At 66.1% G+C, this 57038-nt stretch carries 48 protein-coding genes and 4 tRNA genes (2 of these 52 cut by a window edge); 11 read left to right on the plus strand and 41 right to left on the minus strand.

Features of this window, described 5'->3' with window-relative positions:
• The 12 genes from rpsC to rpsL form a co-directional block, all read right to left on the minus strand.
• A protein-coding gene (gene rpsC / locus AC07OY_RS20895; RefSeq protein ID WP_119046638.1) for a 30S ribosomal protein S3 crosses the window boundary here: on the minus strand, window positions 1-311 show its 5' end (the start). Its footprint begins 553 nt before the window's first position; the window shows 311 of its 864 coding nt (coding positions 1-311); it begins with the start codon at window positions 309-311; its stop codon lies off the left edge, out of view.
• A gap of 14 nt (window positions 312-325) precedes the next feature.
• Complete coding sequence (gene rplV, locus AC07OY_RS20900) at window positions 326-655, minus strand: 50S ribosomal protein L22 (RefSeq protein ID WP_233374577.1); 330 nt, start codon at window positions 653-655, stop codon at window positions 326-328.
• Between the two features lie 11 nt (window positions 656-666).
• A complete protein-coding gene (rpsS, locus tag AC07OY_RS20905; RefSeq protein WP_119046637.1) occupies window positions 667-945 on the minus strand; it encodes a 30S ribosomal protein S19 in 279 nt (92 codons plus the stop codon).
• A 10-nt stretch (window positions 946-955) separates the two neighbouring features.
• Window positions 956-1780: a 50S ribosomal protein L2 gene (rplB, locus tag AC07OY_RS20910; RefSeq protein WP_495044528.1), complete on the minus strand. Its 825-nt coding sequence runs from the start codon at window positions 1778-1780 to the stop codon at window positions 956-958.
• Entirely contained in the window at window positions 1781-2095 is a 315-nt protein-coding gene (rplW, locus tag AC07OY_RS20915) for a 50S ribosomal protein L23 (RefSeq protein WP_056877739.1), read from the minus strand. It abuts the gene before it with no gap.
• Window positions 2092-2712, minus strand: a complete 621-nt coding sequence (gene rplD / locus AC07OY_RS20920) for a 50S ribosomal protein L4 (protein WP_119046635.1) — start codon at window positions 2710-2712, stop codon at window positions 2092-2094. The genes rplW and rplD overlap by 4 nt, the downstream gene beginning before the upstream one ends.
• Window positions 2712-3383, minus strand: a complete 672-nt coding sequence (gene rplC, locus AC07OY_RS20925) for a 50S ribosomal protein L3 (protein ID WP_310273060.1) — start codon at window positions 3381-3383, stop codon at window positions 2712-2714. The genes rplD and rplC overlap by 1 nt, the downstream gene beginning before the upstream one ends.
• Window positions 3384-3650: 267 nt before the next feature.
• Window positions 3651-3962, minus strand: a complete 312-nt coding sequence (gene rpsJ, locus AC07OY_RS20930; protein WP_056194266.1) for a 30S ribosomal protein S10 — start codon at window positions 3960-3962, stop codon at window positions 3651-3653.
• 66 nt (window positions 3963-4028) lie between these two features.
• The gene (gene tuf / locus AC07OY_RS20935; protein ID WP_119046623.1) at window positions 4029-5219 is read right to left on the minus strand and encodes an elongation factor Tu; all 1191 of its coding nucleotides are present in this window, start codon (window positions 5217-5219) and stop codon (window positions 4029-4031) included.
• Window positions 5220-5349: 130 nt separating this feature from the next.
• Window positions 5350-7455: an elongation factor G gene (fusA, locus tag AC07OY_RS20940; protein WP_495044529.1), complete on the minus strand. Its 2106-nt coding sequence runs from the start codon at window positions 7453-7455 to the stop codon at window positions 5350-5352.
• Window positions 7456-7524: 69 nt separating this feature from the next.
• Complete coding sequence (gene rpsG, locus AC07OY_RS20945; protein WP_056194782.1) at window positions 7525-7995, minus strand: 30S ribosomal protein S7; 471 nt, start codon at window positions 7993-7995, stop codon at window positions 7525-7527.
• Window positions 7996-8153: 158 nt separating this feature from the next.
• On the minus strand, window positions 8154-8528 hold the full coding sequence (gene rpsL, locus AC07OY_RS20950; protein ID WP_056194784.1) for a 30S ribosomal protein S12: 375 nt from the start codon (window positions 8526-8528) through the stop codon (window positions 8154-8156).
• A 168-nt stretch (window positions 8529-8696) separates the two neighbouring features.
• Here rpsL and AC07OY_RS20955 point away from each other — a divergent pair, with 168 nt between their 5' ends.
• Window positions 8697-9149 carry a putative toxin-antitoxin system toxin component, PIN family gene (locus tag AC07OY_RS20955; RefSeq protein WP_495044530.1) on the plus strand — a complete coding sequence of 151 codons (453 nt, stop codon included), beginning with the start codon at window positions 8697-8699 and terminating at the stop codon, window positions 9147-9149.
• A gap of 62 nt (window positions 9150-9211) precedes the next feature.
• Here the strand turns inward: AC07OY_RS20955 and rpoC are convergent, their stop codons facing one another.
• From rpoC to AC07OY_RS21020, 13 genes are all read right to left on the minus strand, one after another.
• Entirely contained in the window at window positions 9212-13429 is a 4218-nt protein-coding gene (rpoC, locus tag AC07OY_RS20960) for a DNA-directed RNA polymerase subunit beta' (protein WP_495044531.1), read from the minus strand.
• 11 nt (window positions 13430-13440) lie between these two features.
• Window positions 13441-17562, minus strand: a complete 4122-nt coding sequence (rpoB, locus tag AC07OY_RS20965; RefSeq protein ID WP_495044532.1) for a DNA-directed RNA polymerase subunit beta — start codon at window positions 17560-17562, stop codon at window positions 13441-13443.
• 328 nt (window positions 17563-17890) lie between these two features.
• The gene (gene rplL, locus AC07OY_RS20970; protein WP_495044533.1) at window positions 17891-18271 is read right to left on the minus strand and encodes a 50S ribosomal protein L7/L12; all 381 of its coding nucleotides are present in this window, start codon (window positions 18269-18271) and stop codon (window positions 17891-17893) included.
• Window positions 18272-18325: 54 nt separating this feature from the next.
• Window positions 18326-18859, minus strand: coding sequence for a 50S ribosomal protein L10 (gene rplJ / locus AC07OY_RS20975; protein WP_495044534.1), 534 nt, complete (start codon window positions 18857-18859; stop codon window positions 18326-18328).
• 282 nt (window positions 18860-19141) lie between these two features.
• Window positions 19142-19852 carry a 50S ribosomal protein L1 gene (gene rplA, locus AC07OY_RS20980; protein WP_394402171.1) on the minus strand — a complete coding sequence of 237 codons (711 nt, stop codon included), beginning with the start codon at window positions 19850-19852 and terminating at the stop codon, window positions 19142-19144.
• A 2-nt stretch (window positions 19853-19854) separates the two neighbouring features.
• The gene (gene rplK, locus AC07OY_RS20985; protein WP_025564481.1) at window positions 19855-20292 is read right to left on the minus strand and encodes a 50S ribosomal protein L11; all 438 of its coding nucleotides are present in this window, start codon (window positions 20290-20292) and stop codon (window positions 19855-19857) included.
• Window positions 20293-20471: 179 nt separating this feature from the next.
• Window positions 20472-21047 (minus strand): transcription termination/antitermination protein NusG, encoded by a 576-nt coding sequence (nusG, locus tag AC07OY_RS20990; RefSeq protein ID WP_119046625.1) that lies wholly within the window; start codon window positions 21045-21047, stop codon window positions 20472-20474.
• A 15-nt stretch (window positions 21048-21062) separates the two neighbouring features.
• On the minus strand, window positions 21063-21449 hold the full coding sequence (secE, locus tag AC07OY_RS20995; RefSeq protein ID WP_495044535.1) for a preprotein translocase subunit SecE: 387 nt from the start codon (window positions 21447-21449) through the stop codon (window positions 21063-21065).
• A gap of 145 nt (window positions 21450-21594) precedes the next feature.
• A tRNA-Trp gene (locus AC07OY_RS21000) sits at window positions 21595-21670 on the minus strand.
• A gap of 15 nt (window positions 21671-21685) precedes the next feature.
• Entirely contained in the window at window positions 21686-22876 is a 1191-nt protein-coding gene (gene tuf / locus AC07OY_RS21005; protein WP_119046623.1) for an elongation factor Tu, read from the minus strand.
• Between the two features lie 54 nt (window positions 22877-22930).
• Window positions 22931-23005: transfer RNA gene (locus AC07OY_RS21010), tRNA-Thr, on the minus strand.
• A gap of 73 nt (window positions 23006-23078) precedes the next feature.
• Window positions 23079-23152: transfer RNA gene (locus AC07OY_RS21015), tRNA-Gly, on the minus strand.
• A gap of 50 nt (window positions 23153-23202) precedes the next feature.
• Window positions 23203-23287, minus strand: a tRNA-Tyr gene (locus tag AC07OY_RS21020).
• A 574-nt stretch (window positions 23288-23861) separates the two neighbouring features.
• Here AC07OY_RS21020 and AC07OY_RS21025 point away from each other — a divergent pair.
• Window positions 23862-26648, plus strand: coding sequence for a TonB-dependent receptor (locus AC07OY_RS21025; RefSeq protein WP_495044536.1), 2787 nt, complete (start codon window positions 23862-23864; stop codon window positions 26646-26648).
• Between the two features lie 102 nt (window positions 26649-26750).
• Window positions 26751-28361, plus strand: coding sequence for a tryptophan halogenase family protein (locus AC07OY_RS21030; protein ID WP_495044537.1), 1611 nt, complete (start codon window positions 26751-26753; stop codon window positions 28359-28361).
• Window positions 28362-28368: 7 nt separating this feature from the next.
• On the opposite strand, the gene AC07OY_RS21035 is transcribed toward AC07OY_RS21030, so the two are convergent.
• The gene (locus AC07OY_RS21035; protein WP_495044538.1) at window positions 28369-29388 is read right to left on the minus strand and encodes a cupin-like domain-containing protein; all 1020 of its coding nucleotides are present in this window, start codon (window positions 29386-29388) and stop codon (window positions 28369-28371) included.
• Window positions 29389-29399: 11 nt separating this feature from the next.
• Window positions 29400-30350: a cupin-like domain-containing protein gene (locus AC07OY_RS21040; protein ID WP_495044539.1), complete on the minus strand. Its 951-nt coding sequence runs from the start codon at window positions 30348-30350 to the stop codon at window positions 29400-29402.
• Window positions 30351-30791: 441 nt separating this feature from the next.
• On the opposite strand from AC07OY_RS21040, the gene AC07OY_RS21045 reads away from it, so the two are divergent.
• Window positions 30792-33434 carry a TonB-dependent receptor gene (locus AC07OY_RS21045; RefSeq protein WP_495044540.1) on the plus strand — a complete coding sequence of 881 codons (2643 nt, stop codon included), beginning with the start codon at window positions 30792-30794 and terminating at the stop codon, window positions 33432-33434.
• A 118-nt stretch (window positions 33435-33552) separates the two neighbouring features.
• On the plus strand, window positions 33553-34143 hold the full coding sequence (locus tag AC07OY_RS21050; protein WP_495044541.1) for a hypothetical protein: 591 nt from the start codon (window positions 33553-33555) through the stop codon (window positions 34141-34143).
• Between the two features lie 46 nt (window positions 34144-34189).
• On the opposite strand, the gene AC07OY_RS21055 is transcribed toward AC07OY_RS21050, so the two are convergent.
• The 11 genes from AC07OY_RS21055 to AC07OY_RS21105 all read right to left on the minus strand — a co-directional run bounded on the left by AC07OY_RS21055 (window position 34190) and on the right by AC07OY_RS21105 (window position 46047).
• On the minus strand, window positions 34190-34897 hold the full coding sequence (locus AC07OY_RS21055; RefSeq protein ID WP_495044542.1) for a DUF6445 family protein: 708 nt from the start codon (window positions 34895-34897) through the stop codon (window positions 34190-34192).
• 73 nt (window positions 34898-34970) lie between these two features.
• The gene (locus AC07OY_RS21060) at window positions 34971-36491 is read right to left on the minus strand and encodes a tryptophan halogenase family protein (RefSeq protein ID WP_495044543.1); all 1521 of its coding nucleotides are present in this window, start codon (window positions 36489-36491) and stop codon (window positions 34971-34973) included.
• Window positions 36488-37552 carry an acyltransferase family protein gene (locus AC07OY_RS21065; protein WP_495044544.1) on the minus strand — a complete coding sequence of 355 codons (1065 nt, stop codon included), beginning with the start codon at window positions 37550-37552 and terminating at the stop codon, window positions 36488-36490. Before AC07OY_RS21065 ends, AC07OY_RS21060 begins: the two co-directional genes overlap by 4 nt.
• 8 nt (window positions 37553-37560) lie before the next feature.
• Complete coding sequence (locus AC07OY_RS21070; RefSeq protein WP_495044545.1) at window positions 37561-38688, minus strand: glycoside hydrolase family 18 protein; 1128 nt, start codon at window positions 38686-38688, stop codon at window positions 37561-37563.
• Window positions 38685-39530 carry a glycoside hydrolase family 16 protein gene (locus tag AC07OY_RS21075; RefSeq protein WP_495044546.1) on the minus strand — a complete coding sequence of 282 codons (846 nt, stop codon included), beginning with the start codon at window positions 39528-39530 and terminating at the stop codon, window positions 38685-38687. Before AC07OY_RS21075 ends, AC07OY_RS21070 begins: the two co-directional genes overlap by 4 nt.
• Window positions 39527-40786, minus strand: coding sequence for an MFS transporter (locus tag AC07OY_RS21080; protein ID WP_495044547.1), 1260 nt, complete (start codon window positions 40784-40786; stop codon window positions 39527-39529). The genes AC07OY_RS21075 and AC07OY_RS21080 overlap by 4 nt, the downstream gene beginning before the upstream one ends.
• 20 nt (window positions 40787-40806) lie before the next feature.
• Entirely contained in the window at window positions 40807-42279 is a 1473-nt protein-coding gene (gene nagZ, locus AC07OY_RS21085; protein WP_495044548.1) for a beta-N-acetylhexosaminidase, read from the minus strand.
• A gap of 2 nt (window positions 42280-42281) precedes the next feature.
• Window positions 42282-43304, minus strand: coding sequence for an SIS domain-containing protein (locus AC07OY_RS21090; protein ID WP_495044549.1), 1023 nt, complete (start codon window positions 43302-43304; stop codon window positions 42282-42284).
• The gene (gene nagA / locus AC07OY_RS21095; RefSeq protein WP_495044550.1) at window positions 43285-44409 is read right to left on the minus strand and encodes an N-acetylglucosamine-6-phosphate deacetylase; all 1125 of its coding nucleotides are present in this window, start codon (window positions 44407-44409) and stop codon (window positions 43285-43287) included. The genes AC07OY_RS21090 and nagA overlap by 20 nt, the downstream gene beginning before the upstream one ends.
• Before the next feature lie 4 nt (window positions 44410-44413).
• Window positions 44414-45142: a GntR family transcriptional regulator gene (locus AC07OY_RS21100; protein WP_119046610.1), complete on the minus strand. Its 729-nt coding sequence runs from the start codon at window positions 45140-45142 to the stop codon at window positions 44414-44416.
• Entirely contained in the window at window positions 45139-46047 is a 909-nt protein-coding gene (locus AC07OY_RS21105; protein WP_495044551.1) for a glucosamine kinase nucleotide-binding domain-containing protein, read from the minus strand. The genes AC07OY_RS21100 and AC07OY_RS21105 overlap by 4 nt, the downstream gene beginning before the upstream one ends.
• A 182-nt stretch (window positions 46048-46229) precedes the next feature.
• Here AC07OY_RS21105 and AC07OY_RS21110 point away from each other — a divergent pair, with 182 nt between their 5' ends.
• Together AC07OY_RS21110 and AC07OY_RS21115 are read left to right on the plus strand one after the other, a co-directional pair.
• Window positions 46230-47699: a GAF domain-containing protein gene (locus AC07OY_RS21110; protein ID WP_495044552.1), complete on the plus strand. Its 1470-nt coding sequence runs from the start codon at window positions 46230-46232 to the stop codon at window positions 47697-47699.
• 91 nt (window positions 47700-47790) lie between these two features.
• Window positions 47791-48855 carry a hypothetical protein gene (locus tag AC07OY_RS21115; RefSeq protein ID WP_495044553.1) on the plus strand — a complete coding sequence of 355 codons (1065 nt, stop codon included), beginning with the start codon at window positions 47791-47793 and terminating at the stop codon, window positions 48853-48855.
• Here the strand turns inward: AC07OY_RS21115 and AC07OY_RS21120 are convergent.
• Together AC07OY_RS21120 and AC07OY_RS21125 are read right to left on the minus strand one after the other, a co-directional pair.
• Entirely contained in the window at window positions 48849-49619 is a 771-nt protein-coding gene (locus AC07OY_RS21120) for a TIGR03915 family putative DNA repair protein (RefSeq protein WP_495044554.1), read from the minus strand. The two genes, AC07OY_RS21115 and AC07OY_RS21120, sit on opposite strands and share 7 nt — an antisense overlap.
• On the minus strand, window positions 49619-50869 hold the full coding sequence (locus AC07OY_RS21125; RefSeq protein WP_495044570.1) for a putative DNA modification/repair radical SAM protein: 1251 nt from the start codon (window positions 50867-50869) through the stop codon (window positions 49619-49621). The genes AC07OY_RS21120 and AC07OY_RS21125 overlap by 1 nt, the downstream gene beginning before the upstream one ends.
• A gap of 124 nt (window positions 50870-50993) precedes the next feature.
• Between AC07OY_RS21125 and AC07OY_RS21130 the strand changes: the two genes are divergently transcribed.
• Complete coding sequence (locus AC07OY_RS21130; protein WP_495044555.1) at window positions 50994-53087, plus strand: catalase; 2094 nt, start codon at window positions 50994-50996, stop codon at window positions 53085-53087.
• Between the two features lie 48 nt (window positions 53088-53135).
• Window positions 53136-54407 carry a lysophospholipid transporter LplT gene (gene lplT, locus AC07OY_RS21135; protein WP_495044556.1) on the plus strand — a complete coding sequence of 424 codons (1272 nt, stop codon included), beginning with the start codon at window positions 53136-53138 and terminating at the stop codon, window positions 54405-54407.
• A 16-nt stretch (window positions 54408-54423) separates the two neighbouring features.
• On the opposite strand, the gene AC07OY_RS21140 is transcribed toward lplT, so the two are convergent.
• Complete coding sequence (locus tag AC07OY_RS21140; RefSeq protein ID WP_495044557.1) at window positions 54424-55665, minus strand: glycosyltransferase family 4 protein; 1242 nt, start codon at window positions 55663-55665, stop codon at window positions 54424-54426.
• 116 nt (window positions 55666-55781) lie between these two features.
• Here AC07OY_RS21140 and AC07OY_RS21145 point away from each other — a divergent pair, with 116 nt between their 5' ends.
• Complete coding sequence (locus AC07OY_RS21145; RefSeq protein WP_495044558.1) at window positions 55782-56396, plus strand: hypothetical protein; 615 nt, start codon at window positions 55782-55784, stop codon at window positions 56394-56396.
• On the plus strand, window positions 56396-57038 hold the beginning of the coding sequence (locus AC07OY_RS21150; RefSeq protein ID WP_495044559.1) for an aminotransferase class III-fold pyridoxal phosphate-dependent enzyme. 1004 nt of this gene lie beyond the right edge of the window; 643 of the gene's 1647 nt are visible here — the first part of the coding sequence; it begins with the start codon at window positions 56396-56398; its stop codon lies beyond the right edge, outside the window. Before AC07OY_RS21145 ends, AC07OY_RS21150 begins: the two co-directional genes overlap by 1 nt.

Raw genomic sequence — 57038 nt, forward strand, 5'->3', positions numbered from 1 at the left:
TCGATGTTGACGGCGACGGGCACGCCCAGACGCTTGGTCAGCTCAGCCTTCAGCGCTTCGATGTCTTCACCCTTCTTGCCGATCACGACGCCCGGGCGAGCCGAGAAGATCGTGATGCGGGCGTTCTTGGCGGGACGCTCGATCAGGATGCGCGAAACAGCGGCATTCTTGAGCTTGGCCTTCAGGTAGTCGCGAACTTGCAGATCTTCGGCCAGCATCGTGGCGAAGTTCTGGTTGTTCGCGTACCAGCGCGAAGCCCAGTTACGGGTGACAGGCAGGCGGAAGCCAACCGGATGGATTTTCTGTCCCATAGTCTTCTTGCGCCTTAGTTGCCGACAGCCACGAAGATGTGGCAGGTGGGCTTGCTGATGCGATTGCCGCGGCCCTTGGCGCGAGCCGAGAAGCGCTTCAGCGTGGCACCCTGTTCGACGTAGATCGAGGTGACCTTGAGCTCATCAATGTCAGCGCCGTCGTTGTGCTCGGCGTTGGCGATGGCGCTTTCCAGCGCCTTCTTGATGATGACGGCCGCCTTCTTCTGGGTGAATTCCAGGATGTTCAGCGCTTGGTCCACCTTCTTGCCGCGGATCAGGTCAGCCACGAGGCGGCCCTTGTCACACGACAGGCGAACGCCACGAACGATTGCTTTGGTTTCCATCGTTGGCATCCTTACTTCTTCCCGGCCTTCTTGTCGGCCGGGTGGCCCTTGAAGGTGCGGGTCAGTGCGAATTCACCCAGCTTGTGACCGACCATCTGGTCAGACACATAGACCGGCACGTGTTGCTTGCCGTTGTGCACGGCGATCGTCAGACCGATGAACTCGGGCAGGATCGTCGAGCGGCGCGACCAGGTCTTGATGGGCTTCTTGTCTTTGATGGCAACCGCCTTGTCGACCTTGGCCTGCAGGTGGTGGTCAACAAAGGGGCCCTTCTTCAGCGAACGAGTCATGGCCTAGCCCTTACTTCTTGCGACGCGAGACGATGAACGTCTGCGTGCGCTTGTTGTTGCGAGTGCGGTAGCCCTTCGTCAGGGTGTTCCACGGCGACACAGGGACCTGGCCCTCGCCGGTGCGGCCTTCGCCACCACCGTGCGGGTGATCCACCGGGTTCATGGCGACGCCACGAACGGTCGGGCGGATGCCCTTCCAGCGGATCGCGCCAGCCTTGCCGTATTGACGCAGGCTGTGCTCTTCGTTGCTCACTTCACCGATGGTGGCGCGGCAGTCGATGTGCACGCGGCGAACTTCGCCGGAGCGCAGGCGGATCTGGGCGTAGACGCCTTCACGAGCCATCAGGACGGCAGAGGTGCCGGCCGAACGGATCATCTGGGCACCCTTGCCAGGCTGCAGCTCGATGCAATGGATGGTCGAGCCCACCGGGATGTTGCGGATCGGCAGCGTGTTGCCAGCCTTGATCGGCGCTTCCGAGCCGCTCAGGATGGTCGCGCCCACTTCCAGACCGCGCGGGGCGATCACATAGCGGCGCTCGCCATCGGCGTAGCACACCAGCGCGATGTGGGCGGTGCGGTTCGGGTCGTACTCGATGGTCTCGACCTTGGCCGGAATGCCGTCCTTGTTGCGCTTGAAGTCGACCACACGGTAGTGGTGCTTGTGACCACCGCCCTTGTGGCGAATCGTGATGTGACCGTTGTTGTTACGGCCCGAATTCTGGATTTGGGGCTCGAGCAGGGCTGCATGGGGCGCGCCCTTGTGCAGGTGCTTGTGCACCACCTTGACGACGCCACGGCGACCGGGCGAAGTAGGCTTGACTTTGACGATGGCCATTTACGCGGCCTCCCCGGAGAAATTGAGCTCTTGACCGGCCTTGAGGGCCACATAGGCCTTCTTGACGTGGTCACGGCGGCCGGCACGGCCACCAAAGCGCTTCGTCTTGCCCTTGACCTGGACGACGTTGACCGACTCGACCTCGACCTTGAACATCAGTTCAACAGCGGCCTTGATTTCGGGCTTGGTGGCGTCGCGCAGGACCTTGAACAGGACCTGGTTGTGCTTCTCGGCAACTTGCGTGGCCTTCTCGGACACGATGGGCGCGAGCAGCACGGAGGCCAGACGGCCTTCGGAGTATTTGGTGACGCTCATGCCAGCATCTCCTTGAGTTGCTCGACCGCAGCCTTGGTCACCAGCACCTTCTTGTAGAAGACGAGGGACAGCGGGTCGGCGTAGCGCGGCTCGACGACCAGCACATTGGCCAGGTTGCGCGAAGCCAGCAGCAGGTTGTCATCCACGACGTCGGAGATGACCAGCACCGAGTCCAGGCCCATGGCCTTGAACTTGGCGGCCAGCAGCTTGGTCTTGGGGGCTTCGACCGAGATCGAATCCACCACGGCCAGGCGGCCTTCACGGGCCAGCTGCGACAGGATCGCAGCCATGCCGGCGCGGTACATCTTCTTGTTCAGCTTGTGCGAGAAGTTCTCGTCAGGCATGTTCGGGAAGATGCGACCGCCCCCGCGCCACAGCGGCGACGAGGTCATACCGGCGCGAGCGCGGCCGGTGCCCTTCTGGCGGAAAGGCTTCTTGGTCGAGTGATGGACCTGTTCACGGTCCTTCTGGGCGCGGGTGCCTTGGCGGGCGTTGGCCTGGAAGGCCACGACCACCTGGTGCACCAGGGCTTCGTTGTAGTCGCGAGCGAAGATGGTGTCAGGCGCGTCCACCTTGGCGGTGGCCTGACCCTGCTCGTTCAGGAGCTCGAGCTGCATCAGTTGGCTCCCTTCTTGACTTTGACCTTGACGGCCGGGCGAACGACGATGTGGCCGTTCTTGGAACCCGGGACCGCACCGCGGACCAGCAGCAGTTGACGAGCTTCGTCAACGCGCACGATGTCCAGGTTCTGGGTGGTGACGGTTTCGTCGCCCATGTGGCCGGTCATCTTCTTGCCCGGGAACACACGGCCCGGGTCTTGCGCCATCGAGATCGAGCCCGGCACGTTGTGCGAACGGCTGTTACCGTGCGACGCGCGCTGCGAGCTGAAGTTGTGGCGCTTGATGGTGCCTGCGAAGCCCTTGCCGATGGACGTGCCCTGCACGTCGACCAGTTGGCCGGCGGCGAACAACGTCACCGGAACGGTCGCGCCAGCCTTGTACTGGGCAGCGACGTCGGCTTCGACGCGGAATTCCTTGAGGATTTCACCGGCTTCGACACCTGCCTTGGCAAGGTGGCCGGCTTCAGGCTTGGTGACGCGCGAAGCTTTGCGCGTACCGAACGCCACTTGAATGGCGCTGTAGCCGTCGGTCTCTTGGGTCTTGACCTGGGTCACGCGGTTGTTGGACACGTCCAGCACCGTCACAGGGATAGCATCGCCATCGTCCGTGAAGATGCGCATCATGCCCACCTTGCGGCCCAGCAAACCGAGACGGTTGCTCAGACTCATGTTTTTCTCCAGCCCCGTCGGCTTGGCAGCCTCGGAAGCTATTGCGAACACCCGACATCGATTGGCCGGGCTGACCTGTGCAGAGTCTCTTGCGAAACACTGCGCGAATATCCGAGCAGGCAGGAGCCAACCCGGAAAAGCTGGCGAGTATAGCCTGCGGGATAGCCCTGATGCAAGCGTTAGCAGGCCTCAAAGCACAAAAGACAAGGCCCCGGCCTGTCGAGACAGGGCCGGGGCCTTGGGATCACAAGCCCGAAGGCTTGGGAATTACTGCAGCTTGATTTCGACGTCGACGCCGGCGGGCAGGTCGAGCTTCATCAGCGCGTCGACCGTCTTGTCGGTCGGGTCGACGATGTCCATCAGGCGCTGATGGGTGCGGATCTCGAACTGGTCGCGGCTGGTCTTGTTGACGTGCGGCGAACGCAGGATGTCGAAACGCTCCATGCGCGTCGGCAGGGGCACGGGGCCCTTGACGATGGCGCCGGTGCGCTTGGCGGTCTCGACGATCTCGAGGGCCGATTGGTCGATCAGCTTGTAATCAAACGCCTTCAGGCGGATGCGGATCTTTTGCTTTTGCATGACGGTTCCTTAAAGAGCAGGTGTTGAGCGCCGAACGGAGTCCGCCCGGCGCACGTCACGCAGTGATTACGCGAGGATCGTGGCGACGACGCCCGAACCGACGGTACGGCCACCTTCACGGATGGCGAAGCGCAGGCCGGTTTCCATGGCGATCGGAGCGATCAGCTTCACGGTGATGCCGACGTTGTCGCCGGGCATGACCATTTCCTTGTCCTTCGGCAGCTCCACGGCACCGGTCACGTCCGTCGTGCGGAAGTAGAACTGGGGACGGTAGTTGTTGAAGAACGGGGTGTGACGGCCGCCCTCTTCCTTGCTCAGAACGTAGATCTCAGCGGTGAAGTGGGTGTGGGGCTTGATCGAGCCGGGCTTGGCCAGCACTTGGCCGCGCTCGACGTCTTCACGCTTGGTGCCGCGCAGCAGGATGCCGACGTTGTCGCCTGCTTGACCTTGGTCCAGCAGCTTGCGGAACATTTCGACGCCCGTGACCGTGGTCTTCTGGACTTCGCGGATGCCCACGATTTCGATTTCTTCGCCGACCTTGATGATGCCGCGCTCGACGCGACCGGTCACCACGGTGCCGCGGCCCGAGATCGAGAACACGTCTTCAACCGGCAGCAGGAAGGCGCCGTCAACGGCACGGTCCGGCTGGGGGATGTAGGTGTCCAGAGCATCGGCCAGTCGCATGATTGCTTGTTCGCCCAGGTCGCCAGCGTCGCCTTCCAGAGCCAGCTTGGCCGAACCCTTGATGATGGGGGTGTCGTCGCCGGGGAAGTCGTACTTGGACAGGAGCTCGCGCACTTCCATTTCGACCAGCTCGAGCAGCTCGGCGTCGTCGACCATGTCGCACTTGTTCAGGAAGACGATGATGAACTTCACGCCGACCTGACGGGCCAGCAGGATGTGCTCGCGGGTCTGGGGCATCGGGCCGTCAGCGGCCGAGCACACCAGGATGGCGCCGTCCATCTGGGCGGCACCGGTGATCATGTTCTTGACGTAGTCGGCGTGGCCGGGGCAGTCAACGTGGGCGTAGTGGCGATTGGCCGTCTCGTACTCGACGTGGGCGGTGTTGATCGTGATGCCGCGGGCCTTTTCTTCGGGCGCTGCGTCGATCTGGTCGTAGGCCTTGGCCTCGCCGCCGAACTTCTTGGACAGCACGGTCGCGATCGCTGCCGTCAGCGTCGTCTTGCCGTGGTCGACGTGACCGATCGTGCCGACGTTGACGTGCGGCTTGGTCCGTTCAAACTTGCCTTTTGCCATTTCAATCTCCAAAAAAGAGCATTTCGCCAGTCTGTTGGTTTAGCGTTTCCGCAGCGCCCGTATTTCCCGCCGACTGGCGAAGCGGGCGGGCCGCTGCGAAGACGATCTAGCGATTCAGTTCAGAGGCCGATCAGGCCTTGCCGCGCGCCGTGATGATGGCGTCGGCCACGTTCTTCGGAGCTTCGCTGTAGTGCTTGAACTCCATCGTGTACGTGGCACGGCCTTGCGACATCGAGCGCAGGGTCGTCGAGTAGCCGAACATTTCCGACAGCGGGACTTCGGCCTTGATGACCTTGCCGCCGCCGACCATGTCGTCCATGCCCTGCACCATGCCGCGACGGCTGGACAGGTCGCCCATGACGTTGCCGGCGTAGTCTTCAGGCGTTTCGACTTCCACGGCCATCATCGGCTCGAGGATGACGGGGCTGGCGCGGCGGCAGGCTTCCTTGAAGCCCATCGAAGCGGCCATCTTGAACGCGTTTTCGTTCGAGTCCACATCGTGGTAGGAACCGAAGGTCAGCGTGGCCTTGACGTCGACGACCGGGAAGCCGGCCAGCACGCCGTTCGGCAGGCTGTCGATGATGCCCTTCTCGACCGCGGGGATGTATTCGCGAGGAACCACACCGCCCTTGATGGCGTCGACGAACTCGAAGCCCTTGCCCGGTTCTTGCGGCTCCAGCGTGATCACGACGTGACCGTACTGGCCCTTGCCGCCGGACTGGCGAACGAACTTGCCTTCGACGTCGGTGGCGGTCTTGCGGATGGTTTCGCGGTAGGCCACTTGCGGCTTGCCGACGTTGGCTTCCACACCGAACTCGCGCTTCATGCGGTCGACGATGATTTCCAGGTGGAGCTCGCCCATGCCGGAGATGATGGTCTGGCCGGACTCTTCGTCGGTGCGCAGACGGAAGGAAGGGTCTTCCTTGGCCAGACGGCCCAGGGCGATACCCATCTTTTCCTGGTCAGCCTTGGTCTTGGGCTCGACGGCCTGCGAGATCACGGGCTCTGGGAAGACCATCTTTTCCAGCGTGATGATGGCTTCGGGGTCGCACAGGGTTTCGCCCGTGGTGACGTCCTTCAGGCCCACGCAGGCGGCGATGTCGCCGGCCAGAATTTCCGAGATTTCTTCACGCTGGTTGGCGTGCATCTGCAGGATCCGGCCGATGCGCTCTTTCTTGCCGCGGATCGGGTTGTAGACGCTGGCGCCCGACTGCAGCACGCCGGAGTAGACGCGCACGAAGGTCAGCTGGCCGACGTAGGGGTCGGTCATCAGCTTGAAGGCCAGAGCAGCAAACTTCTCGGTGTCATCGGCCTTGCGGACGACCGGCTGGTCGTCTTCGTCGGTGCCCGGCACCGGCGGCACGTCGATGGGCGACGGCATGAAGTCGATGACGCCGTCGAGCATGCGCTGCACGCCCTTGTTCTTGAAGGCGGTGCCGCAGAACATCGGCTGGATTTCAGCGGCGATGGTGCGCTTGCGGATGGCGGTGACGACTTCTTCCTCGGTCAGATCGCCCGACTCGAGATACTTGTTCATCAGCTCTTCGCTGGACTCAGCGGCGGCTTCGATGAGGTTTTCACGCCATTTGACGGCGTCAGCCTGCAGGTCAGCCGGGATGTCCTCGTAGCTGAACTTCATGCCTTGCGAGGCCTCGTCCCAAATGATCGCCTTCATCTTGATGAGGTCGATCACGCCGGTGAAGTTTTCTTCAGCGCCGATGGGGATGACGACGGGCACGGGGTTGGCCTTGAGGCGCAGCTTCATCTGGTCGTAGACCTTGAAGAAGTTCGCGCCGGTGCGGTCCATCTTGTTGACGAACGCGAGGCGGGGCACCTTGTACTTGTTGGCCTGGCGCCAGACGGTTTCCGACTGGGGCTGCACGCCACCCACGGCGCAATAGACCATGCAGGCGCCGTCCAGCACGCGCATGGAGCGCTCGACTTCAATCGTGAAGTCGACGTGCCCGGGAGTGTCGATGATGTTGATGCGGTGCTCGGGGCGAGCCAGGTCCATGCCCTTCCAGAAGCATGTCGTGGCAGCGGACGTGATCGTGATGCCACGCTCCTGCTCTTGCTCCATCCAGTCCATCGTGGCGGCGCCGTCATGCACCTCACCGATCTTGTGGTTCACGCCGGTGTAGTAAAGGATGCGCTCGGTCGTGGTGGTCTTGCCAGCATCGATGTGCGCGGAAATACCGATGTTGCGGTAGCGCTCGATGGGGGTTTTGCGGGCCATGGTTTGCTCCAGAAGGCATGAGCCGCCAGCGGGTTGGTAGAAACCCGAGGCGGCTGAAAGACAGTGAGTTTAGAAGCGGAAGTGCGAGAAAGCCTTGTTGGCTTCTGCCATGCGGTGAACTTCGTCGCGCTTCTTCATCGCGCCGCCACGGCCTTCAGCGGCCTCCAGCAGTTCATTGGCGAGGCGCTGGGCCATCGACTTCTCACCGCGCTTGCGAGCGGATTCCTTCAGCCAGCGCATGGCGAGGGCCATCCGGCGGACGGGGCGAACTTCCACGGGAACTTGGTAGTTCGCACCGCCGACACGGCGGGACTTCACTTCGACCATGGGCTTCACGTTGTTCAGGGCGACCATGAACACTTCCAGCGGATCCTTGCCGATCTTCTTCTCGACCTGCTCCAGGGCACCGTAGATGATGCGCTCAGCGACGGCCTTCTTGCCCGATTCCATGATGACGTTCATGAACTTGGACAGATCGACGGAACCGAACTTGGGGTCCGGGAGGATTTCGCGCTTGGGTACTTCGCGACGACGTGGCATGGCACTCTTCCTTTTGCTTCAGTTGGAGGCGGTCTTTTGACCTGACTCCGCTGGACAACCACCGACATCTGGGGTCATCCACTTACTCGGCCCACATGACATTTCAGGGGCCGCAACAACGTTGGATCAGTCAGTGGTGACTGAACCGAACAAACGATTTACTTCTTCGGACGCTTCGCGCCGTACTTGGAACGCGATTGCTTGCGATCCTTGACGCCTTGCAGGTCGAGCGAACCACGGACGATGTGGTAGCGCACGCCGGGCAAGTCCTTGACACGGCCGCCGCGCACGAGCACGACGCTGTGTTCTTGCAGGTTGTGGCCTTCACCGCCGATGTACGAGATGACCTCGAAACCGTTGGTCAGGCGCACCTTGGCGACCTTACGCAGAGCCGAGTTCGGCTTCTTGGGCGTGGTGGTGTAGACGCGGGTGCAGACACCGCGGCGCTGCGGGCAGTTCTGCATCGCAGGCGACTTGGACTTGGTGACCTCGGCCTCTCGACCGTGGCGCACCAGCTGATTGATGGTTGGCATTACGACTTGTTCCCGTTTGAAGTCAGTGAACCCCACCTACTTTTTCAAGTTTTCGAGCGCGCACGGATGCGACGCCCAAAAGGCAGAGAGCCGAGGATTGTAGACCGGCGTGGAAATCGGCACAAGGGTCTGCCCGTATGCCGGCTGCTGCGCGGGTAAGCTGACGACATGGAGACCCCTGCCCTGCCCGCCCAGGAGAAGCCGGCCATCGTCATCGACACCCAGGTCGTCATGGACTGGCTGGTATTCCGCGATGCACGTGTGCAGGCACTGACTTCCGCCGTAACCTCGGGTGCGCTGCGCTGGCTGGTGGCGCCGGCGATGCGGGACGAGATCCGCCACGTGCTGAGCCGGGGCATTGCCGCCGCCTACGCGCCGGACCTGGCCTTCATCGAGGCGCAGTTCGACGCGCACGCCGAGGCCATCGAGACCATCGCCCCGCAACCGCTCGCCGGCCGCCTGGTCTGCCGCGACCCGGACGACCAGAAATTCATCGACCTGGCGCTGGCGACGCAGGCCCGCTGGCTGATCTCCCGCGACAAGGCGGTGCTGGCACTGGCCAAGCGCGCCCGAATGAAGGGCCTGGCCATTCTGAAGCCGGAACTCTGGAAACCCGACTGACAAAGAAAAAGCCGCCCGCGGCCTGAACCGGGGCGGCTTCAGAGGGCCAGGCCCTCGTCGGCTTACTCGGCCGAGCTGTCGCCGGCGTCGACGCCAGCCATCTGGGCGGCAGCCAGCTCTTCAGCTTCCTGCAGCGCAATGGCGCGGCGCTCGGCGTCGTCCATGGCTTCCTTGGCACGGCGTGCCTCGTGGAAGGCCATGCCGGTACCGGCGGGGATCAGGCGGCCGACGATGACGTTTTCCTTCAGGCCACGCAGCTCGTCGCGCTTGCCCATGATGGCAGCCTCGGTGAGCACGCGGGTCGTTTCCTGGAAGGAAGCGGCGGAGATGAAGGAGTCGGTCGACAGCGAAGCCTTGGTGATACCCAGCAGCACGTCGGCATGAGTGGCCGTCGTCTTGCCTTCCTTGCGCATGCGGTCGTTGGTGTCCAGCAGCTCCGAACGCTCGACTTGCTCGTTCAGGATGTAGTGCGTGTCGCCCGGGTTGGTGATGACCACGCGACGCAGCATCTGGCGAACGATCACCTCGATGTGCTTGTCATTGATCTTCACGCCCTGGAGTCGGTACACGTCCTGGACTTCGTCGACGATGTAGCGCGCCAGTTCCTCGATGCCCAGCAGGCGCAGGATGTCCTGCGGGTCTGCAGCGCCGTCGACGATCAGCTCGCCCCGGTTGACCACCTGGCCTTCGTGCACCAGGATGTTCTTTTCCTTGGGCACGAGTTCCTCGTGGGCCTTGCCGTCCGGATCGGTGATCTGCAGGCGGATCTTGCCCTTGGTCTCCTTGCCGAACGACACCGTGCCGGTCTGCTCGGCCAGCACGCCGACGTCCTTGGGCGAACGGGCTTCGAAGAGCTCGGCCACACGCGGCAGACCGCCGGTAATGTCGCGGGTCTTCTGGCCTTCGACCGGGATACGGGCGAGCACTTCACCGGGCAGCAGTTCCTGACCGTCGCGGATCTGGATCAGCGAGCCGACCTGGAAGCCGATGGCCACCGAGTGGTCGGTACCGGGGATCTTGACCTCGTGGCCGCCAGCGTCCAGCAGCTTGACCTGCGGACGGATGACCTTGGCGGCGCCGCGGCGCTTCGGGTCGATGACGACCAGGGTCGACAGACCGGTCACCTCGTCCACCTGCTTGGCGACGGTCACGCCTTCCTCGACGTTCTCGAACTTCGCCTTGCCGGCGAATTCCGTGATGATCGGGCGGGTCAGCGGGTCCCAGTTCGCCAACACCACGCCGGCCTTGATGGTCTGGCTGGCCTTGATGTTCAGGATCGCGCCGTAAGGCACCTTGTGACGCTCGCGCTCACGGCCGTGCGGGTCGGCAATGATGATCTCGCCGGAGCGGGAAATCACGACCAGCTCGCCCTTGCCGTTGGTCACGTAGCGCATCGTGGCGTTGAAGCCGATGATGCCGTCCGACTTGGCCTCCACGCTCGAGGCGACGGCTGCACGGGATGCGGCACCGCCGATGTGGAAGGTCCGCATCGTCAGCTGCGTGCCCGGTTCACCGATCGACTGGGCGGCGATGACGCCGACAGCTTCACCGGTGTTGACCAGGCCACCGCGGCCGAGGTCGCGGCCGTAGCACTTGGCGCACAGGCCGAAGCGCGTGCCGCAGGTCAGCGGTGTGCGGACCTTGATCTCGTCGACGCCGGCTTGTTCCAGCACGTCGAGGGTGTCCTCGTCCAGCATCTTGCCGGCGTCCAGCAGCGGGGCTTGCGTCTCGGGGTGCACGACTTCGATGGCCGTGACACGACCCAGCACACGGTCGCGCAGCGATTCGATGACTTCACCGCCTTCGACCAGGGCGCGCATGGCCATGCCGTTGTCGGTGCCGCAGTCTTCCTCGATGACCACCAGATCCTGGGTCACGTCGACCAGGCGACGCGTCAGGTAGCCGGAGTTCGCGGTCTTCAGCGCCGTGTCCGCCAGGCCCTTGCGAGCACCGTGGGTGGAGATGAAGTACTGCAGAACGTTGAGGCCTTCGCGGAAGTTCGCGGTAATCGGCGTCTCGATGATGGAGCCGTCAGGCTTGGCCATCAGGCCGCGCATGCCGGCCAGCTGGCGAATCTGGGCCGCGCTACCGCGGGCGCCCGAGTCGGCCATCATGTAGATCGAGTTGAAGGACTCCTGATCGACGGTCTTGCCGTGGCGATCAATCGTCTTCTCGACCTTCAGGTGGTCCATCATCTTCTTGCCGATTTCGTCACCGGCCTTGCCCCAGATGTCCACGACCTTGTTGTAGCGCTCGCCGGCCGTCACGAGACCCGAGACGTACTGCTGCTCGATCTCCTTGACTTCCTTCTCGGCGCGCTCGATCAGCGTGTGCTTCTGAGCGGGCACCAGCATGTCGTCGATGGCGATGGAGATGCCGGCGCGCGTGGCGAGCTTGAAGCCGCTTTGCAGCAGCTTGTCGGCCAGAACGACGGTTTCCTTCAGGCCGCACTTGCGGAAGGAGGTGTTGATCAGCTTGCTGATCTCCTTCTTCTTCAGTGCCTTGTTGATGTTCGAGAACGGCAGGCCCTTGGGCAGGATCTCGGACAGCAGCGCACGACCGACGGTGGTGTCCGTCAGCTTGGTCTCGGCCACCCATTCGCCTGTGTCCTTGTCCTTCGTGTACTCGGTCAGGCGAACGCTGATCTTGGCGGTGATTTCCACGGCGCCGTTTTCCAGCGCGCGGATGATCTCGGGGATGTCCGAGAAGATCAGGCCCTCGCCCTTGCCATTCGTGCGCTCGCGGGTCGCGTAGTACAGGCCCAGCACCACGTCTTGCGACGGGACGATGGACGGCTCGCCGGATGCGGGGAACAGCACGTTGTTGGAGGCCAGCATCAGCGTGCGGGCTTCCATCTGCGCTTCGATCGACAGCGGGACGTGGACGGCCATCTGGTCACCGTCGAAGTCGGCGTTGAAGGCCGAGCAGACGAGCGGGTGCAGCTGGATGGCCTTGCCTTCGATCAGCACGGGCTCGAAGGCCTGGATGCCGAGGCGGTGCAGCGTCGGGGCGCGGTTCAGCAGGACCGGATGTTCCTTGATGACTTCTTCAAGGATGTCCCAGACCACCGGCGTGCCGGATTCGACTTCCTTCTTGGCAGCCTTGATCGTCGTCGCGATGCCCATGGCTTCGAGGCGGCTGAAGATGAAGGGCTTGAAGAGCTCCAGCGCCATCAGCTTGGGCAGGCCGCACTGGTGCAGCTTGAGCGTCGGACCGACCACGATGACCGAACGGCCCGAGTAGTCGACGCGCTTGCCCAGCAAGTTCTGACGGAAGCGGCCGCTCTTGCCCTTGATCATGTCGGCCAGCGACTTGAGGGCACGCTTGTTCGCGCCGGTCATCGCCTTGCCGCGGCGGCCGTTGTCCAGCAGCGAGTCGACGGCTTCCTGCAGCATGCGCTTTTCGTTGCGCACGATGATTTCAGGGGCCTTCAGCTCGAGCAGACGGGCCAGGCGGTTGTTGCGGTTGATGACGCGACGGTAGAGGTCGTTCAGGTCGGAGGTCGCGAAGCGGCCGCCGTCCAGGGGCACCAGCGGACGCAGGTCCGGCGGCAGCACGGGCAGCACGTCCAGCACCATCCAGTTCGGCTTGATGCCGGACTTCTTGAAGGCCTCCATGACCTTCAGGCGCTTGGAGTTCTTCTTGACCTTGAGCTCGGAGCCGGTCATGTCGTTGCGGAGCTTGTCGATCTCGATATCGAGATCCATTTCCTCCAGCAGCTTCTTGATGCCCTCGGCGCCCATCAGCGCGATGAACTCGTCACCATACTCGATGCGCTTGGCGTCGTAGTCGTCCTCGCTCATGATCGAGAACTTCTTCAGCGGCGTCATGCCGCTGTCGACGACCACATACGCTTCGAAGTACAGCACGCGTTCGATGTCGCGCAGCGTCATGTCGAGCACCAGGCCCAGACGGCTGGGGAGCGACTTCAGGAACCAGATGTGGGCGCAGGGCGCGGCCAGATCGATGTGGCCCATGCGCTCGCGGCGCACCTTGGTCTGCGTGACTTCAACGCCGCACTTCTCGCAGATGACGCCGCGGTGCTTGAGGCGCTTGTACTTGCCGCACAGGCACTCATAGTCCTTGATCGGGCCAAAGATCTTGGCGCAGAACAGGCCGTCGCGTTCCGGCTTGAAGGTGCGGTAGTTGATGGTCTCGGGCTTCTTCACCTCGCCGAACGACCAGCTGCGGATCTTCTCCGGGGAAGCCAGGCCGATCTTGATGGCATCGAAATGCTCATCGGGGGTGAATTGCTTGAAAAGGTCGAGTAGTCCCTTCATGCATCTGCTCCTTAATTGCGTTCCAGTTCAATGTCGATGCCCAAGGAGCGGATTTCCTTGACCAGCACATTGAACGATTCGGGCATGCCCGCTTCGATGGCGTGTTCGCCCTTGACGATGCTTTCGTAGACCTTGGTCCGGCCGTTCACGTCGTCGGACTTGACCGTCAGCATTTCCTGCAGGATGTACGAGGCGCCATACGCTTCCAGCGCCCAGACTTCCATTTCGCCGAAACGCTGGCCGCCGAATTGCGCCTTGCCGCCCAGCGGTTGCTGCGTGACGAGCGAGTACGGGCCGGTCGAGCGGGCGTGCATCTTGTCGTCGACCAAGTGGTGCAGCTTCAGCACGTGCATGTAGCCGACGGTGACCGGGCGCTCGAACTGCTCGCCGGTGCGGCCGTCGCACAGCCAAGCCTGGGTGCGCGTTTCGGTCAGGCCCTTCTTGGCGGCGATGTCGTCCGGGTAGGCCAGCTTCAGCATGCCGCGGATTTCTTCTTCCTTGGCGCCGTCGAAGACCGGGGTCGCGAAGGGCACGCCCTTGGCGAGGTTCTCGGCCATCTCCAGCACTTCGGCGTCGGACAGGTCGTCGATGTTCTCGGTCTTGCCACCGCTCTGGTTGTAGAGCTGGTCGAACAGCTTGCGCAGCTCAGCCACCTTGGTGTGCTGCTGCAGCATGTCGCCGATGCGCTGGCCAATGCCCTTGCCGGCCCAGCCCAAGTGCACTTCCAGCACCTGACCCACGTTCATCCGCGACGGGACGCCCAGCGGGTTCAGCACGATGTCGGCGGGCGTGCCGTCGGCCATGTAGGGCATGTCTTCGATCGGGGTGACCTTGGACACGACACCCTTGTTGCCGTGACGGCCGGCCATCTTGTCGCCAGGCTGCAGGCGACGCTTGACGGCCAGGTAGACCTTGACCATCTTCAGCACGCCGGCGGGCAGCTCGTCGCCCTGCGTCAGCTTCTTGCGCTTTTCTTCAAAAGCCAGGTCGAAGCTGTGGCGGGTCTGGTCGAGGGCGTTCTTGATCGACTCGAGCTGGTTGGCGATCTCTTCCTCGGCCGGACGGATGTCGAACCAGTGGAACTTCTCGACCGAAGCCAGGTAGTCCTTGTCGATCTTGGTGCCCTTGGCGATCTTCTGCGGGCCGCCATTGGCGATCTTGCCGTTGAGCAGCTTCTCGATACGGTCGAAGGCGTCGCTCTCGACGATGCGCAACTGGTCGTTCAGGTCCAGGCGGTAGCGCTTCAGCTCGTCGTCGATGATCTGCTGGGCGCGCTTGTCGCGCTGGATGCCTTCACGGGTGAAGACCTGCACGTCGATGACGGTGCCGCTGGTGCCTTGGTCGACACGCAGCGACGTGTCCTTCACGTCCGAAGCCTTCTCGCCGAAGATGGCGCGCAGCAGCTTCTCTTCCGGCGTCAGCGTGGTTTCGCCCTTGGGCGTGACCTTGCCGACCAGCACGTCGCCCGGGTTCACCTCGGCACCGATGTAGACGATGCCCGACTCGTCCAGACGGCCGAGTTGTTGCTCCGAAAGATTCGGGATGTCGCGGGTGATTTCCTCGGCGCCCAGCTTGGTGTCACGCGCGTTGACCACCAGTTCCTCGATGTGGATCGAGGTGTAGCGGTCTTCGGCGATGACGCGTTCGCTGATCAGGATCGAGTCTTCAAAGTTGTAGCCGTTCCAAGGCATGAACGCGACCAGCATGTTCTGGCCCAGGGCCAGTTCACCGATGTCGGTGGAAGCGCCGTCGGCAATGATGTCCTCGGCCGCCACCTTGTCGCCACGGCGCACGATGGGGCGCTGGTGGATGTTGGTGTTCTGGTTGGAACGCTGGTACTTGATCAGGTTGTAGATGTCGACACCCACCTCACCGGCCACGGTCTCGTCATCGTTCACGCGGATCACGATGCGGTTGGTGTCGACGTAGTCGACCACGCCGCCGCGGCGAGCCGCGACCACCGTGCCCGAGTCCTTCGCGGCAACGCGCTCGACGCCCGTACCCACGAAAGCCTTCTCGGGACGCAGCACCGGCACGGCCTGGCGCTGCATGTTGGCGCCCATCAGTGCGCGGTTCGCGTCGTCGTGCTCCAGGAAGGGCACGAGCGACGCTGCCACCGACACGATCTGCGTCGGCGCCACGTCCATGTACTGGATGCGCTCAGGCGAGGTCAGCACCGATTCGCCGTTTTCACGGGCAGACACCAGTTCGTCGGTCAGCTGGCCGCCGGCGTTCAGCGTCGCGTTGGCCTGGGCGATGACGTACTTGCCTTCCTCGATGGCGGACAGGTAGTCGATCTGGTCGGTGACGTGACCGTCGACGACGCGGCGGTACGGCGTTTCCAGGAAGCCGTACTCGTTGAGCTGTGCATACAGCGCCAGCGAGTTGATCAGGCCGATGTTCGGGCCTTCCGGCGTTTCGATCGGGCAGACGCGGCCATAGTGGGTCGGGTGCACGTCGCGGACTTCGAAGCCGGCGCGCTCGCGGGTCAGACCGCCCGGGCCCAGGGCGGAAACACGACGCTTGTGCGTGATTTCCGACAGGGGGTTGGTCTGGTCCATGAACTGCGACAGCTGCGACGCACCGAAGAACTCCTTCAGCGCCGCGGAGATCGGCTTGGAGTTGATCAGGTCGTGCGGCATCAGGGCTTCGGTCTCGGCCTGGCCCAGACGTTCCTTGACGGCCTTCTCGATGCGGGCGAGGCCCGAGCGGTACTGGTTCTCGGCCAGTTCGCCCACGCAACGCACGCGACGGTTGCCCAGATGGTCGATGTCGTCCACTTCGCCGCGGCCATTGCGCAGCTCGACGAGGATCTTGACGACGTCAAGGATGTCCTCGTTGGACAGGTTCATGTTGCCTTCGGGCGTGTCACGGCCGACACGCGCGTTGAACTTCATGCGGCCGACACGGCTCAGGTCGTAGGTGTCGGTGCTGTAGAACAGGCGGTTGAACAGGGCCTCGACGGCGTCTTCCGTCGGCGGCTCGCCGGGGCGCATCATGCGATAGATGGCGACGCGGGCAGCCAGCTGGGTCTCGGTTTCATCCGAGGCCAGGGTCTGGCTGATGTAGGCGCCTTCGTCCAGCTCGTTGGTAAACAGAGCCTGGATTTCCTTGACGCCGGCCTGGCGCAGCTTCTTCAGCAGCGCGTCGGTCAGTTCGTCATTGGCCTTGGCGATGATCTCGCCGGTGTCGGCGTCGATCATGTTCTTGGCCAGCACGCGGCCGACCAGGAAGTCTTCCGGCACCGAGATGTGCTGCGTGCCGGACTGCTCCAGCTGGCGCACATGGCGGGCGGTGATGCGCTTGTCCTTCTCGACGATGACGGCGCCGCTCTTGTCGACGATGTCGAAGCGGGCGACTTCACCCTTCAGGCGGTCGGCGACGAATTCGAGCTGCGCGCCAACGTCCATCAGGCGGAAGTTGTCGAACACGAAGAAGTGGGCCAGGATCTGCTCGGGGTTCAGGCCGATGGCCTTGAGCAGGATGGTGACCGGCATCTTGCGGCGACGGTCGACGCGGAAGTACAGGATGTCCTTCGGGTCGAACTCGAAGTCCAGCCAGGAACCACGGTAGGGAATGATGCGGGCGCTGAACAGCAGCTTGCCCGACGAGTGCGTCTTGCCCTTGTCGTGCTCGAAGAACACGCCCGGCGAACGGTGCAGCTGCGACACGATGACGCGCTCGGTACCGTTGACGATGAAGGAGCCGTAGTCGGTCATCAGGGGCACTTCGCCCATGTAGACCTCTTGCTCCTTGATTTCCTTGACCGTCTTCGCCTGGGGCGACTCACGGTCATAGATGATCATCTGCAGGCGCGCGCGCACGGCGGCTGCATAAGTCAACCCACGCTGTTGGCACTCACGGGTGTCGAACGGCGGCTTGGCGATGTTGAACTCGAGGAACTTCATCTCGACGAAACCGTTGTGCGAAACAATCGGGAACGCCGAAAGGAAAGCCGCCTGCAGCCCTTCGGGCTTGCGTTTGGCGGGGGCCACGTCCTTCTGCAGGAAGGCCACGTAGCTGTCCTTCTGCATCGTGAGCAGGTAAGGAACGTTGAGAACGCTCTCGCGCTTGCCGAAGCTCTTGCGGATCCGCTTGCGCTCGGTATAGCTGTAGGGGGTTGCTTGCGCCATAAACACTCCGTGTCGAGTGCGCTCCCGGCCGTGGAACGCACTGCGTCGGCGACTGGCTGGCTCACGCGCCCAGAACGGGCGGCTGCCTAGCTTGGTGGTTGGCCACTACCAACCGCTGGCGGACAACCCCGGCGTTGCACCGGAGTCCGACCAAACTGGTTCTCTGCAGTCGGATCAGAGAACACGTGAAAGAACCGCGCATCATACCGCGCGCGGTTCTTTCAACTGTTCTCTACGGGGACAAACCCGTAAAGACGAAAAAGGGGAAGCCCGAAGGCAACCCCTTTTCGAGTCAGTGGACAGGCCCCGAGAGACCCATCCAAAGCTATTACTTCAGCTCGGCCTTGGCGCCGGCTTCGATCAGCTTCTTGACAGCGGCTTCGCCGTCAGCCTTGGACACGCCTTCCTTGACGTTCTTCGGAGCGCCGTCGACCAGGTCCTTGGCTTCCTTCAGGCCCAGGCCCGTGATTTCGCGGACGGCCTTGATGACGCCGACCTTCTGGGCGCCGGCTTCGGTCAGCACGACGTTGAATTCGGTCTTCTCTTCAACGACAGCAGCAGCAGCGCCGCCACCACCGCCGCCGCCGGCAGCAGCCATCGAAGCGGCGGACACGCCGAACTTCTCTTCAATTGCCTTGACCAGGTCGTTCAGTTCCAGAACGGTCATGCTGTCCAGAGCGGTCAGGAAAGCGTCTTTATCGAATGCCATGATGAAATTCCTTAAAACAGATGGGTTGCGTATGAACGCGTAATTTGTCGTCGATCAGGCGGCAGCCGGGGCTTCGGCGGGGGCTTCTTCAGCCACGGCACCTTCACCACGCTTTGCAGCCAGGGCAGCCAGCACGGCCGCGGTGCGTTGCACCGGCGACAGCAGCAGGCCTGCGATTTGCGACAGCAGCACTTCCTTGCTCGGAACCGATGCCAGCGCCTTCACGCCGGCAACGTCCAGAGCCTTGCCGCCGTACGCGCCGCCCTTGATGACGAGCTTGTCGTTGGTCTTGGCAAAGTCGGCGATGACTTTGGCAGCCGCGACAGCGTCTTCCGAAAAGCCGTAGATCAGCGGGCCGACCATGCTCTCCGCAGCAGCTTCGAACGGGGTGCCAGCGACGGCGCGACGGGCCAGGGTGTTCTTCAGCACGTGAAGATAGACACCCTTGGAACGTGCGTCGACGCGCAGCTTGTTCAAGGCTTCCACGGTGAGGCCACGGTACTCGGCCAACGCCAGCGTCTGCGACTTGGCAGCTTGCGCTGCGACGTCGGAGACAACGGCTGCCTTCTCGTTGCGATTGAGACTCAAGGTCTACTCCTCACATTTGCTCTCTCGGCCTTGCGGCTTCGAGAGCGCCAGGGATTCAGCGACCATCTGTCAGGAAAGAATTCCTTTCAGCGGGACCGCCATCTGCGCTGGTTCTCCACCACCGACGAATCGGCAGCTTCGATTTAAGGGGTCTCCACCAGCGGTCTTGGATGACGCGCCCTCCCGGCGAACCGGAAAGACGCCCCACCAATCTTGTCGCCCGGGGCCAGACTCGCCCCGGACAGATTCTTTGACTCAGGCCACCAGGGCCTGATGTCGGGCTTAGGCGGCGTTGGCCTGAGCGTTGATCGAGGCGATTTCGACGCGGGCGCCGACGCCCATCGTCGAAGACACGGCCACCTTGCGCAGGTAGATGCCCTTGCTCGACGCCGGCTTGCTCTTGTTCAGAGCTTCGATCAGCGCGCGCAGGTTGCCTTCCAGCTTGTCGGTGTCGAACGAGCGACGGCCGAGGGTGCCGTGGATGATGCCGGCCTTGTCGACGCGGAACTGGACCTGGCCAGCCTTGGCGTTCTTGACAGCGGTGGCAACGTCCGGGGTCACGGTGCCAACCTTGGGGTTGGGCATCAGGCCGCGCGGGCCCAGGATCTGACCCAGGGTACCGACGACACGCATCGTGTCCGGCGAGGCGATAACCACGTCGAAGGGCATGTCGCCCGCCTTGACGCGCTCGGCCAGGTCTTCCATGCCGACGACGTCGGCGCCAGCGGCGCGGGCTTCTTCAGCCTTGGCACCTTGGGCGAACACGGCGACGCGCTTGGTCTTGCCGGTGCCGTTGGGCAGCACGACGGCGCCACGAACGACCTGGTCCGACTTCTTGGCATCGATGCCGAGTTGCACGGCAACGTCGATGGACTCATCGAACTTGGCCGAGGCCAGGCTCTTGACCAGGTCCAGGGCTTCGGTCAGCGCGTACAGCTTGGTCGATTCGACCTTGCCGGCCAGCGCCTTTTGCTTCTTGGTGAGCTTGGCCATGTTCAGACCCCTTCAACGATGATGCCCATCGAACGGGCGGAGCCGGCGATGGTCTTGACAGCGGCGTCGATGCTGGCGGCCGTCAGGTCCTTGGTCTTGATCTTGGCGATCTCTTCCAGCTGGGCGCGGGTCAGCTTGCCGACCTTGTCCAGATGGGGGCGCTGCGAGCCCTTCTCGATCTTGGCGGCCTTCTTGATCAGCACGGTCGCCGGGGGCGACTTGATCACGAAGGTGAAGCTCTTGTCGGCGAAGGCGGTGATGACCACCGGCAGCTTCATGCCCGGCTCGAAGCCGGCGCCCGACGTCTGGGCGTTGAACGCCTTGCAGAACTCCATGATGTTCAGGCCACGCTGACCCAGCGCGGGACCCACCGGGGGCGAGGGGTTAGCCTTGCCGGCCGGAATTTGCAGCTTGATGAAGCCGACAATCTTCTTTGCCATGTTTTCTCCAATCCAGTGCCCGGGCGGCAAAGCCTGGACACCTGAGTGCTAGCGCATCGGACTCGGACTGGATCTCAGATCCCGGCCCTTACCTTTGCTCCTCTTGTCCGCCTCTCGTTGCAGACTGATCACGGGCCGACGTTTTATGGGACGCCGACCGAACCCAGGATTCTAGCGCGTCAGACCTTCTCGACCTGCGCGAAGTCCAGCTCGACCGGCGTGGCGCGGCCGAAGATCGTGACCGACACACGCACCTTGGACTTGTCGTAGTTGACTTCCTCGACCGAGCCATTGAAGTCGGTGAAGGGGCCTTCCTTGACGCGCACGACCTCGCCGACCGTCCACTCGACCTTGGGCCGGGGCTTTTCGACGCCTTCCTGCATCTGGTTGACGATCTTCATGACCTCGGCTTCCGAGATCGGGGCCGGGCGGTTCTTGGCACCACCGACAAAGCCCGTCACCTTGGACGTATGTTTCACCAGATGCCAGGACTCGTCGTCCATGAACATCTCGACCAGCACATAGCCGGGGAAGAAGCGGCGCTCGGTCACGGCCTTCTTGCCGTTCTTCAGCTCGACGACTTCTTCAGTCGGCACCAGGATGCGGCCGAACTTGTCCTGCATGCCGGCGCGGTCGATGCGCTCGCGCAGGTTGCGCTCGACAGCCTTTTCCATGCCCGAGTAGGCATGGACGACATACCAGCGCTTGGGCGGGCCGACGGGGGCTTCGGTCGTGACGACTTGTTCTTCAGACATCAGGATTCCTTGCGATCAACGCTTCCAGCCCAGGATCAGGTCGTACAGCACCCATTCCAGCGTCTTGTCGGTCATCCACAGGAACAACGCCATGACGACGACGAAGGCGAACACATAGCCGGTCATCTGGGTCGCTTCCTTGCGGGTCGGCCAGACCACCTTCTTGACCTCACGCACCGAGTCGCGGCCATAGGCGATCAGCGCCTTGCCATGCTCGGACGTGAAGAAGGCCGCCACACCGGCAGCCAGCAACACGATCAGCGAGGCCCACTGCACCAGCGCACCTTGCTTGGACAGGCCGTAGTAGGCCGCCAGCGCGCCAACGAGCAGCAGCACTGCAACGGCCAGCTTGGCCTTGTCAGCGCCGGTGGTCACCGTCTCGACTTGGGGAGGATTCGCCATCACTTCACTTTCACTCGCCGCTTTCGGGAGCGGCTTTTCAGACGCTGCTTTGGCTTGTAGCCATCAGCAGCAAGGCCCGCCGAGATCTCTCTCGCGGGCCGATGCTTGGTTAGCCAGGAAACCAACCGCCGGGATCAGTGGCGGGTGGCAGGGGCAGAGGGTCTCGAACCCCCAACCTTCGGTTTTGGAGACCGACGCTCTGCCAATTGAGCTATGCCCCTGTGGCCTAAAACTTGTTACGCGAGGATCGTGGCAACCACGCCCGAACCGACGGTACGGCCACCTTCACGGATGGCGAAGCGCAGGCCGGTTTCCATGGCGATCGGAGCGATCAGCTTCACGGTGATGCCGACGTTGTCGCCGGGCATGACCATTTCCTTGTCCTTCGGCAGCTCCACGGCACCGGTCACGTCCGTCGTGCGGAAGTAGAACTGGGGACGGTAGTTGTTGAAGAACGGGGTGTGACGGCCGCCCTCTTCCTTGCTCAGAACGTAGATCTCAGCGGTGAAGTGGGTGTGGGGCTTGATCGAGCCGGGCTTGGCCAGCACTTGGCCGCGCTCGACGTCTTCACGCTTGGTGCCGCGCAGCAGGATGCCGACGTTGTCGCCTGCTTGACCTTGGTCCAGCAGCTTGCGGAACATTTCGACGCCCGTGACCGTGGTCTTCTGGACTTCGCGGATGCCCACGATTTCGATTTCTTCGCCGACCTTGATGATGCCGCGCTCGACGCGACCGGTCACCACGGTGCCGCGGCCCGAGATCGAGAACACGTCTTCAACCGGCAGCAGGAAGGCGCCGTCAACGGCACGGTCCGGCTGGGGGATGTAGGTGTCCAGAGCATCGGCCAGGCGCATGATGGCTTGTTCGCCCAGGTCGCCAGCGTCGCCTTCCAGAGCCAGCTTGGCCGAACCCTTGATGATGGGGGTGTCGTCGCCGGGGAAGTCGTACTTGGACAGGAGCTCGCGCACTTCCATTTCGACCAGCTCGAGCAGCTCGGCGTCGTCGACCATGTCGCACTTGTTCAGGAAGACGATGATGAACTTCACGCCGACCTGACGGGCCAGCAGGATGTGCTCGCGGGTCTGGGGCATCGGGCCGTCAGCGGCCGAGCACACCAGGATGGCGCCGTCCATCTGGGCGGCACCGGTGATCATGTTCTTGACGTAGTCGGCGTGGCCGGGGCAGTCAACGTGGGCGTAGTGGCGATTGGCCGTCTCGTACTCGACGTGGGCGGTGTTGATCGTGATGCCGCGGGCCTTTTCTTCGGGCGCTGCGTCGATCTGGTCGTAGGCCTTGGCCTCGCCGCCGAACTTCTTGGACAGCACGGTCGCGATCGCTGCCGTCAGCGTCGTCTTGCCGTGGTCGACGTGACCGATCGTGCCGACGTTGACGTGCGGCTTGGTCCGTTCAAACTTGCCTTTTGCCATCTTGCGCTCCTGAGGCGAACCCGTTGAGACGAGTAGAAGAAAAAGAAGAAAGGGTGGTGCCCATGACGCGGATCGAACGCGTGACCTCTCCCTTACCAAGGGAGTGCTCTACCACTGAGCCACATGGGCATCGGCACGGGTTTGACGGCGCAAGCTGGCCAGCAAACCGGTGTCGACGCGTTGCCGACCAAGCCGCTCGCGATGGAGCGGGAAACGGGAATCGAACCCGTGTCATTAGCTTGGAAGGCTAAGGTTCTACCATTGAACTACTCCCGCCCTGGGAGCTCTTGACCTCGGCACGCACCCCGCAAAAGGAACGCATGCTTTGGTGGAGGAGGCTGGATTCGAACCAGCGTACGCTATGCGGGCAGATTTACAGTCTGCTGCCTTTAACCACTCGGCCACCCCTCCTGAGGCAAGCCCGCAACTATAGCACAGGGCAAAGCGGGCGCAACAGAGGCTCACGAAGAAGAACAAAAAGAGCCCCTCCGGCCACGCGGATCGATCCAAAGGCGGACATGTCGCCGCGCAGGCCATACCGCCCTCACGGAGCAGCAAGCACCCTTGCCACCGCACAGCAAAGCCGACGCCTGGGCACGCGACCAATTCAGGACCACATCCAGGCCACTCCGCTACCAGCCGCACTTGCCGCCGAGGCCACGCCAGCGATCGGCGCAAGCCCCTCGTCGCCCTTGCGCAACAGTTTCCAACACGCCAACAGACCAATCAAATACCACTTAATGCGCGCAACCGCTCCCTTGTGAGAGTGGAGCACCCCTGGATAGAGGGCTCTGGCGCCGCCACTCGGGAAACTCCTCAGAAAAGATTGGTAGCAAAGTGGCGTTATCAATCGTTACAGTGGCATGGCACTGGTTGGATGCGCTTTTGAGGGCAGACAAGGCGCCAACCGGACCGAAGGTGGTATGCAACACACCCGAAGCAGTCACCGCCGCCCCAATTCATTGGCCACAACGAGGAACAGTACATGAAGGTCAAGCAGACCCCTATCTCGCAGGCGGTGTTCATCGCCCTGCTCGGCGCCAGCGGCGCCGCCATGGCGCAGGCAGCGGCTCCCCAGCAGCTGGACACGGTGACCGTCACCGGCATCCGCGCGTCGCAGGAGAAGTCGCTCAGCGTCAAGCGCAACGCCGACGCCCACATCGACGTCATCTCGGCCGAAGACATCGGCAAGATGCCCGACAAGAACGTGGCCGACTCGCTGGCTCGCATCCCCGGCGTGACGGTGCTGAACAGCCCCGCCGGCGGCTCTGGCGGCTTCGATGAGCGGGACCGCGTCGGTCTTCGCGGCACCAACCCCAGCCTCACCCAAACGCTCGTCGACGGTCATGGCATCGCCAACGGCGACTGGTTTGTCCTTGATCAAACCGGTGCAGGCGTCGGCCGTAGCGTGAGCTTCTCCCTGCTGCCTTCGGAGCTGGTCAGCCGCGTCGAGGTTCGCAAGAGCTCCGAAGCTTCGCTGGTGGAAGGTGGCACGGCAGGTTCGGTCAACATCATCACGCGTCGCCCGCTGGATTTCTCCAAAGCGCTGACTGCTGAAGTCGGCTTGGGTGCGGTGTATGCCGACCTGCCGAAGAAGACCGACCCCCAGTTCTCGGCTTTGCTCAACTTCCGCAACGAATCGCGCACCTTCGGCGTGATGCTGCAGGCATTCTCCGAACAGCGCAGCCTGCGTCGTGACGGCGTGGAAGCGCTGGGCTATATCAACAAGCTCGACGCGACCACTGCACCGGCCTTGGTCGCCGCGCGTCCCGACCTGAATGGCGTGTTCACACCCGATCTGATCGGCTCCGCCTTGTTCACACAGGAACGCGAGCGCAAAGGCGGCCTGATCCGCGCCCAGATCAAGCCCAACGCGAACTTCGATACGGTTCTCACGGCGTTCTCGTCCAAGATGGAAGCGGACAACTACAACCGCAACTACCTGATGGCGCCTCGCGGCGGCTTGCTCAACACCGCGACCATCTCCGACTACGAGGTGAAGACCGACAGCAACGGCAACAAGACGCTGACCAAGGCCACGTTCAACTGGGCCGCTCCGTCGACTGCCGGCTACTACGACATGATCAGCCGCAAGGCGTCTGCTGAAACCGGCTTCGTCAGCCTGGACTCCAGGCTCAAGGTGAGCGACTCGCTGACGTTCACGGCCAATGCCGGCACCTCGCGCGGCAAGGGCAAGACGCTCAGCCAGGACGTCGTCGAACTGGCGATCGTCAGCACGCGCGCCAGCTACTCGCTGAACGGCACGGACACCGCGCCATCGTTCAGCTTCAACAACCCGACGACGCGTGCCGACTGGATCTTCGGCGCACAGAATGTCGTCGTGCACGACAAGGAGTCCTGGGCCCAGATCGATGGCGAGTACGACCTCGATGCGGGCGTGCTGAAGACGCTGAAGTTCGGCGTTCGCAGTGCCCAGCACAAGCGCTACACCGACCCCATCGTTGCCCAAGGCCCCGGTTGCTCCACCGGCACACCGTATCGCGCCGGTCCGTTCGACTGGAGCCAGCCCAGCGCCTGCTCGGTGGCAGGTGCTGATGCTCCGCAAAACTCGTTCTACACGCTGCCTGCCTTCGGCGGCAACTACCCCAGCAACTTCGGCAGCGGACTGGGCAGTGGCTTCCCGACCAACATCCCGTACATCACCGCTGAGGCATTGGCCGACTACAACCGACGCGTGACCACCCGTGACCCCGTCACCCGCCGCTGGGCGGAGCAGGAGTACTCTGTGAAAGAGACCTCCTCGGCGGCCTATGTCCAGGGCAACCTGGAAGGCAACGGCTGGAGCGGCAACGTGGGTCTGCGCGCAGTCCGCACCAAGCAGAGCTCCAGTTCGTTCCGTGCCAGCCTCGCCGGCGAGACGCCGACGATCACCGGCTCGGCGTTTGGCAACTACACCGTCACCGCGACTGACCTGACCTACACGGACGTGCTGCCCAGCGCCAGTGTGCGATTCGATCTGCGCAGCGACCTCGTGGCGCGCCTGGCGCTGAACCGCACGGTCACCCGTGCCGACTACACGGCACTGTCTGGCTACACCGCCCTCAACTCCACGGGCATGTTCCTGGACAACAACGTGGTCGGCGGAGGCACGGCCGGCAACCCGACATTGAAGCCGGTCCGTTCGACCAACTTCGACGGCAACATCGAGTGGTACTTTGCTCCGCGTGCCTTCGTGTCGGCGGGCGCGTTCCTGATGGACATGAGCAGCTACATCACCGATGGCACGTTCCGCGCCAACTACCCGGTGTTGCTGACCAACACGAACCAGGTCGGCGGCAACCCCCAGCTGGTGAATCGCGACTTCCTCGTGACGGGTCCGACCAACAGGAAGGCCAAGGTCAAGGGCGTCGAGTTCGCGTTCGAAACGCCGGTCGCCGGGAACTTCGGCGTGATGGCCAACTACACGTATGCCGATGGCGAGGACGACACCGGCGACGTTCTGCGCGGCAACGTGAAGAACTCGTTCACGCTCGGCGGCTTCTTCGAGAACGATCACTTCTCGGCTCGCCTGAACTACAGCTACACCGACGACATCTTCGTTGGCAACGACCGCGGCACCAAGTACTACCAGAAGGGGACGGGCGTGCTGTCCGCGTCGCTGGGCTACAAGTTCAACGACAACTTCAGCCTGAGCCTGGACGGTCAGAATCTGAACGATCCCAAGCTCAAGTACTACGCCTCGGAATTGCAGCCGCGCGCCATCTACAGGAACGGCAGCCAGTACTACCTGACCGCTCGCGTCAAGTTCTGATGCAGGGCCCACCGCGGAACCCCTGGGTTCCAGCGGTGGCCATCACCGACCAAAATCAAAAGGGAGCGTGGAGTCCACGCTCCCTTTTTTCATTGCCGTGCCATGAGCGAAACCGCCACCGTCATCGACCGATACATCGCCTCTCGCCCGCTGGGCGGCAGCACGGACGCGCCGCCGCCGGTGAAGCACATCTGCGTCGTCGGCGGCGGCTCGGCGGGCTGGATGACGGCGCTGATGCTGGCCACCACGGCCTACGGCCCGCGGCTGAAGGTGACGGTGCTGGAGTCCCCGCAGGTCGGCATCATCGGCGTCGGCGAGGGCTCGACGCCGTGGCTGCGCCGCTTCTTCGAGATTCTCGGCATCGAGGAATCCGAATGGATGCCCGCCTGCAACGCCACCTACAAGAGCGGCATCACCTTCGACGGCTGGTCCACCAAGCCCGGCTTCGAGCGCTATTTCCATCCGTTCGTGTCGATGCTGGACAACATGACCATGCATCCCTTCGTCGACAACGTGCACGCCCGGCTTGAAGGCGCGGACGTTGACGCGCATCCCGACCGCTTCTTCCTGTCGGCTGCCCTCGCCCGCCAGGCCAAGGGACCGCGCGCCAACACCAGCTTTCCGTTCGACGTCTGGTACGGGTATCACTTCGACGCGACGCTGCTGGGCCAGTTCCTCGGCCGCAAGGCGGTTGGCCGCGGCGTGACGCATCTGCAGCGCCACGTCAACCAGGTGCTGCTGAACGAGCAGGGCGACATTGCCGGCTTGAAGCTGGAGGACGGCGAAACGCTGACCGCCGACTTCTTCGTTGATTGCACCGGCTTTGCCTCGCTGTTGACCGGCAAGGCGCTGCAGACCCCGTTCATCGGCTTCGGGGAGAATCTCTTCAACGACGCCGCCGTCGCGATGCCGACGCCGCTGGACGGGCCGCTGGAGTCGCAGACGGTGGCCACGGCCCTGCGCCATGGCTGGGCATGGAAGATCCCGCTGACGCACCGCCAGGGCAACGGCTATGTCTACAGCAGCTCGCACTGCACTGCCGACGAAGCCGAGACCGAACTGCGCCGCCACCTGGGCCTGCTGGACGCGGACATCCCAGCCCGCCACCTCAAGATGCGCGTGGGCCGGATGGAGAAGATCTGGCATCGCAACTGCGTGGCGATCGGCCTGTCGCAAGGCTTCATCGAGCCCCTGGAAGCCACCGCCCTGCTTTATGTGCAGGTCACCGCGTCGATGCTCGTGGAGGTGCTGGAAAGGCGCGCCCTCGGTCCCGAAGCACAAGCGCAGTTCAACGAGGCGATGCGGCAGCGCTTCGAGAACACGCGCGACTACATCGTCGCGCACTACAAGACCAACTCGCGGACGGACACCCAGTACTGGCGCGCCAACGCGGAGAACATGCATCTGTCCGACTCGCTGCAGGCGGTGCTGATGACCTGGATGTCACGCAAACCGCTCGTTGCTGGCCTGAAGACGGGACGCTTCGGCCAGGGCTACCCCGCCGTGTCCTGGTATGCATTGCTCGCAGGCATGGGCATCTTCCCCGACGCCGAGGACCTCGCGACCCCCACGGCACAGCAGGCCCGCCACGACCTGGCGGCCGTCGATCACTTCATCGCGCACAGCATCGGCAACTTCCCCGACCACCGCGAGCTCCTCGCCAACATCCCGCCGGGCAACAGCGACAAGCTCCTGCAGGTCTACGCCTGGTAGCAGGGCATCACGGCCGCGTCAGCATCTCGATGAGCTGACGGCGCAGGGCGGCATCGCGATCAGCATCGACAGGCCCGAACAAGTGGCGTCGGTCAGCGGGGATATGGGACAGCCCCTCGCCCCTCGCACCAAACACATAGTGGTCGAACAAGGCCCGCCAGCCCTCGCGCTCCCCATCGGGCAGGTGGCGCAGGGCGAGCATGGCCAGACGCATGGCCGCCAGGTGCAGGTCATCCGGCCGCTGCGGCGCGGCCAGGGGGCGCCACCAGTAGTTCATCAGGATGTTCAGGTGCGGCGCCAGCGCTTCGACCTGATGGAACCACAGCGGCGGCATGTAGATCGCATCGCCCGGCTCCAGTTCGGCCACGCGCGCCTGCTGCAAGGCCTCGGCAAGCCGAGGGAACTGGACCGGGTCGGCGCGGTGCAGGTCAGGCACGACGGACATCGGCGCCGGCGTGGGCGCATAGTCCGGCGGGCCGAGGTAGAGCAGTGGCGCGCATTGCGGCGGCAGCAGCGTGAAGCGGCGCCGCCCGACCGCCACGCAGGCGATGTTGTGGGAGTCGTCGAAATGCGCCGGCACGGTGGCGCGGTTGCCGATCCAGATGCGCGCCGGAATGGCGGCGTCCAGCAGCGCCAGCGCATTGGCGCGCTCCAGGCCCGGCAGCGCCTCGGACACCAGTGCGCTCTGCGCGGCGAGCGCCGGTGGATCGGGGAAATGGCTGTAGCGCCAGAGCTGCTCGAACAGCGCGGCGTAGGGCCGCTTGTCGCGCATGAAGTTGAAGCCGGCCAGGTCGGGCTTGTAGCTGAAGGCCCGGGTCGGCTCGGGCTTGGCGAGCACGGCGTCCACCGCCTGGCCGCCGTCGAAACCCATCAGGTATTGCAGGCAGGGCTCCAGGCCTGCGCGCCCCTGCGCCACCAGCGGCCAGTGCGCGGCCGCGCCACGCATCACCACCGGCTCATAGGCAGGCACCACCTCGCGTTCGAAGCGCTCGCGCGTGATGCCGTCGATCTCCTTCATTGCCTGCATGCGGCCGCCTTTCAACGCCGCCGCGCCAGGGCGCCGTGCCAGGGCTCGGGAATGTGGCCGGCGGGCTCCTGCTCCCGCTGCACCACATAGTGCCCGAACATCGCCGCCCAGGCGTCGCGCTGGTTCTCAGGCAAGGCGTTGAGGACCTGGATGGCCTGCAGCAGGGCATGGGCGGGCGCGGGCAAGTCCCTGGCACCCACCACCGGCCACCAGTAGTTGATCAGCAGGTTCACCTTCTCCAGCGCCTCGACCTGATGGAACCACAGCGGGGGGATGTAGAGGGCGTCCCCCGGCTCCATCTCCGCAACCAGCGCTGATGCCAGGGCCTCCCGGTAGCGCGGATAGCGCTCGAAATCCGGCGCCCCGGGGTGCACGACGGAGATGGGCGCGCCCGAAGGCGTGTGCTCCAGCGGGCCGATGTAGAGGTTGCCGACCTGCTCGGGCGCAAACAGCGTGAAGCGCCGCCGGCCCGCCACCACGCAGGCCAGGTTGTAGGGGTGGTCGTGGTGCACCGGCACGGTCAGCGCATTGCCGAGCCAGAAATTGGGAATGACGCCGGGCAGAGCGGCGAGCACGTTCTCATCGAGGAAGCCCGGGATGACCTCGCTGACCTTGGCGCACTGCGCGGCGATGGACGGCGCGCCCTCGGCCGGCAGATAGGCTGTCAGATGGGCCATGAACTCGGACAGGCCCATGCGCGCCTTGACGAAGGCGAAATCGGTCAGGGCCTCGTTGTAGCCCATCACGCCGCGGGCCGCCGCGCGCGTCTTGGTGGCCATGACCTCGACGCCGCGGTCCAAGCGCCGCAGGTAGTCGCAGATGGCCAGCGGGCTCTCGCGCCCGGCCCTGACGGCGACCCATGACCCCACCAGCCCCTTCAGCAGCACGGGCTCGGCGCGCTTCTCCAGGCGGTCCTTGAGTTGCGGCTCGTCGGCGGCCGACCAGCTTTCAACCGGCTTCATGTCAGTGGGAATCGCCTTCCATTCAGAGGTGGCCATTGTCCCGGCTGCCGGCCCGGGCCAGGCCTCCGGCAAACCCTGCACAGCGACAAGTCCACTTGCTGACCAGTTAAAAAAGACGAACAAAGCCAGCCTGAACACGCAAGCGGCTCGTCGTCGCCGAGCAACAGCATTTCAGGCACCAGTCAGATACCAGCTCAATGCAGATCCATGCACCGCCACAGGGCACACAGCCCCGTCTTCATAGGGCATGACCTAAGTCACTCGGGAAACTACTCGGATCAAACTGGTAGCAAAGTGGCGTTACCAATCGATATAGTGGCCTTGGATTGGTTGCACGCACTCCGAACCAGACAAGGCGACAACCGGACTCAAGGTGGTATGCAATGGCCCCAGGCGACCACCTCGCACACCCGAATCAACGGCCATAACGAGGATCAGTTCATGAAGGTCAAACCGACCCCCATCGCGGCCGCCGCCGCCCTGACATTGCTCAGCATGTCGCTCGCCGCCCAGGCACAAGAAGCGGCAGCTCCGGCGCCGGCACAGCTCGAGCAGGTGGTCGTCACCGGCATCCGCGCTTCGCTGCAGACCGCTGCGACCATCAAGAAGAACGCCAGCGCCGTCGTCGACGCCGTTTCGGCCGAAGACGTGGGCAAGCTGCCCGACGCCGACGTCGGCCAGGCCCTGGGCCGCATCCCCGGCATCTCCGTCGGCCGCGCCTTCGGCCAGGGTGCCACGGTGTCCATCCGCGGCTCCGACCCGCAGATGACCTACACGACGCTGAACGGCCAGACCGTCGCGTCCACGGGCTGGTACGACCAGCTCGACATCGACCGCTCCTTCAACTATTCCCTGCTGCCGGCCGAGCTGATCGGTGGCATGGAGGTCTACAAGTCCTCCCAGGCCGACCTGACCGAAGGCGGCATCGGCGGCACCGTCATCGTCAAGACCCGCAAGCCCCTGGACATGGCCGCCAACAGCGGCTTCGTCAGCGTCAAGTACGGCAAGGGCACGATCAGCGACCCGGAGAAGGAAGTCTCGGGCCTGTACAGCTGGAAGAACGCCGGCAAGAGCTTCGGCGTGCTGGCCGCCGCCGCCCACTCCGAAGGCGCCTACATCCGCCGCGGCGTCGAGGCCGACAACCGCTGGTCGGCCGACGTGGCGCCCACCGCCTTCATCCAGGACCGCAAGCGCGACGCCATCAATGTCACGCTGCAGGCCAAGCCGGTCGAAGGCCTGGACCTCGGCCTGAACCTGCTCAAGCTCAAGCTCGTTGGCGACAACAGCAACGCCAGCGACTACATCTTCCAGGACCCGAACTGCACCCAGCGCAACACCGAGGTGAAGTCGGCCTGGAACCCGACCGGCATGTGCGTGAAGAGCGTCACCACCGCCACCAACCCGCTGCCGACGCAGTTCTTCCAGGTCTGGGCCCGCCAGGCGCAGATGACCTCGGACAGCGTCACCTTCGACGGCCACTACAAGCTCGACGGCGCCAAGTTCGACTTCGTCGCCGGCTCGACCAAGGCCGAGGGCGGCACCTCGCTGACGGCCAACTTCCAGTCCGGCAACTGGGACGCCGGCTTTGCCCGCCCGAACTGGCAGGGCACCATCGACGCCACCGGCAAGCAGATCGTCATCAGCCCGACCAGCAGCCAGTCCTTCACGGCGGCCCAGCTGCCCTCGGCCCTGGCACCGCAGACCTGGGCCACCTCGCGCGGCCCCAACAAGGACCAGGAGAAGTACGTCCAGGCCGACGGCACCTTTGACCTCGCCTGGGGCGCCATCAACACCTTCAAGGCCGGCGTTCGCTTCGCCGACCACACGTTCGAGCGCCGCGCCTTCCGCCCGGTCTGGGCCGGCACCATCGCCACCAGCGCCACGTCGGGCCTGTTCGACGGCACGGTGCAGGTGGCCAGCTGGGACGTCCCGCGCGCCAACGTGCCCGCCATGCTGGCCGGCACGACGAAGAACATCACCGGCTGGAACGAAGACCGCGCCGCCTACGGTGAGATCAACGAGAAGAACAAGTCGGCCTACGGCATGTTCGAGTTCGAAGCCGAGAACCTGCGCGGCAACGTCGGCCTGCGCTACATCTCGACCGACGTGAAGAACATCGGCTACAAGTTCGACGGCACGCCGCTGGCCGCGGGCGACTACTCGGGCAACGTCAACTGGGGACGCAGCACGGTCGAGAACAAGTCCAGCTACAACGACGTGCTGCCCAGCGTGAACCTGGCCTTCGACCTGCGCAAGGACCTGGTGCTGCGCGCCGCCGCCTCGCAAGCCATCACGCGCCCGAACTTCGCCAACATGTTCGGCGTGGCCGTCTCGGGCTACAACGACGACCGCGTCGGCAACGAGACCTGGACCATCGGCAGCGTCGCCTTGAAGCCCATGAAATCCAGCCAGGTCGACGTCAGCCTGGAGTACTACTACGGCAAGGGCAACGTCATCTCGGCCACCTTCTTCAACAAGGACATCTCGAACTTCATCACGACCAATGTCGCGCTGAACCAGAAGGTCGGCCTGGTCGACCCGCTGAGCAAGGTGGACAACTGGACGGTGCAGAGCTTCGTCAACGCCGGCGGTGGCCGCCTGCGCGGCGTCGAGCTGCAGGCCAACCACGCCTTCAACAACGGTCTGGGCTTCGTCGCCAACTACACCTACACCGAAGGCACGGCCCCCAAGGAAAGCTTCGCCGACCAGCTGGGCATCTTCACGCAGTCGTCCAAGCACAACGTGAATCTGGTGGGCTACTACGAGACCTCGGACTACTTCGGCCGCCTGGCCTACAACTGGCGCTCCAAGTACATCATTCGCGAGAACGCCTTCTGGTACGGCAACCGCATGCACGACAACACCGGCACGCTGGACGCGAGCTTCGGCTGGAACATCAACAAGTGGCTCAAGCTCAGCCTCGACGCGGTGAACCTGACCAAGCAGGACGACGTGCAATACGGCGCCATGTCGCCCAGCCTGCCGGCCGACGGCCTGCACAAGGATCCTCTGAAGGCCGGCTACCCCGCCTGGTCCTTCAAGGGTGAGACGACCTACAAGATCGGTCTGACGGCCAAGTTCTGACCGATCAACGCTTGTCTCCTTTCCAGCCCGGCAGCCGCCGGGCTTTTTTTGGAAGACATCTGCGGCGCGTTTCACATGGCGACCTAGACTCGCCCCACTGACGCCCCCACCCCTGGAAATGCCGCTTTCGCTTCGCACGCTCACCGAGGCCACGTCCCTTCATGCGCTGATGGATTGGCCATTCGATTTCCGACTCCTCGACGACGAGGAGAAGCCTGCAAGTGGCGACTGGTACACCATCGAGGCCGACGAACCGTTCGACCCCGTCGCCCAGGACGGCACAACCGGCAGCTTCTTGCTTGGCCGGTCGAGCGGCCGCGTCCTGTACGTATCGTCCGAGGGACAAGCAGGCGTCGTTGCCGCATCGCTTGAGGAATTCCTCCAGTTGCTGCTGCTGCCCGTTTCCTGGCGAGACCTCCTCAAGTTTTCTGGCGGTGGGCGGCTGCTTGAAATGCAACGCTGCCTAGATGAGCTCGCACGACCTGCTGAGGAGGACGATCTCGAGCACGCTCAGGATCTCGCCTCGGCCCAGCACAGACTTCGGCAGACCCTGAATCTGGCAGACGCCCCAGAAGCCCTGCAGCGGCTCCACCAGGCAGTCAGCGTCCTCTCTCGGCGCGTGCGGGTTGCGTCACTCGACGGCACTCCATTTGCGGAGCTGTTCAATTCCTTCACGATCGACAGCATGCGACGGCACCCAACGCGCTGAGAGCGGCAAAAACGCTTGATGCGCTACGCCGAGGCCCCGCGACGGTTTAGAAGTCGTAGAAGGAATTCAGCGTCAGCCGCCCGCTGCGCGGATTGGCATTGATGCCGAGCTGCGGATTGACGACGGCCGAGTGCAGCAGGCTGCCGCGGTAGACGACGAGGCGGTTGAAGCGCGCCGGCATCATGCCGAGGAACTCGAAGTGCTCGTCGGCGTCGTCGAAGTAGCGCTGGGCCGGCGGACGGGCATTGAGCTCGTCGTAATAGACGTCGAGAAAGTGCTCGCGGTTGTCGGCCGTGACCTGCTGCAGGCCGGTCGCCTTGTGGCGGTAGAAGCCCGTGCCGCCATGCGCCTCGTCGCAGAGATAGAGCAGCACCGCGATGTGGTGGGGCGTGCTGGCGTCGAAATGCGGCGTGCGCTGCAGGGGGCCGAGCTCGCTGGGCGGCATGGTGGTCAGCGAGAAGGCGCATTCGGCCTTGCGTAGCGCGAGCGCCTCGGGCACGCCGAAGTTGAGGCGGATCAGCGGCTCCATCAGCGCCGTCAGGCGGGACGAATAGTCGGCCGGCGCGACGGCGCGCACGCCGGGATAGCCCTTGCGATCGGCCACGCCGGGATAGGGCGTGAAAGCGCTGCGGCTGGCGATCTCGACCAGGGCCTGCGGGTCTTCAAGGAAGTTGTCGATGAAGACGATGCTGTGCTCGCCGACCTGCACGGACTGGATGTCCGGCGGCATGCGGATGGCGAAAGCTTCGCTCATTGGTGCACCCTTCGGCCTGCGGCCTGTCCCGCCGAGCGGGAGCGAGCTCGCTTGGGGCGGCCCGGCGCGTCGCTCATGCGCGTTGATAGGCCGCACGCAGGCCCATCAGCCAGTCGCGGTGGCTGGGCAGGCTGCGGATGGCCTGCTCCGCCGCGCGGGTCACATGCTCGAACTGCTCCAGGCTCTCGCGGCGCTCGAAGTCCGAGATCGGCAGCGGCCGCGTCGCGAAGCGCATGCCGTAGAGCACATAGAGGTGGTTGTCGACGTCGAAGAGGTCGAAGCGGCTGGTGAAGTCGTTCTTCTGCGGATGGCGCACGGCCCAGCGGCCCAGGCGTTCGCGCAGCAGGTCGGACAGATGGTCGCCGCGGCGGTTCTCCAGCCAGAAGGACGAGTCGCTGCGGTCCGACAGGTGGTAGTGCAGCTGCACGAAATCGATGACGCGCTCCCAGGTGTAGGTCACGGCCTCGTTGTAGCCGCGGCGCAGCGCGTGGGCGTCGTCGCGCATGCGGGGGAAATTGCGCGACAGCAGGTTGGCGGAGAAATCCGTCACCAGGATGGAAGTGGCCTCCAGCGGCTCGACGAAGCCCTGGGCCAGCCCCAGGGACACGCAGTTCTGGAACCAGAACTGCTGGCGGTAGCCGATCTTCATCGCGATCTTGCGCGGCGACAGCGAATCCGGCTTCACACCCAGATAGCTCGCATAGCACTCGATGGCGCGCGACTCGCTCATGTGGGCGCTCGAATAGACGAAACCCGTGCCGCGCCGGTGCGTGACCGGGATGTCCCAGATCCAGCCGGCCTCATGGGCCTGGGCCAGCGTATAGGGCGGGATCTCGTCGGCCGGGTCGGTCGGCACCTGCTGCACCAGGGCCGTGTCACTGAGGATCTGGTGCGACTTGTCGACGAAGGGCACCTTGAGCACCCGCTGGGCCAGCAGGGAAGCGAAGCCGCTGCAGTCGACATAGAAGTCGAAGGGCAGACTCTCGCCCGTGGCCATGCGCAGCGCCGTGAGGGCACCGTCCTCGCCGCGCTCGGCGTCGACGACGGTCGCGATCAGGTGGCGCACGCGGAAGCGCTGCTTGGCGTTGTCCGCCAGCAGGGCCGCGAACTTGTGGGCGTTGACGTGATAGGCGTACTCGATGTCGCCGGCATAGGGAGGCGACGAGATCGCCTTCGGGCTGCGCCCGGCCTCGGCCACGCGCGTGCTGATGGACACGTCGGAGTAGGACCGCAGCGGCTGCTCCAGCCAGGTCGGCGTGATGTCCAGCCCTTCCGGGAAGGGCGAGGCAAAGGGGTGGTAGTAGAAATGGTCCTTGCCGTGCCGGGCCGCATCCAGCCAGCCCTGGAACTTGATGCCGTTCTTGAAGGTGGTGTCACAGGCCACCAGCAGATCGGCCTCGGAGATGCCGAACTTGCGCAGCGAGGTCTTGATGGCCGGCACCGTGCCCTCGCCCACACCGATGATGGGCACGTCGGCCGACTCGATGACGGTGATCTCGACCTCGTTGTCGGCGCTCAGCTCATAGCCGAGATGGTTGGCGGCCAGCCAGCCGGCCGTGCCGCCGCCGATGATGGCGATGCGTCGGGTCTTCATACCTTCCAGTACCAGCCGCGGCGGTCCAGGGCCCAGACGATGAGGGCCCAGACGCCGACAAAGGCCAAGGCAAAGGCCAGCGATTGCCCCTGCGGGCCCAGCCACGGCCCGAGCGGCCCGAACACCGTGCGGTACAGCGGCTCCATGCCGCCCGTGGCGACCAGCAGCACCGTGCACATCCAGGCCCCGGCATAGGCGCCGATGGCGTTCAGGCCAAAGGCGCGGCCCCAGGGCCTGTGCCCCATGTGGTCCATCCACTGATGCGCCGCGGCCAGGGCCACGGCGGCCAGGCCGCCGGTCCACAGCACGAAGGACGGCGTCCACAGCTGCTTGTTCCAGGGCAGCCAGGCCGACCACCACCAGCCGACCAGGGCCGCCGCGATGCCGGTCAACAGCAGGCCACGCGTCTGCTCGCGCCGCAGCAGGCCGCCGCAGAGCAGGCCGAAGACGGTCGTCGCCAGCGCACCCAGCGTGGACAGCACGCCCTCGGGGTCGAAGGCGATGCCCGTCGCCGCATGCCATTCATAGGCGAAGCGGCCCAGCACGGCAGTGTCGACGTGCTGGTTCAGGCTGCCTGCCTTCTCGAGCGTCGGGCTGCCGAACAGCAGCAGCGCGCCATAGCCGATCAGCAGGGCCAACAGCAGCATCCACTGCCCGCGCGCGCGCAGCTGCAGGGCCGCCACGCCGGCGACCGCAAAGCACAGGCCGATGCGTTGCAGCACGCCCGGCGCGCGGAATTCGGGCTTGTGCATCAGCCACCAGGCCAGCAGATGCAGCAGCAGGCCCAGGCCGATGATGCGCAGGCCACGCTGGATCACGGCAGCGCGCGCAGGACCGCCGGCGGCGCCTGCATCCACGCGCGGCCCCAGGGCCAGCGCGGCCGACACGCCGACGATGAAGAGGAAGAAGGGAAAGATCAGGTCGGTCGGCGTGCAGCCATGCCAGGCCGAGTGCTGCAGCGGCGCGTAGACGGCGCCCCAGTCGCCCGGGTTGTTGACCAGCAGCATGGCCGCTACGGCCAGGCCGCGCAGCGCGTCGACCGACGCGATGCGGCGGGACATCAGCCCACTCACGGCTGCATCGCGTTCAGGATTTCGCCGTTGTCCTGGCTCAGTTCCCAGGCGAAGACGCCGGCCATGCCCTGCTTCTTCGCGAACGCCACCTTGGCACGCACGGCGCGCGGGTCGTCGTAGCCGACGAAGCGGCCGCCGCCGACCATGGCCCAGGACTGGGTGCGCTTGTCGAAATGGGCCTTCATGCCCTGCAGCGAATCGATGTCCTTGAAGGCCACCGAGCCGTCCTCGTTGGGCCAGGGCTTGGCATAGCGGCCGTCGGCCTTGACGCCGTCGAAGCCGCGGCCGTACATGGCGACGCCTGCCACCATCTTGGCCGGCGGCACGCCATCGGCCTTCATGTTGGCGAAGGAAGCCTCCAGGCTGTTGTCATCGCCCGGCCTGGCGCTGCGCAGGGCCGTGTGGTTGCCGGCCTTCTTCGTCCAGGGGCCGGTGAAGTCATAGGTCATCATGAAGACGAGATCCAGCGCCTTGGCCGCCCGACCCATGGCCGTGGGCATGCGCTTGAGCTGCTCGCGCGTGGTGTTGACGGCCACAGTCAACGCGTAGCGCCTGCCGGTCTCGCGGCCCAGGTCGTCCAGGCCCGCGCGCAGGTCCTGCATCAGCAGCACGAAATACTCGCCATCGGCCTTGCTGCCGAGCTGCACACCGTTGGAGGCACCGTTGTTGCCCGGGTGCTCCCAGTCGATGTCCAGGCCGTCGAAGCCGGGATGGGCGCGCAGCCAGGCCAGGCTGTGCTTGACGAAGGCGGCACGGCCTTCGGGCCTCGCGGCCAGGTGGAAGAAGGGGTCGGAACCGCCCCAGCCACCGACCGAGGCCAGCACCTGCACCTTGGGGTCGCGCTGCTTCAGGCGCTGGAAGGCGGCCGAGAAAATGTCCTGGTCGGCATGCGGCTGGATGCCGAAATTGGGCTGGCCCTTGCAGCCCTCGGCGTCCTGGGCCCGCTGGCCCTCGCCGCAGATCAGCAGGAAGGCATAGAGGATGTGGGTGACGCGGCCGGGCTGCAGCTGCTCGACGACATCGACGCCGCGCTCGGCCAGGATATAGGTGCCCACGACGGGTTTCGTCTGCGCTTGGGCCAGGGAGGCCGCCAGCGCCAGCGCGGCGATCAGGAGCTTCTTCATAGATTGCACTCGCTCTTCAGGCCCACATCGGGCACGGTGTCCTGGCGGGCCACGCCTTGCTTGCGGAGCTGCTCGGCGCGGGCCTGCATGGCGTCGGGGCTGACGGTCTGGCCGGCCTGGTGCAGCACCCAGTCGACGTCGAACTGGTAGTCGCGCGGCGCGCCGGCCACGGCACCGGCCGAGATCCAGTGGTTGAAGCTGATCGCCATCGGCTTGGCCGGCACATTGCGGCCGGTGTGTTCGCCGATCAGCCGGCCATTGACGTAGTGGCGGGTGCGCGCGGCCTCGACCTGCACGGTCAGCAGCTGCCAGCCGTCGAAGCTGCCGGGCAGGATGGAGGCCTGGTTGAAGGACTGCCAGGGATCGATGCGCACGGTCTGCCAGCTCACGCCGTAGAGCCGCGTGCCCGTTTCGCCCCAGCCGCCATGCGGCAGGTACTCGAAATCGACCTCGCTGAAGTCGGGGTCGTAGTCGTGCCTCAGCGGGCCGGCCAGGAAGAAGCTCTGGATGATGGGATCGCGCGAGCCCGCCGTGTCGCGAAAGCGCACGCGCGCCGACGTCGTGCCGATGAGAAATTTGCGCGCCGCGCAGAGCTGGGCCAGCGTCGTGTTGGCCGGCGTGCCGTCGGTGGACAGCTTGAGCTTGAGCAGGCCGGCATCCAGCGCGAGCTGGCCCTTCGCAAAGCGCGCGCCGGGCAGGCCGGGATGGCCTGTGCCCTCGCGCAGCACCCAGCCGCTGTCGCGCAGGGCGTCGAGGTCCTTCTGCGAGAAGTCGTCGAAGAACTCACCGGATGCGAAGGCGGGAGCGCTGGCCAGCGCCAGCAGGGTCAGCGCGAACTTCATGCGGGCACCGCCTCGGCAGGCGTCGCGCCCTTGCGCGGCATGGGCACCCACAGCAGCAGCAGCAGGGCCGGCAGGCCGCAGGCGATGGTCCAGGCGAAGAAGTTCTCGTAGCCCAGCGCGATCTGGATCTTGCCGCTGATGAACTTGCTGAAGATGAAGCCCAGTTGCATGACGCCCGAGCCCAGCGCGTAGTGCGCGGTCTGGAAGCGGCCCGGCGCCACGGCCTGCATGATGTAGAGGATCATGCCGACGAAGCCGAAGCCATAACCGAACATCTCCACGCCCACCGCGGCGCCGATGTGGAGCAGGTCTGGCGGCAAGGTGGCGGCCAGGTAGTAGAAGGTGACGTTGGGCACGCTCATCGCGACCAGCAGCAGCGGCATCGCGCGCTTCAGGCTCAGCTTGCTGGTGACCCAACCGCCGAGTACCGAGCCCACCAGGAAGGCGCCGGTCCCCACCCAGCCGTAAACGTCGGCCACCTGGCCGTTCGTCAGGCCCAGGCCGCCCTTGTCGCGCGCCTCGACGAGAAACAGCGGGCCTATCGTCTGCACCTGGCCTTCGGCCAGCCGGAACATGACGATGAAGAGCACGGCCTGCCAGATGCCGGGCTTCTGGAAGAAGTCGATGACGACCTCCTTCAGCATCGCGGCCACGCCCGACGCCGTCAGCTCGCTGTGTTCGGTCGACAGCGTGCCGGGCAGGAAGCGCGCGTTGTAGGTGGCCAGCACGGCGACCAGGCCGGCCAGCATCAGAAACACCGCCGACCATGCATTGGCCGCACCCATCTGGCCTTCCAGGTGGCCGGCGATCTTCAGCACCACGCCGGTGATGAAGAAGCGCGCGCAGTTGAAGAAGGCGCCCTGCCAGCCCGCATAGGTGGCTTGCCGCTTCTGATCCAGGGACGACATATAGAGGCCGTCGCAGGCGATGTCGTGCGTGGCCGAGGCATAGGCGATCAGGAACAGCACGATGATGGCCGCGCCGAACCAGTGCGGCAGCTGCAGCGCCAGCGCCATCAAGCCCAGGCCGAAAGCGCCCACGTACTGCGCGATGACGACGATGAGCTTTTTGCTGCGCGCCAGCTCCAGGAAGGGGCTCCACAGCGGCTTGATGGCCCAGGCCAGGCCCAGCGCGGCCGTCCATTCGGCAATGCTGTCATTGGCCACGCCCAGGTTCTTGAACATCAGGCCGGCGATGAGCATGACGACAAAAAACTGCATGCCCTGCACGAAGTACAGGGTCGGGACCCATCTCATGGGCGTCTTGGCCTGTTCCATCACTGCAGTCCTTGCGGCGCGCGGCCGGTGGCTTGAACACGGCCTTCCAGCCAGGCCCTCAATCCCTCCAGCGCGCCGGGCGCGAAGCCCCAGCTCAGCACCGTCGGGCCGGCCACGTCCAGGGTCTGGTAGGGGTTCCACAGCGACAGGTGCAGGTCGGGCCGCCATTCGCTGGCGGCCAGGCCGTAGCGGGCGCGGCGCGTGGAGACGAGGATGTTGACGCGGCCGTCCTTGGGCACCGTCGTCCAGTCGAGCTGGGCGATGTCGTCGACCATCTGCACCTGGGCATCGGTGAAGGCCTCGAACAAGGCCACGGCCTGGCGGCCAGTCGGGCCGGCTTCCGACACCATGTCGGTGGGCACATCGCCCTGCACGATGACGCGGATGGGGGCGGACAGCGCCGGCGGGCGGGCCCCGCGCAGGGCGGTGAGGCCGGCGGCCCAGGCCTGGGCCATCAGCGCATGGTCGGCCGCACGGGCTGCGCCGTCATCCACGACGCGGGCCGGGTAGGCAGCGGCCAGGCCGTCCAGGCGGCGGTTGGCCGTCGCGCCCTGCTCCGGTGTCAGGCGGCCGCTGTTGAAGGCGTCGCGCAGCGCGTTGATGGCCACCAGCTGCTCGGCCAGCGAGCCCTGGGCCAGCACCATGTCGGCGCCGGCCTCGATGGCCATGACGGCCGACCGCGCATAGCCGAAGCGCTCGGCCACCGCCTTCATCATCAGCGCGTCGGTGATGACGACGCCGTCATAGCCCCAGTCCTGGCGCAGGATGCCGCCAATCAGCTGTGGCGACAGCGTCGCCGGCCGGTCGGGGTCGATCTGCGGATAGACGATGTGGGCCGTCATCATGGCCGGGGCCTGGCCGGCCAGGGCCTTGAAGGGCGCCAGCTCCAGCGCGTTCAGCTCGGCGCGCGTCTTGTCGACGGTGGGCAGGGCGTGGTGGGAGTCGACATGGGTGTCGCCATGGCCCGGGAAGTGCTTGACGCAGCAGGCCACGCCTTCGCGCAGCGAGCCGCGCATCCAGGCGGACGCGAGGCGGCTGACCTCGACCGGGTCATTGGAGAAGCTGCGCTCGCCGATGACCGGGTTGGCCGGGTTGTTGTTGACGTCCAGCACCGGCGCGAAGTTCCAGTTGATGCCCAGCGACTTCAGGCCGCGCGCGACGGCCGCGCCCACAGCCTCGGCCCGTGCCGCATCGCCGCTGGCGCCCAGGGCCATGGCCGACGGCGGCTGCGGCAGGAAGGTGGCGCGCACGACGGCGCCGCCTTCCTGGTCGATGCCGATCAGCGCCTCGGGGCCCAGCACCTCGATAAGGTCGCGCATCAGCGCCCTCACCTCGTCCTCGGTGCCGAGGTTCTTGCGGAACAGGCAGACCGAACGGATCTTCTGCTCGCGCAGGAAGGCCGCGGTCTCGGCGTCGAGGGACTGGCCGGGGATGTCGACCATCACGAGACGGCCGGGATCAAAGGTGGTCATGATCAATGCGTCTTGGTGACTTTGGCGAGGTTGGGCGGCACATCAGGGTTGAAGCCGCGCGCACGCGCCAGGGCTTCGACCATGGGATAGAAGCTCTGCACCAGGGCGATGGGGTCGAGGTCCTCGTTGCCCGTGGTGACCAGCGGCAGCTCGGCGCCGGGCGTGCCGATGGGGGCGGCCAGCAGCACGCGGCCGCCGCGCTGGCGCATCTCGTCGGCGATGGCCAGCAGGCCAGCCTGGGCCGGGCCGCGCGGCGCGAAGATGAGCAGGGGATAGCCGTCGCGCACCAGGGCCATGGGGCCGTGCTTGACCTCGGCACCCGAGAAGGCCTCGGCCTGGATGCCGCAGGTTTCCTTGAGCTTGAGGGCCGCTTCCATCGCGACGGCCAGGCCGGTGCCGCGGCCGAGCACGAAGAGGCGCTCCTCGTTCTGCAGCACCGGCAGGGCGGCGCTCCAGTCGAGCTTGGCGGCCTGCTCCAGCGCGATGGGCAGCACATTCAATGCGGCACGCAGCGCATCGTCCTGCTGCCAGGCCGCGACGACGCGGGCACCGGCGACGAGCTGGGCGATATAGCTCTTGGTGGCGGCCACGCTCTTCTCGGGACCGGCGTGCAGCTCGAACACATGCTCGGCGGCGGCGGCGAGCGGCGAGCCGCTGGCGTTGACGAAGGCCACGGTGCGGGCACCGCCTTCGCGGAAAAACTTCGTCGGCGCGATCAGGTCGGGGCTCTGGCCCGACTGCGAAAAGGCCATGGACACCAGGCCCTGGCAATGGATGCGGCTCTGGTAGAGCGTGATCAGCGACATCGGCAGCGAGGTGACCAACCGGCCCAGGCGCGCCATGACCAGATAGGCCAGGTAATGGGCGGCGTGGTCGGAGCTGCCGCGCGCAATGGTCAGCACGCTGGACGGCGGCTGCTCCTGCAGGGCCTGGCCCAGGCGGGCATAACTCAGCGGATCGGCCGCCAGCTGGCGGGCCACCACGTCAGGCGCGCTCAGCGCCTCTTCAAGCATCAGCGACGACATCGATCTCTTCACCTTCAACAAACACGCGCCGCAGATTCAGTGCGGCATCCAACACGACCACATCGGCCCAGGCCCCGGCGGCAAGCCGACCGCGGTCCGACAGGCCCAGGTATTCGGCCGCGGCGGTCGACACGCGCCGCGCGGCATCCATCACGTCCAGGCCCAGCACCTGCACGAGATTGCGCAAGGCCTGGTCCATGGTCAGCGCACTGCCGGCCAGCGTCCCGTCGGCCAGGCGCACGCCGCCCAAACACTTTTGAACCGTGTATTCACCGAGGCGGTACTCGCCGTCGGGCATGCCGGCAGCGGCCGTCGAATCGGTGACGCAGAACAGGCCGGGAATGCTGCGCAGCGCGACGCGGATGGCGCCGGGGTGCACATGCATGAGGTCGGGAATCAGCTCGGCGTGCTCGCCATGGGCGAGTGCCGCGCCGACCATGCCGGGCTCGCGGTGATGCAGGCCCGTCATGGCGTTGAAGAGATGGGTGAAGCCGGCCGCGCCGGCCTGGATGGCCGCCACGCCGTCGTCATAGCCGCCGGCGCTGTGGCCGATCTGTACGCGGATGCCGGCGTCGCGCAGCGGGCCGATGAGGGCCAGGTGGCCGGTCATCTCGGGCGCGATGGTCAGCACCTTGATGGGCGCGAATTCGTTCAGCCGCTGCACCTCTTCCAGCGTGGCGGGAATCGCATGCGCGGGCTGGGCGCCGAGCTTGTCGGGGCTGATGTAGGGGCCTTCCAGGTGCACGCCGAGCACGCGCGCCGACTGCCGGCCGCGCTCGCGGCAGACCGGCCCGAGGGCCTTCAGCGCGGCCTCGATCTCGCCAACCGGCGCCGTCATCGTCGTGGCCAGCAGGGCCGTGGTGCCGTGGCGGGCGTGGCGACGGGCGATCGTCGCGATGGCGTCGCCGCCTTCCATCGTGTCGCGGCCGCCGCCGCCGTGCACATGGGTGTCGATGAAGCCGGGCAGCAGGATGGGTCGGCCGCCCTCGCCGGCGCGCGAGACGGCGATGGGGTCGCCGCTGACGGCCTTGATCCGCCCCTGCTCAATGTCCAGGTGGCCGGTGATCACGCCCTGGGGCGTGACGATGTCGCCTTCGAGTCGCATCCCGTCAGTCCCTGCGCATCTCGGCAACGAAGTCGTAGTAATCGCTGCGGCAATAGGAATGCGTCAGCTCGACCGCCTGGCCGGAAGACAGGTAGCCGACCCGCGTGATGAACAGCACCGCCGCGCCTAACGGCACTTCCAGCAGGCCAGCGAGCTTGGCGTCCGCGTTCAGCGCGCGGATGTGCTGCAGCGCGCGCACCGGGGCGCGGTCGCCGAGGTGGGTGTAGAGCGAGGCCTCGACCTTCTGCGGATCGGGCAGCACGGTCTGGGGCAGCACCGAGACCTCGTAGGCCATGACGACCGAGTCGGCCAGGCGCAGGCGCTCCAGGCGGGCGACGCGCTCGCCGCTCTTCAGTTCCAGCGACAGCTGCTCATCCGGCGCCGCCGGCGTGAAGCCGCGCAGCAGCCAGCGCGAGCTGGGCACGAAGCCGCGCTGGTGCAGTTCTTCGGAGAAGCTGGTCAGGCGGGTCAGCGGCTGCTCCAGCTTGGGCGCGATGTAGTTGCCCGAGCCGCGCTTGCGGATGATCAGCCCCTGCTCGACGAGGCGGTCGATGGCCTTGCGTGCCGTGACGCGCGACAGCTCCAGCTGTTCGGCCAGCACGCGTTCGCTGGGCAGAGCCTCGTCGGCATGGAAGACGCCGTCGCGGATGGCCATGGCCAGGCTCTGCGCCAGCTGCATGTACAGAGGTGACGCCGCGTTGGGGTCGGGCTTGAAATCGAAAACAGCGCTCATGCTTGGTTCATTTCTTGTTGTTGAATCAACCAGAGCGCGCCGCTGACGGGCTCGCCCTGGGGTTCGACACGGCGTGACTGCAAGGCCGGGCTGAGGCGCGGTGCGAGACGCAACGCGATGCTGCCGGCCAGGGCCAGCGGCAGGGTGGGATGGAGGGCCGCCGCGAGGGCGTCCAGCGCACGCGCGGCCTCGGCCAGCAGCGCACTGGCGGCAGGGTCGCTCTCCTCGTGATCGAAGACGAGGCGAGCCAGGCCGGCATAGCCGCCCTGCCCCGCCTGGGCGCAGAAGCCCAGCATGTCCTCGCGCGTCGCGCCGGTCTGGCGCCAGACGGCCTGCACCAGCGGGCCGGCGGGCACGCGGCTGTCGTAGGCGGCCTGGGCCAGCTTCATGGCCTGCTGGCCCAGCCAGGCGCCGCTGCCTTCGTCGCCGATCTGCCAGCCCCAGCCACCGACCATGCGGCGGCTGCCGTCGGGCAGCAAGGCTTCGGCGACCGAGCCGGTGCCGGAAATCAGCAGCGCACCGGGGCGGCCGCCGTGTGCGCCCAGCAGGGCGACCAGGCCGTCGGTCACGAGAGAGAAGCGCGCCACGCCGGGATCGGCATCGACGAAGCCTCGCAACTGGACCGGCACGCCGGTGCCCGACAACCCCAGCCCGATAGCGCAATCCCGCAGCATCAGCCCGTCCACGCCGGCGCGCTGGATGGCTTCTCCGATATGCCGCCAGGCCTGCTCGGTCCCCTGGTTGAGAGCCGAAGCACCGGCCTCACCACGACCGAGCACACGCCCCTGCGAATCCGCCACCACGGCCCTCGTGCTGGTACCGCCACCGTCGATACCGACCCACCAGCGCGCGGGCCGGCCGGAGTCACGGGAAGTCAGAAGGGTGGGATCGAGAACAGGCGGCATGGTCGACGGGATTCAGTCGATACCACTCTAATACCAACGCCGAGGGTCGTCAATTGGTTTTAAACTGGTCTACGGCCACTCAATCCGGCTAAGGATCAGCCCGAACAAGAGTGCGGCTTGCTCTCGAATCGACAAGAATACCAGTGAGAAACCAACCCGCTCTATCTTCCGGATCTGCCGCCGTGTTCACTCTTCATCCTGCCGCCAGCGAGGCCCTGGCCGGCCTGCTGGGCCGCATCGCCCGCGTCGCCCATCGCCATCCGGCGGCGGCCGACCGCTTGCTGGATGCGCTCAGCGTAAACGCTTTCACGGCTGGCGACACCGCTGTCGGGGTCGACGCTCTCTATGCCCGCTTCGGCCTGCTCGAGCCGCGCGGGCAGGCCCTCGAACTGCTGCCCGCCTTGGAGCAGGCGGGGGCCCTCGCGGCGGCCGGGCATTTCCCGGTGCAGGCCGCGCGCGTCTGCGAAGCCCTGGGCCGCATCGCCTATCAGCAGGGCGAGTATCAGCTCGCCAGCGAGCAGTGGTCGCGTGCGCTGGATCTCTCCGAAGTCAGTGGCCATCTGCAGACCGGCGTCGCCGCCCGCATCGGCCTGGGCCAGATCCACTATGCCCAGGCGGACTGGGCCCGCGGCCTGCGCCAGATGCGCGATGCCGGCGAGCAGCTGGCCGGCACGGACGACAGCTATCTGTCGGCCAAGCTGGCGCTGAACATCGGCGTCGGCAGCTTCGAGACCGGCGACCTGCCGGCGGCCGAGCGTCATTTCAGCCATGGCCTGGCGGCGGCGCGGCGCGGCGGCCATCGCGTCTTCGAGGCCGAGGCGCATTGGCATCTGGCCCGCGCCGCCCTGGCCCGCCAGCGCATGGACTGGGCCGTGGCCGACTGCCGCCTGGCCCTGGACATCGCGGCCCGCCACGGCTATCCCTGGCTGGAGGCCGCCGCCAGCCGCACCTGGACCGAGGTCGCCCTGGCCCGCGGCGACAACGCCGCGGCGGTGCGCTCGACCCGCCACGGCCTGGCCCTGGCCCAGCGCATCCAGGCCCGCGCCCAGGCCCGCCAGGCCCATCTGCAACTGGCCGAGCTGCTGCAGGCCGAGGGCGATGCGCCTGCGGCGCTGGACCACCTCTGGCAACACCTGGCCCTGCAGTCCGAGATCGAGCGCCTGAGCCTGCCCGCACGCGCGACGCTGGCCGCGCCGCCTGCCGAAGAGGCCGGCTCGCCGGTCACGCCGGAGGAATTGCTGCTGCATCTGTGCGGCCAGCGCCAGCGCCTGGCCGGCACGCCGCCTCCCGAGGCGCTGGCCGAGCTGAGGGCGGCCAGCGTGCGCATCCTCGGCCTGGCCACCGTGATCCGCTGGCAGGTCGGCGGAGCCGGCGGCCTGACGACCGATGAGCAGCCGCGCTACATCGACCTGCTGACCCGCCACGGCGCGCCGCTGGCCCTGCCCGACGCGGCCCTGCACCCCTGCCATGCCGAGCTGTCCGGTCTGTCGGGCGCGGCCGAGGCGCGCATCGAGGTGCCGCTGTATGACGGCGCCCAGCTCGTCGGCGCGCTGTGGCTGGTCGATGCACGCGCGACGCGGGCCTGGACGCGCCAGGAGCTGCTGATCGCCAGCCAGCTGGCCCTGCTGTTCGAGGCCGTCGGCAGGGCCTGAGCGCCGCGAGGTGCCGGGAGGCACCTCAGAGTTGACGATGTCAGGCGCGCGGGGGAGCGGGACAGTGCCGCATCCAGCTGCGAGGCCCGCCATGCCCAAGTCGCTTCTTCGCCATCACGCCTGCGTCCTGTTGCTCGCCGCCCTGGCCGCGCCGGCCAGCCAGGCACAGGAAGACAAGCCCGAGCGCTGCGGCAAGGCCGGCGGATCGGATCGCTTCGCGGCCTTCCATGACAACTACGGGCTCTGGAACCAGATGAGCAACAACGGCTGGGCGGCGCGCGACGAGCGCGCCCTGCGCGGCCAGGTGTCGGTGAAGTACTCGCTCGTGAACTGCCCGCAGCGGCGCGACGAGAGAAGCCGCACGCTGAAGCCCGCCCCGGCACCCGCCGACACGGCCGATGACGCCGGCGCCGTCCGCTCGCTGAAGACCGCCAACAAGGGCAGCGACTTCTGGGAGCAGCTGCGCAGCGCCGAGGTGTTCGTGTCCTATACCAACCGCTTCGACTTCTATGTGGGCTCGCGCGATTCGGGCCCGGTCATCAACCGCGTCAACAACCCGGGCCTGCACCTGCGGCTGCCGGGCAGTCTCTTTGGCGGCGACAAGCGGGGCGCCTGGCAGCTCAGCTTCGAGCACATGTCCAACGGCCAGGTCGTCGAGCCTGTCCGCAATGCGGACGACCGCCTGCGCGCCCAACGTGCCTATGCGCGCGGCGACAGCCACTTCTTCGACACCATCAGCCGGGGCATGAATTACGCGGCCGTGCAGGGCGAGTGGGTCTGGGGAGAGCCCAATGAGGACAAGGCCGTGTGGGACCTGCGAGCCAAGATCAAGGCCTATGCCAGCAGCGACTCGGCCATCACCTGGGGCCCGCTGGCTGACCAGGGGCTGCGGTTCCGGCACTACGAAAGACTGAAGGTGCGTGCCGGCCTGTTCCTGCGGGATTGGGGCCGGTTCGAGCTCACCTCGCAGATCGGCGACAGCGGCCTCAAGCATTCCTCGCACACCCTCAGCTGGCAGTACGACGTCGGCGGCGAAGGCGACAAGCGCCTGCGTCTGCCGCTGTTCGTGCAGGCCCATTTCGGCCCGATGAACACGCTGTCGAACTACACGCAGCGCCAGGACTCGATTGGCGTCGGCCTGCGGCTCGCCTACTGATCGCGCTGCGCCAGCATGCCGGCCTCGCGCCGGGGCGCGTCACGCACGAGTTCGCTGATGAGCCGGGTCTCGGGCATCTGGGCCCAGTAGCGCACCGGCATTTCCTTCTTCATGGTGGCCACCTTGAGCCGCGCCGGATTGAAGATGCTGCGGTAATAGGTCAGCCACAGGGCACCGCCGGCGTCCTCGGGCGGCGCATCGGCCCGCCGGGCCGGACCCGCGCCGCTCAGGCGCCGGCCATCCCAGTGCAGGCAGCCCAGCGGCGTCAGGATGGCCCAGGGGTGCTGGGCAAAGCGGCGCACGAAGAAGGGCGCCACCGCCCGCAGCACATGGTGCGCCGGCTCGAACCAGGCGACATGGCGACGGCCGCCGGCCGCCTGCTCGTCGGCCACCTCGCGAAAGCGCACGAAGGCGTGCATCTTGTGGATCTCGCGGTCGACCTGGCGGGCCATGGCGCGCAGGCGGCGCCGCTCCGGGTCGAATTCGTCGAACCACAGCAGCGGCTCGTGCTGCAGACGGCGCGCGAAGGCCAGCAGGCGGGCATAGCGGCTGTCGTCGGCATGCATGGCGACGCGCCGGCCGAGTTCATCCCAGCCCTCGGGCGGCGTCCAGGCGCAGGGAGGCGCCGTGGTGACCTCTGTCGCGAACAGCGCAGCCTGGTCACCGACGTCATGCGTCCAGCCCGCACCGGCCGCACCCAGCAGTTCGGGCAGCTGGGCGGCGAAGCCAGCCCAGTCCGAGGGGTGGCGCAATGGCAGGTGCATCAGAACAAGGCGGCCTGCTGCGGCGCCAGCGCGGGCTGCGCCAGGGCCTGCAGGTCCGCGGCACGGGGGCGATGGTCGACGGCGATCAGAAAGGGCAGCGCCTTGCCGGCCGCCGGCCCGAGGGCGAGCAGGTCGGCGCGGCGCAGGCGGCGATGCAGCCTTGCGGCCAGCAGCTTGTCGACGGAGTTCACGCCCAGGCCGGGCACGCGCAGCAGGCCCTCGCGCGACGCACGGTCGACATCCAGGGGGAAGGCCTCGGGATGGGCCAGGGCCCAGGCCAGCTTGGGGTCGTGCTGCAGCGACAGGAAGCCGGCCTCGGTGACGATCTCGTCCGCAGCGAAGCCATAGAAGCGCAGCAGCCAGTCGGCCTGGTAGAGGCGATGCTCGCGCAGCAGCGGCGCGGCCTGGGGCGGCAGCTGGCTGCTGGCATGCGGGATGGGGCTGTAGGCCGAGTAGTAGACGCGACGCAGGCGCTGCCCGCTGTACAGGCGGCTGGAAAGCAGCAGCACGGTGCGGTCGTCCGACGCATCGGCGCCGACGATGAGCTGGGTGCTCTGCCCCGCCGGCGCGAAAGGCGGCGGCTTCACCGCACGGGCTGCGGCGCCGGGCAGTGCACGCACGGCTTCGGCTTCGCGCCTGGCTTCGCGCGCGGCCTGCAGGCGCAGCTGGATGCGCGTCATGGTGCGCTCGATGCCCGCTGCATCCTTCTGCGGCGCCAGCGACTTCAGGCTGGCGGCGCTGGGCAGCTCGACATTGATGGACAGGCGGTCGGCATAGCGGCCCGCGCGCTCGACCAGCTCCGGGCTGGCATCGGGAATCGTCTTCAGGTGGATATAGCCCTTGAAGTGTTCCTGCTCCCGCAGCCGCCGCGCGACCTCGATGACCTGCTCCATCGTGTAGTCGGGCGTGCGGATGATGCCGCTGGACAGGAACAGCCCTTCGATGACGTTGCGGCGGTAGAAGGACAGCGTCAGCTGCACGACCTCGTCGATGGCGAAGCGCGCGCGCCGCGTGTCGCTGGACTTGCGATTGATGCAGTAGAGGCAGTCGTACACGCACCAGTTGGTCAGCAGCACCTTCAGCAGGGACACGCAGCGGCCGTCGGGCGTGTAGGCATGGCAGATGCCGTTGCTCGTCGAGCCCAGGCTCCTGCCGTCACGCGAATCGCGCTTCTCGGTGCCGCTGCTGGCACAGGAAGCGTCGTATTTGGCGGCGTCCGCAAGGATGGCGAGCTTGTCCTGGATCTCCATGCAAGGACTGTACATGCATACAGTGTTTGATGGGTCGCAGATGTATCCGGCGCCAGGTCCTACACGCCCGCCTGCACTGACTTCCTAGAGTCCTCGGGCACCCCGCCAACGCCAGGAGCCGCACATGGCCAAGCCCCCCCGCACCACCGCACCATCCGCCAACGTCCAGCGCGGCAGCGGCGGTGAACTGCATCACCAGGCCGGCGGCACGCATCCGCCGCTGACGACCAACCAGGGCATCCCGGTCGCCAACAACCAGACTTCGCTGAAGGCCGGCGCGCGCGGGCCCACGCTGCTGGAAGACTTCATCCTGCGCGAGAAGATCACCCACTTCGATCACGAGCGCATCCCCGAGCGCATCGTGCATGCGCGCGGCTCGGCGGCGCATGGCGTGTTCGAGCTGCACACATCGCTCAGCAAATACACGACGGCCCGCGTGCTGACCGAGGTGGGCGTGAAGACACCGGTGTTCACGCGCTTCTCCACCGTGGCCGGCGGCGCGGGGTCGGTGGACACGCCGCGCGATGTGCGCGGCTTCGCCGTCAAGCTCTACACGCCCGAGGGCAACTGGGACCTGGTCGGCAACAACATCCCGGTCTTCTTCATCCAGGACGCGATGAAGTTCCCCGATCTCGTCCACGCCGTGAAGATGGAGCCCGACCGCGGCTTCCCGCAGGCCGCCAGCGCCCACGACACCTTCTGGGACTTCATCTCGCTGATGCCCGAGAGCATGCACATGATCATGTGGGCCATGAGCGACCGCACCCTCCCGCGCTCGCTGCGCTTCATCGAGGGCTTCGGCATCCACAGCTTCCGGCTGCTGGACGCCAAGGGCAAGAGCACCTTCGTCAAGTTCCACTGGCGCCCCGTGCTCGGCCTGCAGAGCACGCTGTGGGACGAGGCCGTGCAGCTGGCCGGCGCCGACCCGGACGCGCACCGCCGCGACCTGTGGACGTCCATCGACGAAGGCCGCTTTCCGGCCTGGGATCTGGCCGTGCAGCTCTTCACCGAGGCCCAGGCCGCCGACTTCCCCTTCGACCATCTGGACCCGACCAAGCTCATCCCCGAGGAGCTGGTGCCGCTGCAGGTCATCGGCCGCATGACGCTGAACCGCAACCCGGTCAACCACTTCGCCGAGAACGAGCAGGTTGCCTACTGCCCGGCCAACCTGCCGCCGGGCATCGACTTCTCCAACGACCCGCTGCTGCAGGGCCGCCTGTTCAGCTATCTCGACACCCAGCTGTCGCGCCTGGGCACGCCCAACTTCGACCAGCTGCCGATCAACGCGCCCAAGTGCCCCTTCCACACCACCACGCGCGACGGCCACATGCAGACCCGCGTGCCCACCGGCCGCGTCGCCTACGAGCCGAGCAGCCTGCAAACCGACGCGCCGTATGAAGCGCCGCGCGGCTTCCAGAGCTTTGCGGCGCAGAGCGAGCCCGACGAGACCGGTGCAAAAGGCCGCATCCGCCCCGAGAGCTTTGCCGATCACTACAGCCAGGCCCGCATGTTCTTCCGCAGCCAGAACGCGCTGGAGCAGGCCCACATCGCCGCGGCCCTGGTGTTCGAGCTGAGCAAGGTGGAAACGCCGGCGGTGCGCGAGCGCATGGTGGGCCATCTGCGCGTCATCGACGCCGACCTGGGCAGGCGCGTCGCCGCCGGCCTGGGCCTGGCGACGCTGCCGCCCGCTGCGAAACCTGCCGCGCCCGTGCAGGACCTGCCGCCCTCGCCCGCCTTGAGCATCATCGACAAGACCCCACCCTCGCTGCAGGACCGCTGCGTGGCCATCCTGTTTAGCGATGACTCCGACGCCAAGCGCCTCGCTTCTGTGGAGAAGGCGCTGCGCAAGGCCGGCGCCAAGGTGCAGAAGCTGGCGCCCAGGATCGGCGGCGCCAGGCTGAATGACGGCAGCCAGCAGCCCGCCGACGCACGCCTGGCCGGCAGCCCGGCAGCGGCTTTCGATGCCGTCGCCCTGGTGCTGTCGTCCGCCGCCGCCCAGCAACTCGCGCAGGACGACACCGCCGCGAGCTTCGTACGCCAGGCCTACGCCCATCTGAAGGCCATCGGCCATGACGAGGGCGGCAAGCTGCTGGTCGAGGCGCTGCACCTCGTGGCCGACGACGGCGTCTGCGCGCTGGACGCCAAGGCCCTGGTCTTCGTTGAGGCGGCTGCGACACGCCAGTGGGACCGCGAGGAGCGCGTGCACCCCCTGCCCTGACGCCGTCGTCATCGGCATTTCACGCCGCGCCGTCACAGTGCGGCGCTCGTGCATGCCCCCTCTTCCGCCGCCAACTCGCTCTGCGCTGCACGACCGGCCCTGCCGCGCGGCTTCGGCCTCGTCATCAGCGCCCAGTTCGCCTCGGCCCTGGCCGACAACGCGCTGCTGATCGTCGCCATCGCGCTGCTGGCCAACCAGGGCTTCCCCCCTTGGTGGGCCCCGTTGCTGAAAGTGGGCTTCATGGCCGCCTACGTCGTGCTGGCGCCCTGGGTCGGCCCGCTGGCCGATGCCTTCGCCAAGGGCCGCGTGATGGCCGCCATGAACATCGTCAAGATCGTCGGCCTGAGCCTGCTGGCCCTGGGCCTGCATCCCGTCGCCGCGCTGGCCATCGTCGGTCTGGGGGCCGCGGCCTATGCGCCGGCGAAATACGGCCTCATCACCGAGATGGCCGAGCCCGAAGCCCTGGTGAAGGCCAATGGCTGGATAGAGATCACCGTCGTGTCCGCCGCGCTGCTGGGGGCGGTGCTGGGCGGCGCGCTGGTCAGCCCGTCCTGGCTGGCGTCCGACCTCGCCGCACTGTGCGACGGCCTGGACCTGCCAGCCGACAAGTTGACGGGTTCGCTGGCGGCGCTGTTCGTCATCTACGCGGTGTCGAGCCTGCTGAATGCCGGCATTCCCGACAGCGGCCGGCGCCAGCGCAGCGTCGCCCACGACCCGATGACACTGCTGCGCGAGTTCCGCGCCGCCAACCGCCAGCTGTGGCGCGACCGCGAAGGCGGCCTGTCGCTGGCGGCAACGACCTTGTTCTGGGGCGTGGGCGCCACGCTGCAGTTCGCGGTGCTGCGCTGGGCGGGCGAGGCGCTGGCCCTCCCCTTGAGCCAGGCCGCCTACCTGCAGGCGGCCGTGGCGTTGGGCGTCATCGGTGGTGCCGCGGCGGCGGGGCGCTGGCTGGCGCTGCATCAGGCGCGGCACGGGCTGTGGGCCGGCGTGGCGCTGGGGCTGCTGATGCCGGTGGTGGCGCAGGTCAGCGACGTGGCGCTGGCGGCGGTCGTGCTGGCCTTGGTCGGCGCCGTGGGTGGCGCCATGGTCGTGCCGCTGAACGCGCTGCTGCAGCACCGCGGCGCCACGCTGCTGAGCGCGGGCCGCTCGATCGCGGTGCAGGGCTTCAACGAGAACCTGAGCGTGCTGGTGATGCTGGCGGCGTATGCGGTGTGCGAGGCGGTGGAACTGCCCATCGGCCTGACGCTGAGCAGCCTGGGCATCCTGGTCGCCCTGGCCATCGCGCTGTTGATCTGGATCGATCGCCGGCGGCGGCGCTGAGCGACCTCCCGCCCTTTCAGGCAGCCGGCTGCAGGCCAGCGAGTCCGAAACTCGGTTCCGCGCGTGCGATCGCTGCTTCCAGCACCGACTCGAAGCGTGCGGTGATGTCGGCCCAGTCCAGCCGCCTCGCCGTCGAGCGAGCGGCCTCGGCAACGGACCGCCGTGCAACAGCATCCAGGGCCGCCACGCGCGTCGCCGCGACGAAATCGGACTCCTTGCCCACTCCCGCCAGCCAGCCATTCACGCCGCTGCGGATCAGCTCGCCCGCCGCCGCGCTCTCGAAGGCCACCACGGCGCAGCCGCTGGCCATGGCCTCGGTGGTCACATTGCCGAAGGTCTCGGTCAGGCTGGCAAACAGGAAGAGGTCCAGGCCGGCGTAATGAGCGGCGAGGTCGTCACCGCTGCGCGAACCGGCGAACACCGCATCGGGCACACGGGCAGCAAGCTCAGCGCGCATCGGGCCGTCACCGACAAACACCAGCCGCGCACGGGGCTGCACCTGTTTCACCGCCTCATAGGCGGCCAGCACCACGCCAAGATTCTTCTCGGGCGCAAGGCGCCCCACATAGCCCATGACCAGATCGTCCGGCCCCGCGCCCCAGCTCTCGCGCATCGCCGCGCTGCGGCGCGCCGGGTCGAAGCGCTGCGCATCCACGCCACGGCCGACGACGGTCAGGCGCTCGAAGCCGCGCTCCGCCAGCAGCACGCGCATGGCCTCGGTGGGCACCATGGTCGCGTCGCAGCGGTTATGGAATTTGCGCAGATAGCCCATGATGGGCTTGGACAGCAGGCCCAGGCGGTAGTGCTTGCCGTAGGCGTGAAAGTTGGTGCGGTAGTCGGAGGTGACGGGCAGCGCCAGATGCTGAGCCGCCTGCAGGGCCGACCAGCCCAGGGGCCCCTCCGTCGCAATGTGCACGACGTCCGGCCGCTTCAGCGACCACAGCTTCACGAGAGCGCGCTTGCTCGGCACCCCCATGCGCAGATTGGGATACAGGGGCACCGGCAGGCCCTTGGTCAGCACCTCGTCGACAGCGGGCTTGCCCGTCGGGGCTGGCGCCAGCTTGGCCGATTGGCGCGGCCGCACCAGCTGCACGTCGTGGTTGCGCCGGTTCAGGCCGTCCACCACGCGCGCCATCGACATCGCGACGCCATTGACCTCGGGCGGATAGGTCTCCGTCACCACCGCAAGCCGGCGCGAGTGGCGGGGTGCGGGCAGGTCGTCGACCAGGATGTCGTCGGTGTCGTGTGCGATCTTCATGCGCAAATGGTCGCGAGCGGATGCAACAGAACGATGACAGCCGGGCCGTCACGCCGATTTCACGCAAGGCCCTCACCATGCCGCCGCATTCCACCCCAACACGAGGACGGGACGACGTGAACGATTTCTTCCAAACCCTGAAGACGCAGCGCTGGGACGACCACCGCTACTACCACCACAGCCGCATCAACCAGAGCCTGCACCTGATCAGCGCGCTGAGCTTCCTGGTCTCCTACGGCCTGGTCTTCGTGAACCCGGCCTGGGCCGCCCTGCTGGCCTGGTGCGTGTCCATGACGACGCGCCAGGCGGGTCACTTCTTCTTCGAGCCGCGCGGCTACGACCATGTGAACCAGGCCACCGACGAGCACAAGGAAGAGATCAAGATCGGCTACAACATCCGCCGCAAGATCGTGCTGATGGCGGTGTGGGTGGCCCTGCCACTGGTGCTGTGGCTGTCGCCCTCGCTGGGCGGTCTGATCCAGCCGGCGGTGGGCCTGCAGGGCTTCGTCGAGGACGTCGGCATGGCCTGGTTCTGCCTGGGCGTGACGGGTCTGGTGTTCCGCGTCGTGCAGCTGTGGGTCACGCAGAACCTGATGCAGGGCCTGGCCTGGGGCTTCAAGATCATCACCGACCCCTTCCACGACGTGCTGCTGTACTGGAAATCGCCGCTCTATCTGCTGCGCGGCCAACTCATCGATCCGATGGACCACGTCGGCCAGCAAGCCCACTGATGGACGAGACCTTCACCCTGTCGGCGCTGGCCCTGGGCCTGCTGGCGCTGCTACCGGCAGCCAAGCGGCGCATCGAGCTGTCGCGGGCCAAGCACCGCTCGCTGGCCGGCCATTCGCGCATGGCCAAGCGCCTGGCGCGCTGGGTACCGGGCTATGCCTATGACGAGGCGCAGTTCTTCATGGCTGACGGCGCACCGCCCGACGTCGCCGCGCAGCGCAAGGCCGCGCTGCAGCGCCTGGGGGCCGAGTTCGACAAGCGCTTCGCGAAGACGCTGGCCGCGACCGAAGCAGCGCGCGACACCATCTCCGACCTGCGCTTCACGGGGCGCTACCGCGTGCCCTTCCAGTTCAGCCCGGTGCTGCGCGAACAGGTGAAGGTGGGTGCCTTCCTGCGGCACAGCGACGGCGTGCGGGTCGAGGATCTGGACGGCAACCGCCTCTTCGACCTGACGGGCTCCTACGGCGTCAATGTGCTGGGCTACGACGCCTACAAGGAATGCATAGCCGAAGCCGTGGCCACCGCGCGCGATCTCGGCCCGGTGCTGGGCGCCTATCACCCCTGCGTGCTGGACGTGCTGTCGCGCCTGAAGGCCGTCTCGGGCCAGGAGGAGGTGAGCTTCCACATGTCCGGCACCGAGGCCG

It is taken from the genome of Roseateles sp. GW821-FHT09H10, from assembly GCF_059415865.1.

Excerpts from the sequence above, each read along its gene's own strand:
- AC07OY_RS21030 (WP_495044537.1), top strand. The coding sequence starts at position 26,751 with ATGAGCGAAACCGCCACCGTCATCGACCGATACATCGCCTCTCGCCCG.
- AC07OY_RS21080 (WP_495044547.1), bottom strand. The coding sequence starts at position 40,786 with ATGAGATGGGTCCCGACCCTGTACTTCGTGCAGGGCATGCAGTTTTTT.
- AC07OY_RS21130 (WP_495044555.1), top strand. The coding sequence starts at position 50,994 with ATGGCCAAGCCCCCCCGCACCACCGCACCATCCGCCAACGTCCAGCGC.
- rplB (WP_495044528.1), bottom strand. The coding sequence starts at position 1,780 with ATGGCCATCGTCAAAGTCAAGCCTACTTCGCCCGGTCGCCGTGGCGTC.
- AC07OY_RS21075 (WP_495044546.1), bottom strand. The coding sequence starts at position 39,530 with ATGAAGTTCGCGCTGACCCTGCTGGCGCTGGCCAGCGCTCCCGCCTTC.
- AC07OY_RS21060 (WP_495044543.1), bottom strand. The coding sequence starts at position 36,491 with ATGAAGACCCGACGCATCGCCATCATCGGCGGCGGCACGGCCGGCTGG.
- rpsL (WP_056194784.1), bottom strand. The coding sequence starts at position 8,528 with ATGCCAACCATCAATCAGCTGGTGCGCCACGGTCGAGAGGCCGAGGTC.
- rplV (WP_233374577.1), bottom strand. The coding sequence starts at position 655 with ATGGAAACCAAAGCAATCGTTCGTGGCGTTCGCCTGTCGTGTGACAAG.
- rpsG (WP_056194782.1), bottom strand. The coding sequence starts at position 7,995 with ATGCCACGTCGTCGCGAAGTACCCAAGCGCGAAATCCTCCCGGACCCC.
- rpoC (WP_495044531.1), bottom strand. The coding sequence starts at position 13,429 with ATGAAGGGACTACTCGACCTTTTCAAGCAATTCACCCCCGATGAGCAT.
- AC07OY_RS21125 (WP_495044570.1), bottom strand. The coding sequence starts at position 50,869 with ATGGAGATCCAGGACAAGCTCGCCATCCTTGCGGACGCCGCCAAATAC.
- AC07OY_RS21120 (WP_495044554.1), bottom strand. The coding sequence starts at position 49,619 with ATGCACCTGCCATTGCGCCACCCCTCGGACTGGGCTGGCTTCGCCGCC.
- nagZ (WP_495044548.1), bottom strand. The coding sequence starts at position 42,279 with ATGACCACCTTTGATCCCGGCCGTCTCGTGATGGTCGACATCCCCGGC.
- AC07OY_RS21115 (WP_495044553.1), top strand. The coding sequence starts at position 47,791 with ATGCCCAAGTCGCTTCTTCGCCATCACGCCTGCGTCCTGTTGCTCGCC.
- AC07OY_RS21140 (WP_495044557.1), bottom strand. The coding sequence starts at position 55,665 with ATGAAGATCGCACACGACACCGACGACATCCTGGTCGACGACCTGCCC.
- rpoB (WP_495044532.1), bottom strand. The coding sequence starts at position 17,562 with ATGGCGCAAGCAACCCCCTACAGCTATACCGAGCGCAAGCGGATCCGC.
- rpsS (WP_119046637.1), bottom strand. The coding sequence starts at position 945 with ATGACTCGTTCGCTGAAGAAGGGCCCCTTTGTTGACCACCACCTGCAG.
- AC07OY_RS21065 (WP_495044544.1), bottom strand. The coding sequence starts at position 37,552 with ATGTCCCGCCGCATCGCGTCGGTCGACGCGCTGCGCGGCCTGGCCGTA.
- AC07OY_RS20955 (WP_495044530.1), top strand. The coding sequence starts at position 8,697 with ATGGAGACCCCTGCCCTGCCCGCCCAGGAGAAGCCGGCCATCGTCATC.
- nagA (WP_495044550.1), bottom strand. The coding sequence starts at position 44,409 with ATGCGACTCGAAGGCGACATCGTCACGCCCCAGGGCGTGATCACCGGC.
- AC07OY_RS21055 (WP_495044542.1), bottom strand. The coding sequence starts at position 34,897 with ATGAGCGAAGCTTTCGCCATCCGCATGCCGCCGGACATCCAGTCCGTG.
- AC07OY_RS21045 (WP_495044540.1), top strand. The coding sequence starts at position 30,792 with ATGAAGGTCAAACCGACCCCCATCGCGGCCGCCGCCGCCCTGACATTG.
- AC07OY_RS21025 (WP_495044536.1), top strand. The coding sequence starts at position 23,862 with ATGAAGGTCAAGCAGACCCCTATCTCGCAGGCGGTGTTCATCGCCCTG.
- tuf (WP_119046623.1), bottom strand. The coding sequence starts at position 5,219 with ATGGCAAAAGGCAAGTTTGAACGGACCAAGCCGCACGTCAACGTCGGC.
- rplK (WP_025564481.1), bottom strand. The coding sequence starts at position 20,292 with ATGGCAAAGAAGATTGTCGGCTTCATCAAGCTGCAAATTCCGGCCGGC.
- tuf (WP_119046623.1), bottom strand. The coding sequence starts at position 22,876 with ATGGCAAAAGGCAAGTTTGAACGGACCAAGCCGCACGTCAACGTCGGC.
- secE (WP_495044535.1), bottom strand. The coding sequence starts at position 21,449 with ATGGCGAATCCTCCCCAAGTCGAGACGGTGACCACCGGCGCTGACAAG.
- rplA (WP_394402171.1), bottom strand. The coding sequence starts at position 19,852 with ATGGCCAAGCTCACCAAGAAGCAAAAGGCGCTGGCCGGCAAGGTCGAA.
- AC07OY_RS21040 (WP_495044539.1), bottom strand. The coding sequence starts at position 30,350 with ATGAAGCCGGTTGAAAGCTGGTCGGCCGCCGACGAGCCGCAACTCAAG.
- fusA (WP_495044529.1), bottom strand. The coding sequence starts at position 7,455 with ATGGCCCGCAAAACCCCCATCGAGCGCTACCGCAACATCGGTATTTCC.
- nusG (WP_119046625.1), bottom strand. The coding sequence starts at position 21,047 with ATGTCTGAAGAACAAGTCGTCACGACCGAAGCCCCCGTCGGCCCGCCC.
- rplC (WP_310273060.1), bottom strand. The coding sequence starts at position 3,383 with ATGAGTCTGAGCAACCGTCTCGGTTTGCTGGGCCGCAAGGTGGGCATG.
- AC07OY_RS21105 (WP_495044551.1), bottom strand. The coding sequence starts at position 46,047 with ATGCCGCCTGTTCTCGATCCCACCCTTCTGACTTCCCGTGACTCCGGC.
- AC07OY_RS21090 (WP_495044549.1), bottom strand. The coding sequence starts at position 43,304 with ATGTCGTCGCTGATGCTTGAAGAGGCGCTGAGCGCGCCTGACGTGGTG.
- rplW (WP_056877739.1), bottom strand. The coding sequence starts at position 2,095 with ATGAGCGTCACCAAATACTCCGAAGGCCGTCTGGCCTCCGTGCTGCTC.
- AC07OY_RS21050 (WP_495044541.1), top strand. The coding sequence starts at position 33,553 with ATGCCGCTTTCGCTTCGCACGCTCACCGAGGCCACGTCCCTTCATGCG.
- rpsJ (WP_056194266.1), bottom strand. The coding sequence starts at position 3,962 with ATGCAAAAGCAAAAGATCCGCATCCGCCTGAAGGCGTTTGATTACAAG.
- AC07OY_RS21035 (WP_495044538.1), bottom strand. The coding sequence starts at position 29,388 with ATGCAGGCAATGAAGGAGATCGACGGCATCACGCGCGAGCGCTTCGAA.
- AC07OY_RS21070 (WP_495044545.1), bottom strand. The coding sequence starts at position 38,688 with ATGAAGAAGCTCCTGATCGCCGCGCTGGCGCTGGCGGCCTCCCTGGCC.
- AC07OY_RS21100 (WP_119046610.1), bottom strand. The coding sequence starts at position 45,142 with ATGAGCGCTGTTTTCGATTTCAAGCCCGACCCCAACGCGGCGTCACCT.
- rplD (WP_119046635.1), bottom strand. The coding sequence starts at position 2,712 with ATGCAGCTCGAGCTCCTGAACGAGCAGGGTCAGGCCACCGCCAAGGTG.
- rplL (WP_495044533.1), bottom strand. The coding sequence starts at position 18,271 with ATGGCATTCGATAAAGACGCTTTCCTGACCGCTCTGGACAGCATGACC.